Origin of the sequence: Aestuariivirga litoralis (genome assembly GCF_003234965.1) — a bacterium.
Taxonomy (GTDB): domain Bacteria; phylum Pseudomonadota; class Alphaproteobacteria; order Rhizobiales; family Aestuariivirgaceae; genus Aestuariivirga; species Aestuariivirga litoralis.
In genome coordinates this window covers 56,990-113,194 of the sequence record NZ_QKVK01000009.1, presented here as the reverse complement: position 1 = coordinate 113,194, position 56,205 = coordinate 56,990, and the positions used below count along the sequence as shown (strand labels likewise).

Sequence of the window (56,205 nt, the reverse complement as noted above, 5' to 3'; positions counted from 1 at the left end):
CGGCGATGACGAGGTTCAGCGTGTGTGAAAGCCTTGGAGAAGGCTACCTCAGCACAGTCCTTGCCACCCACCAGCGTGTTTCAAGCTCCGGCTTCACCTCATCGTCCGTGCACAAGGCCACGCAGGTGGCACCGGAGCCGGACATGAAGGCTCTCGTGACACCGGGCGCTGCGGCGAGGCGGGTGAGCACCTCGCCGATGACGGGGGCCAGTGCGATGGCCGGGGACGCGAGATCGTTGCGCCATCGGGCAGGATCGCGCAGGTCGGCGACAGGCGTGCCGCAGGATTGGCCCTTTTCCAGCGCGAGGCCCCTGAAGACGGCGGGTGTCGAGACCTCGACCAGTGGATTGACGAGGATCGCCCGCAACGGCGTGAAACCAACGAGCGGCGTGATGCGCTCGCCCACGCCCTGCATGCGGCAGGCAACACCCGAGAGGCAGACCGGCACGTCGGCGCCGATCGCAAGGCCGGCGGCGGCGATCTCCGCATCGATCTCCGTGATGCCGGCGAGGCGGAGGAAGCCCTTGAGCGCCGCAGCGGCATTGGCGGAGCCGCCGCCGATGCCGGAAGCGACGGGGAGGTTCTTTTCGAGATGCACCTGGACGGGCGGAAGCGCCCTGCCCCGCTTCTGCGCGATCGCCCGTGCCGCAGCCCATGACTTCGCGATGATGTTGTCGCCCGCCTGCGGAAGCGCTGCCGCGAAGGGGCCACCCAGCGTGATGGTGAAATCATCCGCGGGGGTGAAGGTGAGCCGGTCGCCGACATCGGCGAAGGCAACGACCGAGTCGAGGTCGTGATAGCCGTCGGCGCGGCGCCCCAGCACGTGGAGCGCCAGGTTGACCTTGGCGGGGGCGAAGAGCGTGAAGGGCTGCATGCGGCGCGCAGGCCCCGCTGCCTCAGCCGTTGGTCTTGGGCGCTGTATTCTGGACCGGGGTGACCGGCGGCTCTGCCGGCGGCAGGCCGTTCTTCAGCTTGTCCTCGATGCGCTTCAGGTCCTCGGGCTCGGGCTTGTTGTCCTTGGCGTGCTGCCACTGGAACTTGGCCTCCAGCGTGCGGCCGGTGCGCCAGTAGGCATCGCCAAGGTGCTCGGCGATGATCGGATCGGCGGGAAGCAGCTCCACCGCCTTCTCGCAGTGGATGACGGCCTGCTCATAGTCGCCGAGCTGGAAATAGGCCCAGCCGAGGCTGTCGGTGATGTAGCCGTCGTTCGGCTTCAGCTCGACCGCCTTCTTCACCATGTCGAGGGCTTCCTGCAGATTGATCTTCTTCTCGATCATCGAGTAGCCGAGGTAGTTGAGCACGCTCGCCTCGTTGGGCGCGAGTTCGAGCGCCTTGCGGAACAGCTTTTCCGCCTGGTCCCACTGCTTCAGCCGCTCATGCGAGATGCCATCGTAATAGAAGATGCGCCAGTTGCCGGGGCCGGGCTTTTCGAGGAGCGCGATGGCCTGGTCATAGGTGGTGGCGGCATTGGCGAAGTCGCTGTTGGCGCGATAGAGATTGCCGAGTGTGACGATCGCGTCATAGTTCTTCGGATCGGCCGCGACGATGGACTTCAGCTTGGCCAGCGCCTCGTCCTTGCGGCCGAGCTGCTGCAGGGCCACGGCCTCTTCCATGTCGGCATTGACGCGCAGCGGCGAGGAGGCAGGCACCTTCTGATAGGCGGCGAGCGCCTTGTCATAGCGCTTCATGTCCTCGAAGGTGTCGCCCAGCAGCGTGTACATGATGTCCTGGTCGGCGCCGAGCGAGATTCCGAGCTGGGTATAGAGCAGCGCCACGTCGATCGACTGGTCGTCGTTCATCGAGGTGGCGAGCGAGAACAGCGCTTCCGACGCGCCCTCGCCGGGCGAGGCGATGAAGGGCTGGGGCTTTTCGCCCTTGAGGCTGGCGGCGAGTGCCGCCTCGATCAGCGGGTTCTGGTCGGCCTCGAGATAGGCGCGGTAGAGCGACTGCGCCTCGGCCGCGCGGTTGTGGCGCTCGAGGAAATTGCCATAGGCCTGGACGATGCGCAGCGAGGTGCCTGCCGCCTCATAGGCCTTCTTGAACGAGGCCTCGGCGCGGATCGAGTTGCCGAGGTAGTCGGCGATCAGCGCCTCGTGGAAGGTCTTGAAGTTAGCGAAGCTCTCGTTCGAGTCGAGCCGGTCCAGCGCCTTGAGCGCCGGGTTCAGCTCGCCCTCGCCGGCATAGGACCAGGCGGTGAGCAGCCAGGAGGTGAGCTCGCCCACCGGCGTATAGGCCGACTGCGCGAAATTCCTGCGGGCTTCCTCGTAGTGACGGCCCTTGAAGTCCTTGAGGCCCAGCACGATGCGCGCCATGCGCTGCTGGCTGTTGAACTTGAGGACCTCCGCGGCAAATTCCTCCGCCTTGGGCATGTCGCCCTCGGAGAGTTCGAGCAGGAACACCTTCTCGGTGAGAATGGGGTTGCCGGTGTCGGTCTTCAGCGCATTGGTGAGATAGTCGGAAGCGAGATCATTGTCGCGCAGCTTGGCGGCGGAACGGCCGGCGAGATAGCTGCCGGACACCGAGCCTGCCGGATCATAGGCCAGCGCCGATGTGGCAGGGATGGAGGCGAGCAGGAAACCGGTGAGTGCGGTGCGCAGAAGGGCCGTCATCATGTTCCATTTCAGCAGGCGGGCGCGGGAATTCGCCCCATGTTTCAAGGTGATTTGGTTGTTGCCGCAAAATGCGGTGTTTTTGGGATGAGGGCAAGCACCCCCATGACCGTCACCCCGGCGAAAGCCGGGGCCCAGCTTCGGGCATCGGTCACGTGAAAGCTGGGTCCCGGCTTTCACCGGGATGACGAGCCTTTCAGGCTCACATGTTCGGGTAGTTCGGCCCCTCGCCGCCCTGCGGGACGGCCCAGTTGATGTTCTGCGCCGGATCCTTGATGTCGCAGGTCTTGCAGTGGACGCAGTTCTGGTGATTGATCTGGAAGCGCGGCGGCTTTCCTTCCTCGCGCACCACCTCGTAGACGCCGGCCGGGCAATAGCGCTGGGCGGGCTCGTCATAGATGGGCAGGTTCTCGCCGATCGGCACTTCCGGGTTCTTGAGCTGCAGGTGGACCTTCTGGTCCTCCTCGTGGTTGGTGCCGGAGAAGGCGACATTGGTGAGGCGGTCGAAGGAGATCTCGCCATCGGGCTTGGGATAGCTGATGGGCCTGGCCTGGTCCGCCGGCTTCAGCGTCGCATAGTCGGGCTTGCCGTGCTTCCAGGTGCCGAGGCCGAAGCCGAGGATCTGGTTCATCCACATGTCGAGGCCGCCCAGTGCCAGCCCGCCGACGAGGCCGAGCTTCGACCACATGGGCTTGACGTTCTTCACCCGCTTCAGGTCCTCGTAGACCCAGGAGTTCTGGTAGGCGGTCTCGTAGTCCACGAGTTCGTCGCCCGCGCGGCCCGCGGCGAGTGCCGCGGCAGCGGCTTCGGCCGCCATCATGCCGGTCTTCATGGCGTTGTGCGAACCCTTGATGCGCGGCACGTTGACGAAGCCCGCCGAGCAGCCGATCAGCGCACCGCCGGGGAAATAGAGCTTCGGCACCGACTGGAAGCCGCCCTCGGTGATGGCGCGCGCGCCATAGGCGATGCGGCGGCCGCCCCGCAGCACCGGCTCGATCAGCGGATGGTGCTTGAAGCGCTGGAACTCCATGTAGGGGAAGAGGTGCGGGTTCTGGTAGTTCAAGTGCACCACGAGGCCGATGGACACCAGATTGTCCTCGAGGTGATACATGAAGGTGCCGCCGCCGGTCCTGGTGCCGAGCGGCCAGCCCATGGTGTGGGTGACCTGGCCCTGGCGGTGGTTTTCCGGGAGAACCTCCCAGAGCTCCTTCATGCCGAGGCCGAACTTCTGCGGCTCGCGGCCTTCCGACAGCTTGTACTTGCCGATGATTTCCTTGGCGAGAGAGCCGCGCACGCCTTCGGCGATGAGCACATATTTGCCGAGGAGTTCCATGCCCGGCTGGTAATCCGGCTTTTTTTTGCCGTCCTTGCCGATGCCGACGACGCCGGCGACCACGCCCTTCACCGAGCCGTCCTCGCGGTAGAGCACTTCCGAGCAGGCGAAGCCCGGATAGATCTCGACACCGAGCGCTTCCGCCTGCTGGGCCAGCCAGCGGCAGATGTTGCCAAGCGAGACGGCATAGTTGCCGTGGTTGTTCATCAGGGGCGGCATCAGCGCATTGGGGATGCGGAGTGCGCCCGAGGGGCCCAGCATGTAGAAGCGGTCCTCGACCACGGGCGTGTTGAGGGGGGCGCCCTGTTCCTTCCAGTCCGGGATGAGCTCGTTCAGCGCCACCGGGTCGATCACGGCGCCCGACAGGATGTGGGCACCGACTTCCGAGCCCTTCTCGAGCAGGCAGACGGAGAGATCGGGGTTGATCTGCTTCAGGCGGATCGCGGCGGAGAGGCCGGCGGGGCCCGCACCCACGATCACCACGTCATATTCCATCGCCTCGCGCTGGACCTGTTCCAAGCTCTGCACTCCCGTCTATCTTCCCGTTGGCGGCGTCTTTATAGTGGGAGGCCCTGCCCACACAAGCCCGCCCATTCCGGACATGGACCAGACACCAAACGACATGACGCCGCATGATGCCGCCGAGGCGCTGCGCTGGCTCTCCGAGATGGGCGCCGACGAAATCATCGGCGAAAGCCCGGTGAACCGCCTCGCCGCGCCCGCCCCCCGGCCGGCGCCGGCAGCGCCACGCGCTGCCCCTGCCCCTGCGGCAGCGCCGGTGGCGGCGGCACAGGGGGCAGCGGCCGCGCAGTACCGGACACTCGAGGAAATCCGCCAGGCGCTGGAAGGCTTCGACGCCTGCCCGCTGAAGAAGACCGCGACGAAGCTGTGCTTTGCCGACGGCAACCCCTCAGCCCGGGTGATGCTGGTGGGCGAGGCGCCGGGACGCGAGGAGGACATCGAGGGGCGGCCCTTCGTCGGGCGCTCCGGCCAGCTCCTCGACCGCATGCTGGCGGCGATCGGCCTGTCGCGCATGGCGCAGGACCGGGAGAGCGCGGTGTTCATCACCAACGTGATCTTCTGGCGCCCGCCCGGCAACCGGACACCCACCGAGGCGGAAACCCAGATGTGCCTGCCCTTCCTCACGCGCACCATCGAACTGCAGAAGCCCGACGTGATCGTCTGCCTCGGCGCCACGCCGGCACACCGGCTGACCGGCCGCAGCGACGGCATCCTGAAGCTGCGCGGCAAGTGGGTGACGGCGAATGTCAGTGGGCGGAACATTCCGCTGCTGCCCACGCTCCACCCCGCCTACCTGCTGCGCCAGCCGGCGCAGAAACGGCTGGCCTGGCGCGACCTTCTCAGCCTGCGCCAGATGCTCGACGCGCACTGACAAACACCCTCAGGTTGCGCATTCCACTTTTGCTTGTCGGGGTGAATCGGATGGTGTTTCATGCATCGCTTCGAATGAGAGGACCCGGAATCACCGCATGAGCGAGGCGCGACAGTTCATCCCCGTTAGGATTGCAGTCCTTACGGTTTCCGACACCCGCACGCTCGAGACCGATGTGTCCGGCCAGACCCTGGCCGACAGGGTGGCCGAGGCCGGCCACCTGCTCTCCGCCCGCAAGATCGTGAAGGACGACGTGCGCGCCATCCGCCACGTCATCCGCGACTGGACCGCGCGGGCCGACGTCGACGCCATCATCACCACGGGGGGCACCGGCCTCACCGGCCATGACGTGACCATCGAGGCGGTGCGGCCGCTGTTCGAGAAGGAGATCGAGGGCTTCGGCACGCTGTTCCACATGGTGAGCTTCCCGAAGATCGGCACCTCCACCATCCAGTCGCGCGCCACCGCGGGGGTGATGAAGGGCAAGTACATCTTCTGCCTGCCGGGTTCGCCCGGGGCCTGCAAGGATGGCTGGGACCTGATCCTCAGGCCGCAGCTCGACTATACCCACAAGCCGTGCAACTTCGTCGAGATCATGCCGCGGCTCGACGAGCACCTGCGGCGCCGGAAGGGTTAGGCCGGCCTCCACTTCGGCAGGCCGAGCCCGGAGACGATGGCGAGGCCGAACAGGATCACCGCGCCGCCCACCAGCTGTGCCGCCGACACGCTCTCGCCCAGCACGATCGCGGCCGTGACGATGCCGACGACCGGCATGAGGAGCAGGAAGGGGCTGGCCTCGTCCAGCCGGCACTGCTTCAGCAGCGTGAACCACGAGACATAGGCGAAATAGAAGCCCACCACCGCGACGAAGCCGAGCATCGCCCATTCGAGCCAGGTGGCGGTGACCACCGCCTGCCACTGGCCCTGCTCGAACAGCAGGGTGGCCAGCGCCAGCTGCGGCACGGAGCCGATGGCATTGCCCTTCAGCACGCCCACGCCGTTGTCACGCCCGAGCTTGCGCACCAGCACCTGGCCCAGCGACCAGCAGGCGGCAGAGACGATGATCATCATGGTCGGCACCAGGCCCGGCGGGGTTTCGGGAAGCCCGATCACCAGCGCCACGCCGAGGATGGCGAGCGCGGTGCCCAGCATCTTGCGGCCGTCGGGACGCTCCTTCATCAGCAGCCAGTCGAGCAGCACGGCGAAGGGGATCTGGATCTGCAGGATGAGGTTCGCGGCGGTGGCCGGCATGTCCGGGCTGCGCAGGCCCCAGAACAGCAGCGCGCCCTGGATCGTCACGGCGAAGGCCGCGATCAGGATGATCGAGGGCCAGGGCGTCCGCAGCCGCTCGCGGTGGGTGAGCGACAGCAGCAGCGCGATCGAGGCGTAGCAGATGAGGATCAGGAACAGGGGCGGGAAATGGGTGACCGCCGGCTTGGCGATGGTGAAGCCGGTTCCGAAGAACAGCGGCGGCAGCAGGGCGAGGAGAATCTGGCGGCGGGTCATCATGGCGTAAATGCCGGGCTTTCCACCGCGTCACAACAATGTTCTTGTTTTGTTCTTTTGGATCGCCTATATTGGGCCCATGTCCACTCTGATCGATAGGCGCCGGGCCCTCGCCCCTGATCCTGCCGCTCTCGGCGAAGGGCGCATGACGGCCTTGTCCAGCCAGGCGCGCGGGCGTGGCGCCGGGGTCAACATGTCCGGCCGCTTCGAGGCCTACACCCGCTCGCTGTTCGATGATGGCTGGCAGGGGCTCGAGGACCTCCCGGCCTTCAAGACCACGGTCTTCGAGGAAAAGCCGAAATCCATCATCACCCGCAACGACTCGCCCGACGTGGGTTTCGACCAGTCGATCAACCCCTACCGCGGCTGCGAGCATGGCTGCTCCTACTGCTATGCCAGGCCGGCGCATGCCTATATGGGCCTCTCGCCCGGGCTCGACTTCGAATCCAAGCTCTTTGCCAAGCCGGAGGCGGCGAAGCTGCTGAGGGCCGAACTGCTGGCGAAGGGCTACGTGCCCAGGACCATCGCGCTTGGCGCCAATACCGACGCCTACCAGCCGGTCGAGCGCGAGCGGCGCATCACCCGCGCCCTCCTCGAGGTCATGGCGGAGTTCAACCATCCCGTCGGCATCGTCACCAAGTCGGCGCTGGTGACGCGCGACATCGACATCCTCGCACCCATGGCGAAGAAGGGCCTGGTCAAGGTGGCCGTCTCGGTGACGTCGCTCGACGCCAGGCTGGCGCGCGCCATGGAACCGCGCGCCGCGACGCCGGCGAAGCGGCTGGCCGCCATCGAGCAGCTCTCCGCCGCCGGCATTCCCACCGTCGTCATGGTGGCCCCGATCATCCCGGCCGTGAATGATGCCGAGATCGAGGCCATCCTCGCGGCCGCGAAGACGGCGGGCGCGCAGGAGGCGGGCTATGTCATGCTGCGCCTGCCGCACGAGGTGAAGGACGTGTTCAAGGACTGGCTGCAGAACACCATGCCGGAGCGCGCGGCGAAGGTGATGTCGCTGGTGAAATCCGCCAGCGGCGGCAAGGAATATGACAATGCCTTCGGCATCCGCCAGACTGGCACCGGCCCCTATGCCTGGACCATCGGCCGGCGCTTCGAACTCTCCTGCCAGCGCCTCGGCCTCAACTGCCGCAAGCTGAAGCTGGACACGGGCCAGTTCCGCCGCCCGCCACAGCCGGGCGACCAGCTGAGCCTGCTGTGAATGCTCCCTCCCCCCCCGGGGGAGGGGCCCGTTTCCGTTCAGCCGCCGTTCCTCACGCGTGTCAGCCTGCTGACAGGCGGTTGCGGGCATGAAGGCAGCATGGCCCGCTGCCGGCGCTTTTGCTTATCATGTTTTTTTGATAAGCAAGAGCCATGCTCCCAATTGCACGGAGCGCGAATTCCGGGTCTCACCATATAATAATCCCCAATTTTGCGACATTTCTTCCATCACATCCTGATGTGATGCTCCCGCATGTGTCTGCCGCGTCATTTTACTGATCATCGAAATTTTTATTTATGTGAGGGAATGCGCCGCCATGGAGGGCGTAACCCAGACAGCCGCGGACTTCACCGCGGAGCCACAGGAGAACGACATGAAGAAGATCCTCATCGCCACCATCATGACCGCCATCGCCGCGGCGGCCCTGCCCACCGGCGTGGCCTTCGCCAAGCGCGGTGCCGACGATCCGGCCGGCCACGTCCGCCATGGCGGCGATGACGGCGCAGGCCACCAGCGCCACGGCCGCGACGACGGCGCCCGTCACCGCTGAAGACCCGCCTCGCCCCTCCTCTCCCCCGCCGGGGGAGGGGAAGGCAGCGTCAGCCCGCCCACTGCGCCTTCGGGGCGCCTTCGGGGCGGGCCATACGCATTTTCACTTACGCATAAGTTGGAATGGCTGGGACGATTCTACCGAGTCGCGAGCTTGACGCGCGTCAATAAGTTTCCCCAAGGATAAAGGTAATTTGTCTTCAACAAGACGGCGGAAGCGCCGCTGCTGGGTCAAACACCCGGACACTTCGATGACGGACTGCGACCGCCGGTCAGGAGACCGGCACCAACGGGAAGGCTAATCGAATGACCGTGTTTTCCAACAGTCTCAAGGCCGCGCTGTTGATTTCGGCGGCCGCCATGACCGCCCCGGCACAACCCGCACTGGCGGAGGCCAAGCTGCAGTTCCCGCCGCAGGAGACCTTCCGCGTGGCCTTCCCCGCCATCGACCTCGGCGCGCGCCAGTCGCGCGGGCAGGACGCGGTGAACCGGCTGGGGCCCCATCTTCCCGACGTGGCGCAGTGGTATGGCCGTTCGGCCGAGGCCCTGCGCAAGGAACTGCTCTCCGACACCCGCATGCGGGTGGACCAGGGCGGGCGGCTGCTGTTCGTCGAGGACCTCGCCGAACCGGTGCGCGACATGAAGCTGACGGGCCTCGGCAACCAGTCGATCCGCGACGGCGCGCTGGCCAGCCTCGACCAGACCTTCTACCTGCACAGCAGGCCGGGCGCCAACCGCACCATCTACCTCGATTTCGACGGCGCCTCGATCGCCGGCACCGCGTGGAACAGCAACGGCAACACCATCACCGCCGCCCCCTTCGACCTCGACGGCAACCCGGCCGCCTTCTCGGCAGCGGAACTGGAGCGCGTGCAGTATATCTGGCAGCGCGTGGCCGAGGACTATGCCCCCTTCGACGTGGACGTGACCACCGCACAGCCCACCCAGGACCGGCTGACCCGTTCCGACGCCAATGACCAGGTGTTCGGCACCACGGTGGTGATCACCCGGCGGACGGGCGTCTATTCCTGCAGCTGCGGCGGCATTGCCTATGTGGGCGTGTTCAACGCCTCGGGCGGCAGCCGCCCGCCGGATTACTACAAGCCGGCCTTCGTGTTCTTCGACATGCTCGGCTCCGGCAACGAGAAGGCCGTGGCGGAAGCCGTCTCGCACGAGGCGGGCCACAACATGGGCCTGCACCATGACGGCACCACGGGCGATGCCTATTACGCCGGCCAGGGCAATGACCCCGTGACCGGCTGGGCCCCGATCATGGGCGTCGGCTACTACCGGCCGCTGGTGCAGTTCAGCAAGGGCGAATACGCCGGCGCCAACAACAAGGAAGACGACTTCGCCATCTCGCAGAGCTTCGGCCTGCCGCTGCGCCTCGATGACTATGGCAGCAGCACCGCCGCCGCCACGCCCTTCGTGCACAGCATCGCGGCGGGCCGGGTGAGCGGCAGCATGGACGGGGTGATCGAAACCGCGTCCGACGCCGACGTCTTCGCCATTGCCGCCGGCACCGGCACGCTGACGGCCAGCGTGCAGCCGGCCAACCGCTCGCCTGACCTCGACGTGGCGCTGAGCCTGCTCGACTCCACCGGCAAGGTCGTGGCCACCTCCAACCCGCAGGGCGCACTCAACGCGCCGCTAAGCTTCACCGTCACGCAGCAGGGCACCTATTACCTTGCAGTGAAGGGCACGGGCGAAGGCGCCGCCACGGCGACCGGCTATTCGAACTACGGCAGCGTGGGCAATTTCCGCCTGAGCGCCAACTACGCCGCCCCCACCGGCATGCCGCCGGTGGCGGTGATCAGCGCCACGCCCACCAGCGGCCCCTCGCCGCTGGCCGTGACGCTGGATGGCCGGCCTTCGACCGACGATGGCCGGGTGGCCTTCTGGTACTGGGATTTCGGCGACGGCAGCCGCGACGTGACCGGCGCGCTGTCATCCACCAGCCACGTCTACAGGGTGGCCGGAAGCTATGTGGCGCGCCTCACCGTGGTGGACGATACGGGGCTCAGCGCCAGCACCACGCGCGTCATCAACGCGACCATCCCCGGCCCGCAGGCCAATGTGCAGAGCATCCTGATCTCGACCAAGACCAACACCAAGAACTATGCCTGGGCGGTGGCTGCGGTGACCGTGGTCGACCAGACCGGCCACCCGCTGCGCAGCGCCAAGGTGGCGGCCAACTGGAACGGCATCACCAGCAAGACCCAGCTTGCCACCACCAACAGTTCGGGCCGGGTGACGCTCACCTCGCCCAAGACCCTGGCGAGCGGCTGCTTCAACATCTACATCGATGCGGTGACCATCCCTGCCTATCCCTTCAACGGCGCCTCGCTCAGGTCCGCACAGGTCTGCCGCTAGGCCCCGCATGACCCTGCGGAACCTGCAACCGGCGGCCTGAGGCGACCGCCGGTTGTCGTGACAAAACGCCCAGTTGCAGTTTCGCGGCTGGCACGGCATGGGACCGCGCCATGGCCCGCTGTCGACATCGCAGGCAAGGGGTGCTTGCCCTGCTGGGCGCCATGACCGGCGCCACCATGATCGCCGCCGGCGGAGCCGCCGCCAGCCCCGGGGAAAGCTGCCGCGATCCCTCGCTGCGCACCGGCGGCACCGCCTTCAACGGCTGCAACTATGAGCAGTTTCCCTTTGCCCTGCCCCTGCTGGCGCCTGTGCCCGGCCCCGCGCCTGACCCGATACCGCCTTACATCGGCTGATCGCGCCAAATTGCCGGAGCCCCGGGTTCATGCTCTAAACCGGGCATGGGGGAATCAGGTCCGGATTTCACGATCGAGCTGAAGGCGATGCGCGGTTTCGGCCGGCCGTCGGCAACCAGGCTGGTCTGCGGCATCGACGAGGCGGGACGCGGGCCATGGGCGGGGCCGGTGGTGGCCGCCGCCGTGGTGCTGGACCCCACAGCAATTCCGGACGGGCTCAACGATTCCAAGAAACTCACCGAGGCGCAGCGCGAGGCGCTGTTCGGCCCGATCATCGCCACGGCCAAGGTCGGCATCGGCATTGCGGATGTCGAGCGCATCGACCGCGACAACATCCTCCAGGCCACGCTGTGGGCCATGGCGCAGGCGCTGGACCAGATCGAGGGCGTGGCACTGGCGCTCGTCGACGGCAACCGCGCGCCGCCGCTTCCCTGCGCGGTGCAGACCATCGTCGAGGGCGATGCCAGGTCGCTCTCCATCGCCGCCGCCTCGATCATCGCCAAGGTGACGCGCGACCGCATCATGGTGGCGCATGACGCAAGCTTCCCCGACTACGGCTTTGCCCGCCACAAGGGCTATGGCACGGCCTTCCACCAGGAGGCGCTGCAGCGCCTGGGACCGACACCGCTGCACCGCAAAAGCTTCGCCCCCGTCGCGGCACTCCTCGCGGCCCGTTAACCACGAAACCCAAATCCGATTCACGCGCGACTCCGCACGATTCAGAATGCGGATTCTCGAGTCAGTTGCGTTTGCGTATGAGTGGGGTGTGGGATGGGCTATCAGACCCGGCCGGATATTCGGCCGTTGCAGGATCGGATCCTGGTGGGTGACTGCATCACCGAACTGAAGAAGATCCCGGCGGGGACGGTCGATCTCGTCTTCGCCGATCCGCCCTATAACCTGCAGCTCTCAGGCGGCCTCACGAGGCCAGACCAGAGCAAGGTCGATGCGGTGGACGACCACTGGGACCAGTTCGAGAGCTTCGAGGCCTATGACCGCTTCACCAAGGGCTGGCTCGCCGAATGCCGCCGCGTGCTCAAGCCCGATGGTGCGCTGTGGGTGATCGGCTCCTACCACAACATCTTCCGCGTCGGTTCGATCCTGCAGGACATGGGCTTCTGGATCTTGAACGACGTCGTCTGGCGCAAGACCAACCCGATGCCGAATTTCCGCGGCCGGCGCTTCACCAATGCGCATGAGACGCTGATCTGGGCCTCGCGCGATGCCGACGCCAGGTACACCTTCAACTACGAGGCCATGAAGGTGTTCAACGACGACCTGCAGATGCGCTCCGACTGGACGCTGTCGCTGTGCACGGGCGCCGAGCGGCTGAAGAACGCGGACGGCGACAAGCTGCACCCCACTCAGAAGCCCGAGGCGCTGCTGCACCGCGTGCTCCTCTCGACGACGAAGCCGGGCGACACGGTGCTCGACCCCTTCTTCGGCACCGGCACCACCGGCGCCGCGGCCAAGGCGCTGGGCCGCCACTTCATCGGCATCGAGCGCGAGGATGACTATGCCGAGGCGGCACTCGCCCGCATCGACGCAGTGAAACGGCTTCCGCCCGAGGCGCTGCAGGTGACCACCAGCAAGCGCGCGGAGCCGCGCATTCCCTTCGGCTCGCTGATCGAGCGGGGGCTGGTGAAGGCCGGCGACATGCTGTTCGACCCGTCGACGCGCATCGCCGCGCGGGTGCGCGCCGATGGCTCGATCGCCATCAAGGACGCCTCGGGCTCGATCCACAAGATCGGTGCGCATGTGCAAGGGGCGGAAGCCTGCAATGGCTGGACCTTCTGGCACGTGAAGAAGGGGGCGAATCTCGTTCCCATCGACATGCTGCGCCAGCAGCTGCGCGCGGAGATGGCGGCGGCGGCGTAGGCGCGGCGGGCCTCCTCTCGAATTCCATCATGGCCGGGCACGTCCCGGCCATCTTTTTTTGCGGCCACGAGGAGAATGCCCGGGACGAGCCCGGGCATGATGAGCGGGTGGTGCATGCATGGGTGGCGCATGAGTGGGTGGTGCATCACCCGCTCCCGCGCTAAGCCTCTTCTTCGCAACGAGGGAGTTCCATGATCAAGGCGCGGCAGCAGACGTCCTTCCTGTTCGATCTCGACGGCACGCTGGTCGACAGCGTCTATGACCATGTGCTGGCCTGGCACGATGCGCTGCAGGAAGAGGGGATCGAGGTCTCGGTCTGGCGGCTGCACCGCAAGATCGGCATGTCCGGTGGTCTCTTCACCAAGGCGCTGGCGCGCGAGACGGGCCAGGAGTTCGGGCCGGAGATGCTGGAGCGCCTGCGCCAGCTGCACCTCAAGTATTACAACGCCCGCTCGCACCGCACGCGGCCCTTGCCCGGCGCGAAGGAGCTGCTCGCCTACCTCTCCGACAATGACATTCCCTGGGCCATCGCCACCTCCGGCCGCATCGAAACGGCGGGACCGGTGCTGGCGATCCTCGGCGTCGATCCGGCGAAGCACGTGGTGATCACGCGCGATCTGGTGCGCTATGCCAAGCCCGACCCGGACCTGTTCCTTGCCGCGGCCGAAAGGCTCGGCTGCGAGATCGAGACGGCCTGCGTGGTGGGCGACGCGATCTGGGACATGCTGGCCGCCCGCCGCGCCAGGGCACTGGGCATCGGGCTGCTCACCGGCGGCTATGGCATGGAGGAGCTGGAGCGTGCCGGGGCCTATCGCGTGTATGAGGACCCGGCGGACCTGCTGGCGCATCTCGATGAGGTGGGCGGGCGGCGGTAGTTCATGTTGCCGATGCATTGTCATGACTCTCATCATGGCCGGGCTTGTCCCGGCCATCCTTTTGGTGGCAGGAAAAAAGATGCCCGGGACAAGCCCGGGCATGATGAAGGAAAGGGAATGGGGGTCGGCATCAATCCTTCAGCACATGCGCCACCACCTTGCGCATCACCGTGGGGAGCGCCTCGCCGTCGATGTCCTCGCGCTTCGTCCAGCGATAGTCGCCGTCGTCGCGCAGCTCACCGTCGGTGATCGTCTCCGCCATCCACACCGTGAGCTCGAAATGGAAATGCGTGAAGGTGTGTTCCACCAGGCCGGGGAGCTTCCGCCACTCGGCTGAAAGGGGAGCCTGCGCTTCCGGCTTCGTCACCGCTTCGCTCCACACCGTCGAGGGCACCTCCATCATGCCGCCCAAGAGCCCCTTCTCCGGGCGCCGCCGCAGCAGCACCGCGCCATCCGCGCGTTCGATCCAGAAGGCGACACCGCGGCGGGTGGGAACTTGCTTCTTCGGCTTCTTGCGCGGCAGCGATGGCGCCAGCCCGGTGATGCGGCCCCTGCAATGCTCCGCCCACGGACAGATCAGGCAATTGGGGTCGCGCGGCGTGCAGATGGTGGCGCCCAGGTCCATCATGGCCTGGGCGAAATCGCCCGCACGCGCCTCCGGCACCAGGGCCTGTGCCCGCTCGCGGATCTCGGGCTTCGAGTCGGGCAAGGGCGTCTCGATGGCATGAATGCGGCTGATGACGCGCTCGACATTGCCGTCGACCGCCGCATGCCGCCCGCCAAAGGCGATGGCCGCGATGGCGCCCGCCGTATAGGGGCCGATGCCCGGCAGGCCGCGCAGCGCCTCCTCGCCCTCCGGGAACTGGCCGCCGAAGCGCATCACCACCTGCTTCGCACAGGCATGGAGATTGCGGGCGCGGGCATAGTATCCGAGCCCCGCCCAGGCCTTCAGCACGTCGTCCAGCGGGGCCGCGGCCAGGTCCGAGACGGTGGGCCAGAGCGCCACGAATTTCTCGAAATAAGCCTTCACCGCCTGGACGGTGGTCTGCTGCAGCATGATCTCGGAGAGCCAGACGCGGTAGGGGTCGGCCGTTTCGCCCGGCCGGGCGCGCCAGGGCAGCACGCGGGCATTGGCGTCATACCATGCAAGAAGTTGTGCAGACCGGGTGGATTCCGGCCCTTTTCTGGCCATGCTGCTCTCGCAAACAAGCGTTTCCTGTTAGACCCTTAGCGATCAACCCTCCGGCCCGTCCATGGAAACCCTCTCCAAGCACTTCCGCGAGATCACCAAGGCCGCCTTCGCGCGCTATGGCTTTGCCCAGGCGGACGTGGTGGCGAACTGGGGTGCAATCGTTGGCGAGGACCTGGCGGCCGTCTCCGCCCCGGAGCGCATCAAGTGGCCTCGTGGCGCGGGGGAGGAAGCCCAGAGGCAGGGCGGCACGCTGGTCATCCGGGCCGCGCCGGGCCGGGCGCTGGAACTACAATACGAAGCGTCCCGCATCATTTCGCGCATCAACAGCTTTTTTGGCTACGGCGCGGTGGCCGGCCTCAAGGTGATGCAGGCGGCAGAGCTCGGAAAACCCCGGGCGAGGCCTCCTGTCCTTCCAGAAAAACCTGTTCACGAACAAGAGCTTAACTCGGTCGAAGACCCCACCCTCCGGGCCGCGCTGGAGCGCCTCGGGCGGGGGGTGGCCGGACGCACAAGTTCTCCACAAGGCAAATAATTCCCTTTTGTTTCAACCCCCAACATCTAGTAGGTAAACAGATCATGAAGACGCTTTCCCGCCGCTCGATTCTGCTCGCCGGTGCCGCAGTTGCCGGCCTCGCCGTGGCCCCCGCACTCGCCCAGGAGGCTGCAAAGCCGGTTGACGTTGCGGAACTCCTCAAGCCGCCGGCGCTGGGCGACATGGCGCTGGGCGCCGACGAAGGCGCCACCAAGGTCACGATCGTCGAATATGCCTCGGCCACCTGCCCGCATTGCGCCGCCTTCCACAAGGACGTCTGGCCGAAGCTCAAGGCCGACTACATCGACAACAAGAAGATCCGCTTCGTCTTCCGCGAATTCCCGCTGAACGACCCGGCACTGGCCGCCTTCATGATCGCCCGCGCGGCGCCGAAGGAATCCTATTTCCCGCTGCTCGACGTGTTTTTCGACACGCTCCAGACCTGGGCGCAGGACCCCGCCAATGGCCTCCTCAACATCGCCAAGCAGGCGGGCTTCACCCAGGAGAAGTTCGACGCCACGCTGCGTGACGAGAAGCTGGCCAAGGGCATCATGGAAATCCGCGACGGCGGCGTGAAGTTCGGCGTCAAGGGCACGCCGACCTTCTTCATCAACGGCGTGCCGTTCGAAGGCGAGATCACCTACGACAACATGAAGGCCGAGATCGACAAGCAGCTCTGATGAGCTGTCGACCGGCATAAAGGGGCAAGGGCTCAAGATGAAGTTCACACGGCTGCGGCTTTCGGGATTCAAATCCTTCGTGGAGCCAACCGACCTTTTGATCGAGCCCGGCCTCACCGGCGTCGTCGGCCCCAATGGCTGCGGCAAGTCGAACCTGCTCGAGGCGCTGCGCTGGGTGATGGGCGAAAGCTCCTACAAGTCGATGCGCGCCTCGGGCATGGACGACGTGATCTTTTCCGGCACCACGCAGCGGCCCGCCCGCAACATGGCGGAAGTCGTGGTCACCATGTCGAACGACGACGGCTCGGCCCCGCCGCAGTACCAGGACCAGGAGACGCTGGAAATCTCGCGTCGCATCGAGCGCGAGGAAGGCTCGGCCTACCGCATCAACGGCAAGGACGTGCGCGCGCGTGACGTGCAGCTGCTCTTCGCCGATGCCTCCACCGGCTCGCGCTCGCCCGCCCTCGTGCGGCAGGGGCAGATCGGCGAGATCATCAATGCCAAGCCGCAGGCGAGGCGCCTCATCCTCGAAGAAGCGGCGGGCATCACCGGGCTTCACACGCGGCGCCATGAGGCGGAGCTGAAGCTCAAGGCGGCGGAGACCAATCTCACCCGCCTCGACGACGTCACCTCGCAGCTCGAAACCCAGCTCAACAGCCTGAAGCGCCAGGCGCGGCAGGCGACCAAGTACAAGGGCCTGTCGGGCGAGATCCGCCGGCTCGAGGCCATGGGGCTCTATGTCAACTGGCGCGAGACGGCGGAAGCCTCGCAGCGCGATGCGGCAGCCCTCGATGAAGCCACGCGCGTGCTGGCCGAGCACACCCGTGGCGCCTCCGAGAAGCTGCGCCAGCGCGACGACCTGGGCGAGAAGCTGCCCAGCTTGCGCGAGCAGGAGGCGGTGCGCGCCGCGGTGCTGCAGCGCGTGAGCCATGAGCGCAACGTGCTGGACGAGGAAGAGCGCCGTGCCGGCGAACGCCGCAAGGAGCTTGACCAGCGCATCGCGCAGATCAATTCCGACCTGCAGCGCGAGCAGGAACTGCTCAACGACACCGACCGCGTGCTCACCCGCCTTGCCGAGGAAGGCGAGACGCTGAAGTCTTCGCAGGGCTCGGACGACGACATCCGCGCCGAGGCCGCCGTGGCGCTGCAATCCGCCGCCGATGCGCTGGCACGTGCGCAGGAAGCCGCGGACCAGGCCGCCTCGCGCCTCTCCGAACTCTCCGCCCGCCGCAACGCCATCCTGCGCGCCATCGAGGAACACAAGAACCGCGTCGCCCGCCTCGACCGTGAGCTGGCCGAGACGGTGGCCAGGCGCAACGACCTCCTCGCCCGCTACAATGTCGAAGGTGATGGCGACAAGCTCACCGCCGCCGTCGAACATGCCGTGGAGCAGGCCGCCGAATTCGAATATCACGTCACCGAGGCGGAAGGTGCGGTGCGCGCCGCGCGCGCCGCGGAAGGCGACGCCCGCGCCGCCCATGACGATGCCCGCCGCAAGGCCGACCGGCTGCAGACGGAAGTCCGCACGCTCACCAACCTGCTCAAGGCCGGCGGTGGCGACCTGTGGCCGTCGCTCCTCGACCAGATCAGCGTCGAGACCGGCTTCGAAACCGCGCTGGGTGCGGCATTGGGCGACGATCTCGATGCCTCGGGCGATGAAGGCGCACCCGTGCACTGGCGCGGCCTGCCGCCGCTGCCCGAAACCGCGGCCCTTCCCGAAGGGGCGGAGCCGCTCATCAATTTCGTGCTCGCACCCCCTGCCCTGCAGCGCCGCCTGTCGCATATCGGTGTTGTCTCCAAGGCGCTGGGCCAGGCGCTGCAGCCGCAGCTGAAGCCCGGCCAGCGGCTGGTGAGCCGCGAGGGCGACGTGTGGCGCTGGGATGGCTTCACCGCCGCCGCCGATGCGCCGAGTGCCGCCGCCAAGCGCCTGGCCGAGAAGAACCGCCTCGCCTCGCTGGAAGTCGAGATGGAACAGGCCATCGCCGCCGCTGAGGAAGCACAGGGCCATTTCGAGGCGGCGCGCGCCGCCATCGAGACCGCCACCCGCCTCGAGCGCGAGAAGCGCGAGGGCCACCGTGCCGCCGTTTCCGCCGTCGACTTCGCCCGCCGCGCGCTGACGCAGCATGAACGCCAGGTCTCCGAGCGCCTCGCCCAGACCAGCGCGCTGGACGAAGCGCAGCGCCGCATCGAGGAAGCCCTCGAAGAGGCCCGCGCACGTCTTGAAGAATCATCCGCCGAGGCCGCCGAGCTTCCCGTCCTCGACGACCTGCAGATCGAGCTGAACGAACTCCGCAACACGGTGAACAGCGAACGCGCCGCCTATGCCGAGGCGCGCGCGAAGCATGACGGCCTCGAACGCGAGGCGCGCGCCCGCACCGACCGCATCCGCGCCATCGAGGCCGAGATCGCGCAGTGGACCTCGCGCGCGGCCCGCGCCAATGAGCAGACCGAGCAGCTGACCGCGCGCGCCGAAGAGACGCGCGCCGCCATCATCGAGCTGTCCGAGCTGCCGCAGCTCCTGGCCGACCGCCGCCTGAAGCTGATGAACACGCTGGCCGAGGCCGAGCAGGAGAAGAAGGCTGCATCCGACGCGCTGCAGACCGCCGAGAACGACGTGCGCCAGGCCGACCAGGACCTGCGCGCCGTGCAGGAGCTGCTTTCCGCCGCGCGCGAGGAGCATGCCCGCCTTGGTGCGCGCCTTGAAGCCAGCACAGCGCGGCTCGCCGAATGCGAGCAGCGCATCACCGAGGCGCTGAACTGCGCGCCCGATGAGGTGATCTCCGCCACCGGCCTCGACCCCGAGCAGCTGATGGAGTGGCACGACATCGAGCGCAAGCTGCAGGGCCTGCGCGAGGACCGCGAGCGGCTTGGCGGCGTCAACCTGCGGGCCGACGAAGAGGCGGAAGAGGTTGCCAAGCAGCTCGAGGGCCTCGTCAAGGAACGCGATGACCTGATCCAGGCCATCAACAAGCTGCGTGGCGGCATTTCGAGCCTCAACCGCGAGGGCCGCCAGCGCCTGGTCGATGCCTTCGAGACGGTGAACCAGAAGTTCTCCGAGCTGTTCACCACGCTGTTCGGCGGCGGCAAGGCGGAGCTGCAGCTGATCGAGTCCGACGATCCGCTGGAAGCCGGCCTCGAACTCATCGCCAACCCGCCGGGCAAGAAGCCGACCACGCTGAGCCTGCTTTCGGGCGGCGAGCAGACGCTGACCGCCATGGCGCTGATCTTCGCGGTGTTCCTCACGAACCCCTCGCCCATCTGCGTGCTGGACGAAGTCGACGCGCCGCTCGACGACCACAACGTCGAACGCTTCTGCAACCTGCTCGACGCGATGCTGGAGCGCACCGAGACGCGCTTCCTGATCATCACCCACCACGCACTCACCATGGCCCGCATGCACCGCCTGTTCGGCGTCACCATGCTGGAGCGCGGCGTGTCGCAGCTGGTGTCGGTGAACCTCGCCGAAGCCGAAGGCATGGTGGACGCCCAGTCGGCGGCGTGACGCGCCGATGAACGTCGTCTTCGACATCGGCAACGTGCTGGTCCACTGGGAGCCGCGCGCCCTCTATCGCAAGATCTTCGCGACGGAGGACGAGGTCGAGTGGTTCATCACCCACGTCTGCAATTCCGACTGGAACATCGAGCAGGACCGCGGCCGCAGCTTCGGCGAGGCGGTGGCGCTGCTGAGCCGGCGCTTCCCCGAGCATGCCGAGGCCATCGCCGCCTATGACCTGCGCTGGCACGAGACGGTGCTGGGGCCGATCGAGGGCACGGTGGCGATCCTCGCCGAGTTGCAGCAGCGCGGCGTGCCGCTCTACGCCATCACCAACTTCAACCAGGACAAATTCCAGGAAACCGTGACGCGCTTCCCCTTCCTCTCAACCTTCCGCGACATCGTGGTCTCGGGAGACGAGCGCCTGCTGAAGCCCGACCCCGCCATCTACCGCGTGCTGCTGGACCGCAACGGTCTCGCCGCCCCCGACTGCGTGTTCATCGACGACAGCCTGAAGAACGTCCGCGGCGCCGAGGACGTCGGCATGAAGGCCATTCACTTCACCTCGCCCGGCGAACTGCGGCGGGATCTGGCGGCGCTGGGCGTGCTCTGAGCGCCGCCGGGGCCGGAAGGCCGGTGACCGCAACCACGGCACGTGCAAGGATCGGCTCGGCCCGGGAGATGACCATGCTTGAACTCCGCCCCAATTGCGAACTCTGCGACAAGGACCTGCCGCCCCAGTCGAGGGAGGCGCGAATCTGCAGCTACGAGTGCACCTATTGCGCCGCCTGCGCCGAAACGGTGCTGCACAATGTCTGCCCCACCTGCGGCGGCGGCTTCGCGCCACGGCCGATCCGGCCCAGGCAATCCTGGCGGCCGGAGGAGAAGCTGGGACTGACCAACCAGCCTGCCTCCACGCGGCGTGTGCACAGCCCCTTCACCCGGGAAGACATCGCCGCGCATGTGGACCGCATCAGGCATCTCGCACCCGAGGATCGCTGACCTCCGGCGCCCGGCGCGGGGCGGCTGCAATCGGACTCAGTCCGGCTTTTCCGACGTTTCCGGAGCGCGAATCGCCGCAGCCTGCCCGGAAGGCAATTACCCCTTTCGTATCATATACTTAAAAGACAAATCCATTTCTTGACACATTTTTGACCCGCAACTATGGTGCGCCCGCTTTGGAAGGGAAGAATTTCCGAGCGCGCCCGCCGTTTGTCTGGAGGTCTGTCAGCATGACGAAACCTAGCGACGAGAGGCCGAAACAGGGTTCTTCCGATCCCGAGCTGGGCGACCTCTCGGCACGTCTCAAGGATCTCTCCGGCCGCATCGCGGCGGAGCGCCAGGAGCAGGCCGAAAGTGCGAAGCCGCAGACCACCCTTCAGGACGCCTCGGCCTATGCGAGGGGTTACAAGCTGGTCAGCGAATTCGCCGCCGGAACGCTGGTCGGCGGCCTCATCGGCTATGGCATCGACTGGCTGTTCGGCACGTTGCCCTTCGGCCTGATCATTTTCCTGCTCCTGGGTTTCGGAGCCGGCTTCCTGAACCTGGCCCGCGCGGCCAACAGGGTGCCCCCGGCCCAGGATCGGCTTGGTTCATCACCGCCGCCCAAAGCGGCCCCTGACGACGACGAAGAAGAGGACTGACCTTGGCGCAAGGCATCGATCCGATCCACCAGTTCCAGCTGCATGACCTCGCAGGCCCCTGGAACATCGCAGGCCATGAGATCAGCTTCACCAACTCGTCGCTGTTCATGGGCATCATCGTGGCGGTGGTCACGCTGTTCCTGCTCGTCTCGGCGGCGCGCGGCGCGCTGGTTCCGGGGCGGCTCCAGTCGATCGGCGAACTGTGGTACGAGTTCGTGCACAACATGGTGAAAAACGTGCTCGGGCACGAGGGCAAGGCCTTCTTCCCGCTGGTCTTCACCATCTTCTCCTTCGTGCTCGTGGCCAACATGCTCGGCATGTTCCCCTATTTCTTCACCGTCACCAGCCATGTGGTGATCACCGCGACGCTTGCGGTGTTCGTCGTCGCCCTCGTGGTGGTGGTCGGCATCGCCAAGCACGGGCTCGGCTGGTTCAAGCTCTTCGTGCCGTCGGGCGTGCCGATGGTGATCCTGCCCTTCATCTCGGTGATCGAGATCATCTCGTTCCTGTCGCGCCCGGTGTCGCTCGGCCTTCGTCTCTTCGGCAACATGCTGGCCGGCCACATCGTGCTGAAGGTGTTCGCGGGCTTCGTGGTTCTGCTGGCCTCGATGGGGCTTGGCGGCATCATCGGCGCCATCGCACCGCTTGGCATGGCGGTGGCGCTCACCGCGCTCGAATTCCTGGTCGCGTTCCTGCAGGCCTTCGTGTTTGCAATCCTGACCTGCGTCTACCTCAACGACGCGCTGCATACCCATCACTGAGACTTCAACTTCAACATCCATACCAAACTCAAGGAGAGACTAATGGATCCGCTCGCAGCTAAGTACATCGGCGCCGGCATTGCTTGCATCGGCATGGGTGGCGCCGGTATCGGCGTGGGCCACATCTTCGGCAACTTCCTGTCGGGTGCGCTCCGCAACCCCGCCGCTGCCGCTGCCCAGTTCACCAACGCGCTGATCGGCGCGGCCCTGGCCGAAGGCCTCGGCATCTTCTCGCTGGTCGTCGCCCTCCTCCTCCTGTTCGCCGTCTAATACCCTTCACGGCAAACCGAACGGAAGCCTGGCGGGCCTGAACCTCCGCACAGGCTTCCCTACTTTGAGGCTCAAGACATGTCGCAATCGACAATGGTCGTCGCCCAGGCCACCACCACCGAAGCCCCTGCCCCGGCAGCGGCGGAGGAAGGTGCGGCCCCGGCCGGCGAAGCAGGCCACACCACCGAGAGCACGGGGGCGGAAGGCGGCCATGGCGGCTTCCCGCCGATGGACGCGCATTCCTTCCCCTCGCAGATCTTCTGGCTGGTGATCTTCTTTGCCCTGCTCTACCTGCTGATGAGCAAGGTGGCGCTGCCGCGCATGGCGGCGGTCCTCGAGAAGCGCCACAAGGCCATCGAGAGCGACCTCTCCAAGGCCTCGGCGCTGAAGCACGAGACCGAGGCGGCGATCCAGCACTACGAGAAGTCGCTGTCGGATGCCCGCGCCAATGCGCAGGGCATCGCGACCGAGACCCGCTCCCGGATCGCGGCCGAGATCGAGGCCGAGCGCTCGGCCCTCGAGAAGACGCTGTCGGCGAAGCTCGCCGAGGCGGACAGCCGCATCTCCGCCACCAAGGCGAAGGCCATGCAGGACGTGCACGAGGTGGCGGCAGAAACCGCCGCCGAGATCGTCTCGGAACTGACGGGGCACAAGGTGAGCAAGGAACATGCCGCCAAGGCCATCGCCGGGCTCAAGGGCTAAGGGAGAAGAACGATGCAGTTCGACGCAACATTCTTCGCCCTGGTGGCGCTGATCATCTTCCTCGCCATCGCCGCCTATGCGGGTGCCTTCAAGAAGATGGGTGCGGGCCTCGACAGCCGCGCCGACCGGATCCGCAAGGAACTCGATCACGCCACGCAGCTCCGCAAGGATGCCGAAGCGCTTCTCGCCGAATACAAGCAGAAGCGCCTCGACGCCGAGAAGGAGGCCGCCTCGATCATCTCCGCCGCCAAGGCCGATGCCGAGGAATATGCCGCCGAGACGCGCCGCAAGCTGACGGAGTCGCTGGAGCGCCGCTCCAAGCAGGCCGAGCAGAAGATCGCCCAGGCGGAAGCCGCCGCGATCAAGGACGTGCGCAACGTGGCGACCGACCTCGCCATCGCCGCCTCGCATCACCTCGCCGCCGAAGCCGCCAAGGGCTCGAAGGGCGCGGAGCTGATCTCGGACTCGATCGCCGCGGTGAAGAACCGCCTGAACTGAGCCCGTCCGGCACCAATCAGAAGCCCGGCCGCAAGGCCGGGCTTTTTTGTTGCCGCGCGCTGAACGCGCTGGCCTAGCCTGCCAGCAGCGGGAATTCCGGCGCGTCCATCACCGCGCCATGGGCCAGCGTCACGCCGCGGAAGGGCGGCGAGGTGTTGATGCCCTCGCGCCGCGCAAAGCGCACATCGTCACCCATCAGCCGCAGCGAAAAGGCGCGGCGCTGCTCCACCTTGCTCCGGTTGGCGGGCGCGCCGTGGAGGGTGAGGTAGTTGAAGGCCACCGCGTCACCCGGTTCCAGCGCCCAGCCCAGCACCTGGTACTTGTCGCGGTTGCCGTCGATGTCGGGCACGGGTTCGAGCCCGTCATTCTCGTTCAGCGCCGTCTTGTTGAAGCGCTCGGGGCGGAAATACTTCCCCCACTTGTGCGAGCCGGCGACGAATTCCAGCGTGCGCTCGCGCGGCACGCTGTCGAGCGGGATCCACAGCGACACCGTGTCGGTACCGTCCACGCAGTAGTAGGGCTGGTCCTGGTGCCAGGGCGTGGGCACGTCCGCCCCCGGCTCCTTCACCAGCACGTGCTCGTGGAACAGCCGCACCTGGCGTGAGCCCATCAGCGCGCGGCCGATTTGGGCGGCAGCGGAATTGAAGATGAAGTCGCGGTATTCAGGGATGCGGTCCCAGTTGCAATAGTCGCCGACGAAGCGGCCGGCGCCATCCTTGCCCTGGTAGATCTTCACATCGGCAGACGGCGCGGCCAGGTTGCGGTCCACGCCGTCACGCAATGTCTGCACCCAGTCGGTGAAGACCCCGCGCAGCACGCAGGCGCCGTCACGGCGGAAGGCTTCGATGGTGTCGGGGGCAACAAGGCTCGTCATTGGTGTCAAACTCCTCAAGCCAACCCATTCTGCCATCCGCGCACCGGCCCGTAAACCATTCCGGGTTTTGCCGATTTTGATCCCTGCCAATTTTCGTGCTTAAGTGCCCCCACGCCCCCCGGAGGGCGGGAAAACGGACTACAGGGAGTTTTTCATGAAATTCAACAAACTGCTGGGCGCAGCCCTGCTCGCCTCGAGCATGCTCGTCGCCGGCGCGGCCAACGCCAAGACACTGGTCTATTGTTCGGAAGGTTCGCCCGAGAACTTCACCCCGTCGATCAACACCACCGGCACCAGCTTCGATGCCGCCCGCCCGGTCTACAACCGCCTCGTCCAGTTCACGCCCGGCACCACGCAGGTGGAACCGGCCCTGGCCGAAAGCTGGACCGTCTCGCCCGACGGCCTCACCATCACCTTCAAGCTCCGCCCGGGTGTCAAGTTCCACTCCGGCGTCAACGGCTTCACCCCCACCCGCGACCTCAACGCCGAGGACGTGATCTGGTCCTTCGACCGCCAGTGGAAGCCGGACCATCCCTATGCCAAGGTTTCCGCCGGCTCCTACGACTACTTCAACGACATGGCCATGCCGGACCTGCTGGAGTCGATCACCAAGGGTGACGACGACATGACCGTGGTGTTCAAGCTGAAGAAGCCGAACGCCCCGATCATCGCCAACCTGGCCATGGACTTCGCGGCCATCCACTCCGCCGAATATGCCAAGTACCTGCTCGACAAGGGCACGCCGGAGCAGTTCGACCAGATCCCGGTCGGAACCGGCTCGTTCTCCTTCGTCGACTACCAGAAGGACGCGGTGATCCGCTTCAAGGCCTTCGATGGCTGGGCCGGCAAGCCCAAGATCGACGACCTCGTCTACGCGATCACGCCGGACGCGACGGCGCGCTATGCCAAGCTGAAGGCCAACGAATGCCAGGTCATGATCGCGCCGAACCCGGCCGACCTCGGCGACATGAAGTCCAACCCCGATGTGAACGTCCTCGAGCAGGCCGGCCTCAACATCGGCTACTACGCCATGAACAACCAGAAGCCGCCCTTCGACAAGCCCGAGGTGCGCAAGGCCTTCGCCATGGCGATCGACCGCGACGCGATCATCAAGGAGGTCTATCAGGGCGCCGGCCAGAAGGCCAAGAACCTGATCCCGCCGACCATGTGGTCCTATGACGACTCCGTCCAGGATGTCGCCTATGACCCCGAGAAGGCGAAGAAGATGCTGGAAGAGGCCGGCGTCAAGGACCTCAAGATCGACATCTGGTGGATGCCGGTGCAGCGCCCCTACAACCCGAACGCCAAGCGCATGGCGGAGATGATCCAGGCCGACCTCGCCAAGATCGGCGTGGAATCGACCCTCGTCTCCTATGAGTGGGGCGAGTACCGCAAGCGCATGCAAGCCGGCGAGCACATGACCGGCATGCTGGGCTGGACCGGTGACAACGGCGATCCGGATAACTTCTTCGCCGTGCTGCTGGGCTGCAACGCCGAAGGCAAGCCCAACGGCAACAACATTCCGAAGTGGTGCAATGCCAAGTTCCAGGAAGTCGTGAACAAGGCCGCCACCATCACCGACCAGGCTGAGCGCACCAAGCTCTACCAGGAAGCGCAGAAGATCCAGGCGGAGGAAATGCCGCAGGTGAACATCGCGCACTCGACCGTGTTCGAGCCGATCCGCAAGTCGGTGACGGGATACAAGGTGAGCCCGCTGGGCAGCCACGAATTCCAGAACGTGGACATCACCGAGTAAGCAGGCAAACCAGCCCTTCTCCCGGCCCATGCCGGGGGAAGGGTTTTTTCTGTCCGGCGGCAGGCCGCCGCCTTCACGGGTTCACATGATCCGGTTCCTTTTCAAGCGCCTGGCGCTGACCATCCCCACCTTCTTCGCGCTGATGTTCATCACCTTCGTGATGCTGCGTCTGGTGCCGGGAGACCCCATCGAGGTGCGCCGCGGCGAACGCGGCATCTCGCCCGAGCGGCTGGCGCAGCTGCGCCATGAGATGGGCCTCGACCAGCCGGTGTGGAAGCAGTTCCTCGACTACGTAAATGCGCTGCTGCATGGCGACTTCGGCACCTCCATCGTGTCCAAGTCGCCTGTCCTCCATGAATTCCTGACGCTGTTCCCCGCCACCCTCGAACTCACCCTCACGGCCATGATCTTCGCCGTGGTGCTTGGCGTTCCCGCCGGCGTCATTGCCGCCTCGCGGCGCGGCGGGGTCTATGACCAGACGCTGATGGGCCTGGCGCTGACCGGCTACTCCATGCCGATCTTCTGGTGGGGCCTCATCCTGGTGCTGGTCATGTCGAACACGCTCCACCTCACGCCGGTTTCGGGACGCGTCGACCTCATCAAGTACTATTATCCCTCGGTCACCGGCTTCATGCTGATCGACTCGATCCTCTCCGGCCAGAAGGGCGCCTTCTGGGACGCGGTGCGTCACCTGATCCTGCCGATGATCGTGCTCGGCACCGTGCCGCTCGCGGTGATCGCGCGCATGACGCGCTCCTCCATGCTGGAAGTGCTGGAAGAAGATTACGTGCGCACCGCGCGCGCCAAGGGCCTGTCCTGGACCCGCGTGGTGGGCGTTCACGCGTTGCGCAATGCGCTGATCCCGGTGGTCACCGTGATCGGCCTGCAGGTCGGCGGCCTCCTTGCGGGTGCCGTGCTGACCGAGACGATCTTTTCCTGGCCCGGTGTCGGCAAGTGGCTGATCGAATCGATCAACCGCCGCGACTATCCCGCACTTCAGGGGGGCATCATGCTGATCGCCACCATCGTCATCCTCGTCAACCTGTTCATCGACCTTCTCTATGGCCTCATCAACCCGAGGATCCGCCATGCCAAGTGACGCGAGCCTTCCGGCCGCCACGACGACCCCCGCGCCGCCGGGGCCGATCCGCGCCTTCTGGCGCGCCTTCCGCGAGAACCGCGGCGCGGTGCTGGGCCTCGCCGTGGTCAGCCTGATCTTCTTCATCGCGGTCTTCGCGCCGCTGCTGGCGCCCTATAACCCCACCGAGCAGTTCCGCGGCTTCTCCAAGCTGCCGCCCTTCTGGGTGGAGGGCAGCGACCCGCGCTTCATCCTCGGCACCGACGCGGTGGGCCGCGACATGCTCTCGCGCCTGATGTACGGCGCGCGCGTCTCGCTGTTCATCGGACTTTCCGTCATGGTCGTCTCCATGGTGGTGGGCGTGGCGCTGGGCCTCGTCTCCGCCTTCTTCGGCGGCTTCATCGACGTGCTGATCATCCGCATCATGGACCTGGTGATGGCGATCCCCTCGCTGGTGCTGGCGATCCTGATCATCGCCATCATCGGGCCGAACCTCACCAACACCATCGTGGCCGTCACCATCGTCGGCCTGCCGCGCTATGTGCGCCTCGTTCGCGCCTCGGCGCTGACCGAACTCACCAAGGACTACGTCACGGCGGCCAAGGTGTCGGGCGTGCGCAAGTTCCGGCTGATGACCGTCACCGTGCTGCCGAACTGCCTGGCACCGCTCATCGTGCAGGCCGCGCTCGGCCTCTCGGACGCCATCCTCGAGGCGGCGGGCCTCGGCTTCCTCGGCCTCGGCGCGCAGCCGCCGACGCCGGAATGGGGCGCCATGCTGGCCGACACGCGCGACCTGATGCTGTCGCACCCCTGGGTCATGGCCTTCCCGGGCCTTGCCATCCTCATCACGGTGCTGGCCATCAACCTGATGGGCGACGGCCTGCGCGATGCGCTCGACCCGCGGCTGAGGAGGAGCTGAGATGAGCCTGCTCGAGATCGAGAACCTCACCGTCGAGTTCAAGACGGGATCAGGCTATTTCCGCGCCGTCGATGGCGTCAGCATGAGCGTCGACAAGGGCGAGGTGCTGGCCATCGTGGGCGAGTCCGGTTCCGGCAAGTCGGTCTCCATGCTGGCGGTGATGGGCCTTCTGCCATGGACGGCGAAGGTCACCGCCGACCGCATGCGCTTCGAAGGCATCGACCTCCTGAAGCTCGGCGCCAATGAGCGGCGAAAGATCATCGGCAAGGACATCGCCATGATCTTCCAGGAACCGATGTCGAGCCTCAATCCCTGCTTCACGGTGGGCTTCCAGCTGATGGAGGCGCTGAAGGAGCACCTCGACATGGGAAAGGCCGAGCGCAAGGCGCGCGCCGTGGAGCTCCTGCGCCTCGTCGGCATTCCCTCGCCCGAGCAGCGGCTCTCGGCCTTCCCGCACCAGCTGTCGGGCGGCATGAGCCAGCGCGTGATGATCGCCATGGCGATTTCCTGCAACCCCAAGCTCCTCATCGCCGACGAGCCGACGACGGCACTCGACGTCACCATCCAGGCGCAGATCCTTGACCTGCTCGTGAAACTGCAGAAGGAAACGGGCATGGGCCTCGTGCTCATCACCCATTCGATGGGCGTGGTGGCGGAAACCGCCGAGCGCGTGTCGGTGCAATATGCCGGACAGAAGGTGGAGGAACAGGCGGTGAAGAACCTGTTCCGCGATCCGCACCACCCCTATACCGCCGCGCTGCTCTCCGCCCTGCCCGAGCGTGCCAAGGGCCGCAAGCTGCCCTCGATCCCCGGCGTGGTGCCGGGCCAGTTCGACAGACCCAAGGGCTGCCTGTTCTCGCCGCGCTGCCAGCTGGCGACCGAGCTTTGCCGCACCACGAAGCCGCCGCGCATCGATGGCGCCCTGTGCCATTATCCGCTGCATGACGGCGTGCCGAAGAACCACCCCGGAAAGGAGAAGGCGGCATGAGCATCGTCGTCACCGCCCGCGACCTCGCCCGCTATTACACCGTCTCGCGCGGCGCCTTCTCCGGCCATGCCACGCTGAAGGCGCTGGATGGCGCGAGCTTTTCGATCGAACGCGGCAAGACGCTGGCCGTCGTCGGCGAGTCGGGTTGCGGCAAGTCCACCCTCGCGCGGCTCATCACCATGATCGAGACGCCCACCGCCGGCTCGCTCAATATTGCCGGCCAGGAAATCGTCGGCGCATCGCCCGCCGCGCTCAGGGCGCTGCGCTCGCGCGTGCAGATCGTGTTCCAGAACCCTTACGGCTCGCTGAACCCGCGCCAGAAGATCGGGCATGCGCTGGAGGAGCCGCTCCTCGTCAACACCACGATGAGCGCCAAGGAGCGCAGCGAGAAGGCGCGCGCCATGATGGCGAGCGTCGGCCTGCGGCCAGAGCATTACGACCGCTATCCGCACATGTTTTCCGGCGGCCAGCGCCAGCGCATCGCCATTGCGCGCGCGCTGATGCTCGACCCCGAACTCCTCGTGCTGGACGAGCCCGTCTCCGCCCTCGACGTGTCGATCCAGGCCCAGGTGCTGAACCTGCTGGCCGACCTGCAGGAACGGCTGAACCTCGCCTACCTGTTCATCAGCCACGACCTTTCGGTGGTGCGCCACATCGCGGACGACGTGATGGTGATGTATCTCGGCCGCGCGGTGGAACAGGGTACGCGCGCGCAGATTTTCGACAACCCCCAGCACCCCTATACGAAGGCGCTTCTGTCGGCGACGCCGCAACCCGACCCGGAGCGCAAGCGTGAGCGCATCGTGCTGACGGGTGAGTTGCCGTCACCCCTGAAGCCGCCATCGGGTTGCACCTTCCACCCGCGCTGCCCCTGGGCCTTCGAACCGTGCCCCCGCATCAATCCTGCCTTGCTTGCGCATGACGGGAGCCTCGTGGCATGCCATGCGGTGAACCCGCCCGAGCCTTCAATGAAAGCAGCCTGACATGCCGCACCGCGCAGAACTCTCGACCGGCGAAGCCCTCGTCGGGCTTCTCGAAGACTATGGGGTGGACACCATCTTCGGCATTCCGGGCGTCCATAACGTCGAGATGTACCGCGCCCTGCCGCGCTCGCGGATCCGCCATGTTCTGGTGCGCCACGAACAGGGCGCGGGCTTCATGGCCGACGGCTATGCGCGCGCGACGGGAAAGCCCGGCGTGTGCTTCACCATCACCGGACCGGGCCTCACCAACATCCTCACGCCGCTCGGCCAGGCCTGGTCTGACTCGAGCAATGTGCTGGTGATTTCCTCCGCCCTCGACATCCGCGATTCCGCACAGGGGCGCGGCCGCCTGCACGAGATGATCGACCAGCATGGTGCAGCAAAGGCTGTGACCGCGCTCAATTTCCGCTGCTACACGCCCAAGGACGTGCGCGATGCGGTGGCGGCCGCCTTCGCGCATTTCGCCAGCGGGCGCCCGCGCCCCGTCTACATTGAGGTGCCGCTGGACCTGCTGAAGGAGCCCGCCGGTGACGGCTGGACGGCGCGCGCGCTGCCGAAGCGGCCCTCTCCCAATGCCGAACAGATCGCAGCGGCGATAACGAAGCTCAACGCTGCGAAGACGCCGCTGATCATCCTGGGCGGCGGCGCGCTGGAGGCCAGCACGGCGGCGCTCGCGATCGCCGAGAAGTTGAAGGCCCCGATCATCACCACGACGGCGGGCAAGGGCGCCGTGCCGGAAACACATCCGCTGTGCCTCGGCCAGGTGATGGCGCGCGAGGGCTTCTGGACGCTGGCGGCGCAGTCGGATGCGATCCTCTGTGCCGGCTCCGAGCTTTCGGAAACCGATCACTGGAACGACGCGATGGCGATCGAGAGGAACCTCATCCGCATCGACCTCGACCCCGCGGTGATGGCCCGGCCGCACACCGCCGAGATCGCCATCCTGGGTGATGCGCGCGAGTCGCTCGAGCTGATCTCGAGGGGCATCAAGGACAGAAAGGGACCCGACAAGGCCAGCTTCGACATGGGCGAGCCCGATGCGCTCCGCGCCATGCTCACCGAGGTGCTTGGCGTGATCCGCAAGGAACTGCCGGAGGACACGGTGATCTGCTCCGACATGACGCAGATCGCCTATGCCGCGAACGAGGTGTTCCCGGTCTCGGTGCCCCGCACCTGGCTGCACCCTGTTGGCTTTGGCACGCTGGGCTTCGGTTTGCCTGTCGGCATCGGCGCCAAGTTCGGCGTGGGCGACAGGCCCGTCGCGGTGCTGATCGGCGACTATGGCATCCAGTACACCGTCAACGAGCTGGGAACGGCGGCCGAGCACAAGCTGCCCATCGTGATCCTGATGTGGAACAACAACGCGCTGGGCGAGATCCGCGACGACATGGTGAGGAAGGGCATCCAGCCCAATGCCGTGACGCTGATGAACCCGGACTACCAGATGCTGGCCAGGGCCTATGGCCTCAACGCCGAGCAGCCGAAGGACCTGAAGGCGCTGGCCGTGGCGATCCGCGCTGCGCTGAAGGCGGAAGGCCCGACGCTGATCGAGATGACGCCGCGCATGGTGCATGGATAGGGCCGTCATCTTCGACGTCGACGGGGTCCTGCTCAACCTCACGGCGGCGGAGGAGGACGCCTTCTTCCTCGCCTTCGAAAGGCTCCACGGCATCACCGGCCTGTCGCGCGACTGGGACAGCTACCGGGTGCGCAACGACGAGCACATCATCGCGGAAATCCTGGCGCGGCACGCGCTGCCTGTGGAAGAGGCGGCTGCGGTGGTCGACGAATATCTCGCCATCCTCTCAGCCGGCCTCGCATCTGGGGCGCTGACGGCAGTGGAGATTGCCGGGGCACGCGCGCTGCTGGCGTCGCTCAAGGACACGCAGCTGGGGATCGCCACGGCGAACCTGCTCTCCGCAGCGGAGCTCCGGCTGCGGTCACGGGGGCTGTGGGAAAAGGTTTCGGCCCTTGCCTTCGGCGCCGAAGGCTCCGGCCACAAGCGCGAGACGGTGGCCCGGGCCATTGCGGCAACGGGACTGCCGAAAGAACGGATCGTCTATGTCGGTGACAATCTCAACGATGTGGATGCCGGGCTTTCGAACGGTGTGCATTTCATCGGCTTCTCGCAGGATGCCGCACGGCGCGAGCGGCTGGCGGCAGCCGGGGCGCGGCACCTGGCTGGTGACCATGACACGACGCTGCGGCTGGTCCGCCAGATGCTGGGCTGATATAGTTTAAGAAAAAACTCCTTGACAGCGCGCGCTCGATGTGCTAGAGAGGGGCATTCTCCACAATTGGGTTTGGCAGCCCAGAGCGACCAAGTTACATGCCGAATATCGAATGAATTCATCATGCCCGGGCTTGTCCCGGGCATCTTTTTTGGCAGCGGCGAAAGGGATCGCCGGGTCGAGCCCGGCGATGATGAGGCGGGGACGTGAAGCAGGCGAAGCTTGAAATCAAAAAAATCGCCGGGTCACGCCCGGCGATGCAAGTCTGGGAGTTGAGGTGTACGCACGACTTACAAACCGCCCGGCAAGGCGAGCAACCAGGCCGGGCCCCCGCTTTCGTGGGAAAGAGGGGGCAGACGTTCAGAATAGAGAAGGCGACGGGGCGGCGCCGCAGGGACGCCGCCCCTGCCGGCCTTACATCTTCGGCATGATCACCGCGTCGATCACGTGGATCACGCCATTGTCGGTGACGATATCGGCCTTGATGACCTTGGCCTGGTCGACGGTGACGCCGTCCTTGCCCTTGATGTCGATCTCGCCGCCCTGGACGCTCTTGACCATGAGCTCCTTGCCGGCGACATCGGCAGCCATCACCTTGCCGGGCACCACGTGATAGGTGAGGATGGCGACGAGCTTGTCCTTGTTCTCGGGCTTCAGCAGGGTGTCGACCGTGCCGGCGGGCAGCTTGGCGAAGGCCTCATCCGTGGGGGCGAAGACGGTGAAGGGGCCCTGGCCCTTGAGCGTGTCGACGAGGCCCGCGGCCTGCACCGCGGCGACCAGCGTCTTGAAGTTGCCGGCGGCGACGGCCGTGTCCACCACGTCCGCGGCGAAGGCCTGGGCCGACATGGCAAGGCCGGACACGGCGATGGCCGCGGCAGCGGCGAGGTTGCGAAGGCGCTTCATTGAGAAATCTCCCTGTGTCGGAATTGACATGAAGCGTTACGGGGCCTTCGCGGCGGCGGTTTGTGCACGGAAAATCACGAATTTGTTTTCGGCGTTTGATGATCCGCCGGAGGTCTGCAATAGTCCCGGCAACACGCGCAACCATTGGATTCAGACGGTAGCATGAGCGGCGAGACACCCGAGACGCAAAGCCAGTTCGCGATCCTGACGTCGCGCAGCTTCCTGCCACTCTTCGTCACCCAGGCCATCAGCGCCTTCAACGACAACGCGGTCCGGAACGGCATCGCCATCCTCATCACCTATGACCTGGCGGTGCGCTTCCACTTCGACGCGGCACTGTTCGTGCAGGCGGGGCTGGCGCTTTTCATGCTGCCCTATTTCCTGTTCTCGGCCATCGCCGGGCAGCTGGCGGACAAGTACGACAAGGCCCGGGTGGCGCGCTGGGTGAAGCTGTTCGACCTTGCGGCCATGGTGTTCGGGGGCCTCAGCCTCTATCTCGAGAACCCGGTCATGCACCTCGTGGTGCTGTTCCTCGCGGGCACCACGGCGGCTTTCTTCGGGCCGATCAAGTATGGCGTGCTGCCGCAATACCTGAAGCGCGAGCAGCTGATCGCCGGCAATGCGCTGATCGAACTCGGCACCTTCGTCACCATCCTGCTCGGCACGCTCTATGGCGGCTTCCTGGTGCTGCAGGGCGTGGGACGCGACGTCCTCGCCATTTCGATCATCGTGCTGGCGGTCATCGCCTATGGCTGTGCCTTCCTGATGCCGTCCGCCCCCGGCGACCGGTCGATCACGTTCGACTGGAACATTCCGCGCGCCACGCTCAAGCTGCTCTCCTATGCGCGCGAGCGCGAGGACGTGTTCTGGTCGGTGATCGGCGCCTCGTGGTTCTGGTTCCTGGGTGCTGCCATCATGGCGCAGCTTCCGGTCTTCACGCGCGACGTGCTGCTGGCCGACGACACGGTGGCCAATGCCTTCATCGGACTGTTCACCATCGGCATCGGCGCGGGCTCGCTGCTGACCAATGCGCTGCTGAAGGGCGACGTCTCGCCGCGCTACGTGCCGGTCGCCTCGATCATGATGACGGTGTTCCTGCTCGACCTCTATTTCGCGGCGGGGGCTGCCCATGCGGCGATGGCCGGGCAGACGGATGTCGGGATCCTGTCCTTCTTCAGCCACTGGCAAGGCTGGCGGGTGGGCATCGACCTGTTCTTCGTGGCTTTCTTCGGCGGGCTCTATGCGGTGCCGCTCAACGCCATCATGCAGCATCGCTCCAACCCGTCGCGCCGGTCGCGGGTCATCGCGGCCAACAACGTGATGAACGCCATCTTCATGATCGCCTCGGCGCTGGCGGGCGCGGTGCTGCTGAAGGTGATGTCGGCGCAGGCCTTCTTCCTGCTGCTGGGACTGGCCAATGCGGTGGCCTCGGTGTTCGTGGCGCGGCTGCTGACGCAGGAGCTGGCTGCCTCGGTGGCGCGCTTCCTGTTCCGGCTGTTTTACCGGGTTGAGGTGAAGGGACTCGAGAACTACAGGGCCGCCGGGCGCAAGGCGGTGATCGTGGCGAACCACACGTCGTTCCTCGATGGGCCGCTGCTGTCCGCCTTCCTGCCGGAGCGGGCGAGCTTCGCCATCAACACCCATGTGGCGCAGGCCTGGTGGGCAAAGCCGTCCTTCATCCTGTTCAAGATGATCGCCATCGACCCCACCAACCCGATGGCGCTGCGCGTGCTGGTGGACGAGCTGAAGAAGGGCCGCAAGGTGGTGATCTTCCCGGAAGGCCGCCTCACCGTGACGGGCGCGCTGATGAAGGTTTACGAAGGCCCCGGCGCCATTGCCCAGATGGCCAAGGCGCGGGTGCTGCCGGTGAGGATCGACGGGGCACTCTATACGCCCTTCTCGCGCATGCGCGGCAAGCTCAGGCTCCGCTGGTTCCCCAAGATCACCATCACCTTCCTGCCGCCGGTGAAATTCGACCCGCCGGACGGGCTGAAGGGTGCGGCGCTCCGCCAGCACCAGGCCGACCGCCTCTATGACGTGATGACCGACATGGTGTTCCGCACCTCGGCCATCGACCGCACGCTGTTCCAGTCGCTGCTCGACGCGCGCCACACCCATGGCGGCGGCCACAAGGTGGTGGAGGACATCGCCCGCAATCCCACCAGCCTCGGCCGCCTGGTGATGGGAAGCTTCATCCTGGGCCGCCGCATGGCGGAGATGACGCCGGGCCAGACCAATGTAGCGGTGCTGCTGCCCAACTCGATCGGCTGCCTGCTGACCATCTTCGGCCTGCACGCCTTCGGGCGCGTACCGGCGATGCTGAACTTCTCCACCGGCGCGGTGAACATGGCGGCGGCCTGTGCGGCGGCACAGGCGACGAGCATCGTCACCTCGAAGCGCTTCATCGAGGCAGGCGGCATGGAGGCGGACCTGAAGCTCCTGTCCGAGGGGCGCAAGGTGATCTTCCTCGAGGAGCTGCGCGAGGGGCTGGAGCTGAAGGACAAGCTCTACGGGCTGTTCGCGCGCGTCTTCTCGAAGACGGCGCTGCGCATGGGCGGCGCCTCGGCGGATGCCAATTCGCCCGCCATCATCCTGTTCACCTCGGGTTCGGAGGGCCTGCCGAAGGGGGTGGTGCTGTCGCACCGCAACCTGCAGGCCAACCGCTACCAGGCGGCGGCGCGCATCGCCTTCACGGCGTCCGACGTGGTGTTCAACGCGCTGCCGATGTTCCATGCCTTCGGGCTGACGGGCGGCGCGCTGCTCCCCGTGCTGGCTGGCGTGCGCACCTTCCTCTATCCCTCGCCGCTCCATTACAAGGTGGTGCCGGAGCTCTGCTACGAGACCAATGCCACGGTGCTGTTCGGCACCGACACCTTCCTGATGGGCTATGCCCGCAGTGCGCACCCCTACGACTTCTTCAACGTGCGACTGGTGGTGGCAGGTGCGGAGCGGGTGAAGCCCGAGACGCGCGAGGCATGGATGGAGAAATTCGGCCTGCGCATCCTCGAAGGCTATGGCGCCACGGAATGCGCGCCGGTGGTGGCCGTCAACACGCCGATGCATTTCCGCACCGGCACGGTGGGCCGCCTGCTCGACCAGATCCAGTACAAGCTGGAGGAGGTGCCGGGCATCTCGGAAGGGGGCCGGCTCTATGTGAAGGGGCCCAACATCATGCTGGGCTATCTCCGCGCCGAGAAGCCCGGCGTGATCGAGGCGCCGGAGGACGGCTGGTATGACACCGGCGACATCGTGAAGATCGATGACGATGGCTTCGTCACCATCCTCGGCCGCGCCAAGCGCTTTGCCAAGATCGCGGGCGAGATGGTGTCGCTGGGCCTCGTGGAACAGAAGCTGGCAGAGGCCTTCCCCGAGGCGCAGCATGCGGTGGTCGCCGTGCCCGACCTGAAGAAGGGCGAGCAGCTCGTCATGTTCACCACCGATGCCGCACTCGACGCCCGGGCGGTGCAGGAGAAGCTGAAGGCCGCCAATGCCACTGCACTGATGATGCCGCGCAACGTGATCGCGGTGAAGGAACTGCCGCTGCTGGGCTCCGGCAAGACGGATTACCAGGCGCTGAACCGCATGGCGGCCGAGCAGGTGAAGCCTTAGGGATGGTGGCCTTTCACGCACTTCTCTTAGAAGCCGTCATCCCGGCGAAGGCCGGGATCCAGCCTCCGTCGCCGCGCATGCCGATGCAAAGCGGGATCCCGGCCTTCGCCGGGATGACGGCCTGAGGGGATGAGTGTGGAGTTACCCGAGAGCGTCCGCGCCCAGCTTGCCGGCGAGCATGGCCCGGCCATGCAGCTGGCGGCGCGGCTCGTGGTGAAGGCGGCGGACATCATGAAGGCTGAGCGGCTGATCCCGATCACCTTCGCGCATCTCGATGCCTGTTTCTACACCGGCCAGGCGCATGTCGACTTCGTGCGCTTCCTCACCGAGAACGGTGCAGCGCTTGCGGTCGAGACCTGGACCAACAATGGCGTCGTCTCCCTCGCCGATGCTTCGCTGCGGCCACGCGAAGAAGACCCCGAGATGGTGGAAGGTGCGGCGGAACTGATGCATCTCTATGAGACGCTCGGCACGAGACCCACCTGGACCTGCGCGCCCTACCAGCTGCCGGGTGGGCCGAAGTTCGGCGACCATATCGCGGTGGGAGAGTCCAATGCGGTGTCCTACTACAATTCGGTCGTGGGGGCGCGGACCAACAAGTATGGCGATTACCTCGACGTGGCCTGCGCGCTGACGGGTTTGGCACCCGATGCGGGGCTGCACCGCGACGAAGGCCGCCGGGCGGAACTCCACATCGATGCGGCGGGTCTTCCAGAAGCGTGGCGGCGCGAGGACATCTTCGCGCATCTGATCGGGCATCATGCGGGTCGAATCGCAGGACGGCGCGTTCCGGTGATCTCGGGGCTCGCAGGCGATGCGCCGAAACATGCGCTGAAGGCAATCAGCTCGGCGGCGGCTTCCTCGGGCGGCGTGGAGCTGTGGCATGGCACGGGTGTGACACCGGAAGCGCCGGAACTTGGCGCGGTGTTCGGCAGCGGCGAGACACACGTGGTGACGCGTGAGGACCTTGCCCGCGCACATCACGAACTGTCCACCGCCCGCGACGGTCCGCTCGATGCGGTGGCGCTGGGCACGCCGCATTTTGGACTGGGGGAATTCGAGGCCCTGGTGGCGCTGTTCGACGGGCGCAAGGTGAAGGCGGGTCTGCCCATGCTCGTGTCGACCAGCCGCGGCGTGCGCGCCATGGCGCAGGCGAAGGGCTGGATCGCGGCACTGGAGGCCTGCGGCGTCGAGGTGCCGGTCGATGTCTGCACCTATCATTCGCCCCGCGTGCGCGGGCTTCGCGGCCGGGTGATGACCAATGCGGCGAAGTGGGCCTACTACGCGCCGGGCATGCTGGGTGTGGAGGTGGCCTTCGGCTCGCTGAAGGAGTGCGTGGAGAGCGCCATCAGGGGCGCGGTGTGGCGCGACCCTCACCTGTGGACCAACGCATGAGGGCGCGGCTTCTCACCTCCGGCGCGGCGGAAGGGCCGGTGCTGTCACTCGACGAGCCCCTGAGTTTCTGGGGCGCCTTCGAACCGCGCACGGGCGTGATCCTCGATGTGCATCACCCCCAGCGGGGCTCTTGCGTGAAGGATACCGTGCTGGTGATGAAGGAGACCCGCGGTTCGGGCTCGGCCCCCGGCGCGATCGCAGAGGCGATCCGCCTGGGCACGGCGCCGGTGGCCATCGTGCTGGCCGAACCGGACATCAACCTCGCGGTTGGCGCCGAGGTGGCGGCAACGCTTTATGGGCGGCGCTGCGTGGTGGCCTGCGTGTCGGCGGCGGAGTTGGAGCGGCTGCGCGGCGCGCGGCGGGTTGCGATTGCGGCAGACGGGGCGGTCATGGTGGACTGACACCCGCCGCGCCCTCCTCACCTCTCATCATCGCCGGGCGTGTGCCGGCTATCCTTTTCGACGGTAGGGCAAAGGATGCCCGGGACGAGCCCGGGCATGATGAGTGATTGGCGTGACCTACTGCGCGGCTTCCAGCAGCTGTTCGGGCTGGACCACGTCGGCCACTGCCTCCTCGGCCTTGCGCGGGGCCTCTTCGGGGATGCGGAAGACGTTCCAGTGCCACAGCCTGCGGCCGAATTCCGGTAGGCCCGTCGACCACGAGACCAGCGGCGAGAGCATGAGCGCACCGGCGATGGGGGCGAGCCACAGGAAGGTGGCCCAGGAAATGTGGAAGGCCAGCACGCCAAACGCGATGCCCGCCACCACATGCGCGGCATGGACCCGCGCGCAGGCCCTGAAGGGCATGGCCTGGTCATCCCGGTTCTGGGCGTTCCAGCCGGAATCGCGGCCGATCATCACGTCCGCCACGACGCGCGACTGGATCAGCATCATGATGGGCGAGAGCAGCATGGAGACGAAGGTTTCCGCCAGCACGCTCTTGAGGAGGCCGATGGTGCCGCCGCAGCCCTTGCGCAGCTCGCTGTCCTTCAGGGCCAGGATGAGGGCGAGGAGCTTGGGCAGGTAGAGCACGCCGAAGGTGATGGCGAAGAGCCTGAGCGCCAGCTCAGGGTCGAACACCGGCCAGACGGGGAAGAGCGAGAAGGAGTCGGGGAAGTAATTGGGCGTCGTATGGCGTGCCACGGTGGCAAGCAGCAGGCCTGCCAGCAGCAGCATGAGCCACAGCGGCGAGGCGAGGTAGGACATGATGCCCTGGATCAGGTGCACGCGGCTGACCCAGTGGAGGCCCTTCGCACCCACGATCTTCATGTGCTGGAGATTGCCCTGGGCCCAGCGCCGGTCGCGCGTGGCGAGGTCGATGAGGCAGGGGGGCGTTTCCTCATAGGAGCCGGTCAGGCCGGGGAGCATGTAGACGGCCCAGCCGGCGCGGCGGATGAGGGCGGCTTCCACGAAGTCATGGCTCAGCACATGGCCGCCGAAGGGCTTGCGGCCCTTGAGTTCGGGAAGTCCGCAGGCCTCGGCGAAGGCCCTGGTGCGGATGATGGCGTTGTGGCCCCAGTAATTGCCGTCCCGCCCGTGCCAGGCGGAGAGGCCTGCGGCGACGAGCGGGCCATAGACGCGGCCGGCAAACTGCGTCATGCGGGCGAAGGGGGTCCAGCGGTTCTGCAGCAGCGGCAGGGACTGGATGATGCCGGACTTGGGGTCCGCCGCCATGGCGCGGGCCAGCGTGATCATGGCGGAGGCCGACATGTCGCTGTCGGCATCGAGCACGATCATGTGGTCATAGGCGGCACCCCAGCGGGTGACGAAGTCGGCGATGTTGCCGGCCTTGCGGTGATGGTTGTTGTCGCGCCGGCGGTAATAGACCTTGATGGCGGGGCCGAGCTGGCGCTTCAGCCACTCATGGGCATCGACTTCCGCCGCGGCGATGTGGTCCTTGCGGGTGTCGGAGAGCACGAAGATGTCGAAGTGGCGGGCCACGCCCTCGCGGCGCAGCGCCTGGCCCATGCGCGAGAGCGCGGCGAAGACGCGCTCCGGATCCTCGTTGTAGACCGGCATGAGGAGTGCGGTGCGGCCCATGTCGCAGGTTTCCGCGAGCTTCGGCAGGCGAACCTTGCCGCGCAGCAGGACGAGGAAGCCCAGGATGGCGCTGGCGCAGGAAAAGGCGATCCAGGCGAAGGTGAGCGCGAAGAAGCTGGCGAAGAGCACCTGCAGCGCGGTGACGTTCACCGGGCTGATGACTTCATACATCTTCCAGGTGCCGAAGCCGGTGATGAGGATGGAGGCGCCGAAGACGAAGAGGCGGGAAAACAGCACGTCGCGACCATTGCCCACCGGAACGGCCTCACCCGCCCAGGACTTCAGGTCCTGCACGGGCATGGCGAGCGGCGCTTCCGCCGGGAGTGTGTCGGTCAGTTTCTGGTCCACCTGAAGAGCCATGTTTCGCTTGCCTTCTTGTCGCCGCGCTTCAGCACGGCGCGCAATTCCGCAACATCTGCCCCATTGACGTTATGCTCGAAGGAAAGCCGCGTGGTTTTGGCCACGTCGTTCTTGGCTGCATGCACGTTCGAGATGACCCCTGCGGAGGCCGTCACATCCGCCACGATGTCCCCTTCAAGATCACCGCCGGCGAATTCGAGGATGTAAAGCCGCAGATCTGGGTCATAAGATGGCGGATCGGCTGTATAATTCGGGTCCGTTCCGCTGCCGGAAAACACCGTGCGGGCCACCGGCAGGTCGGCCGGCCAGTCCAGGCACCAGTGCAATCGGTACACGTAGGAGTAGCTCTGCCCCTGCTTGAGGCCGTCCTTGGGCTGCCAGAACGCCACGATGTTGTCGTTGGTTTCAAGCTGGGTGGGAATTTCATAGAGCTCGACGTCGCCCTGCCCCCAGTCGCCGATCGGCTCCGCCCACAGGCTGGGGCGCTTTTCGTAACGCGATTCGAGGTCGATGAAGTCGCGGTAGTCGCGCTTCCTCTGCATCAGGCCGAAGCCGCGGGGGCTCTGGTCGATGAAGGCCGAGACCTGCAGCGTCTTGGGGTTGGACAACGGCCGCCAGAGCCACTCCCCGCTGCCGGTGTGCATCATCAAGCCATTGGAATCATGGACAGAAGGCCGGAAGTCATCGACCGGCTTGGTAAGCGGGTCGAGGAGGAACATGGACGTCATCGGGGCGATGCCCACATGCGCGATGTCACGCCGCGGATAGAGGGTGAGTTCGACGTCCATCTGGGTGTCGTCACCCGGCTTGATCGAGAACTTGTAGGCGCCGGTGACCGAGGGCGCATCGAGCAGCGCCTCGACCACGATGGTGGTGGCGGCGGGGTCCGGCTTCCTGATCCAGAAATCCCGGAACATGGGGAATTCCTCGCCCTTGGGCTGGCCGGTATCGACGGCGAGGCCGCGCGCCGAAAGGCCATAGATCATGCCCTTGCCGACGGCGCGGAAATAAGACGCACCCTGGAACACGACGAATTCGTCGTTGTAGTCCGGCGTGTTGATGGGGAAGCGCAGGCGCAGGCCGGAATAATGGAGGTCGGTCTTGCCGTCGGTCTGGGGTGCCTGGGGGCCGAAGGTGAAGAGATCCGGGCTGTAGTTGATGCGCGCCTGCTCGCCGTTCTCGACAACGAAAATGTCGACGGGTGCGGTGAACAGGAAGCCCGAATGGAACAGGTCGAAGGAGAACTGGTGCGGTTCGCCCTTCCAGAACGACTTGTCCGGGTTGAAGCGGATGTCACGGTATTGGTCGTAGGTGAGGTTCTCCCAGCCCGGCGGCATGGCGATGCGGCGGTCCTCCCAGGGCTTCTGGGCCAGGGATTCGGCCAGCTTGCGGACATAGTCCTCGGCGAAGGGCGCGCGCTCGATGAACAGGTCGGCCGGGGCATCGGCAAAAGCGGGGATGGCGCCCGCACGCAGCGACGCGATGGTCGCGCCAAGCAAGGCCGCCGACCCCAGGACCTGACGCCGTGAGAAATTCATGCTCGGAAAATCCGGGAAGAGAGTGCAGTGCACAAAGTAGCGTAACCTCCAGAAATGTAAAGACCCTCAGGCAACAACCGGGGGCCACTCGACCGCGCCGGTGGCATGCACTAAAAGCGCGGCGAAACAAGGGTTGCCAAGATGAAATTTGCGAAAGTGACAGAGCGGCTCGATGGCCTCGGCTCGGAGAAATGGGCCGTCCACATCGAGGGCAAGCGCCGCGCCAACCAGGGCGAGGACGTGATCTTCCTGTCGATCGGCGAACCCGATGCCCCGCCCCCCGCCGCCATCCTGGACGAGGCCAACCGCCAGATGCATGCCGGCCGCATCCGCTATGCCGAAGGCCGGGGCGAGGCGAACGTGCGCCGTTCGCTCTCCCGCCTCTATACCAGGCAGACCGGCCGGGCCATCCACGAGGACCAGTTCATCTACCTGCCCGGCACCCAGACCGCACTCTATGCCGCCATGATGACGGTCGTCGACCTGGGCGACGAGGTGCTGATGGCCGACCCCTATTACGCCACCTATGAGGGGGTGATCGCCGCCGCCGGGGGCATTCCCAAGCCGATCAAGGTCGACCCCGACCATGGCTTCCACCTCAAGGCCGCCGATCTCGAGAAGCACATCACGCCGCGTTCGCGCGTGCTCCTCATGAACACGCCGTCGAACCCGACGGGGGCGGTGTTCACCCGGGCCGAGATCGAGAAGATCGGCAAGGTCTGCGAAAAGCATGACCTGTGGATCATCTCCGACGAGGTCTATGCGACACTCACCTATGGCAACCACGTCTTCGCTTCGCCCTTCGACGTGCCGGAGCTGGAGAAGCGCACGATCGTCGTCTCCTCGATCTCGAAGAGCCATGCCATGCCGGGGTTCCGCTGCGGCTGGATCGCGGCCTCATCCGCATTCTGCGACCGCTGCATTCCGGTGACGGAGACCATGCTGTTCGGCTCGCAGCCCTTCCTCGAAGACGCGATGGCCTTCGCGCTCGACACCCACTTCCCCGAGCTCGATGCGATGAAGGCCAATTACGAGAAGCGCGCCCGCGCCCTGGTGAAGGCACTGGAAGGATCGAAGAAGGTCTCGGCCCGCATGCCGGAAGGCGGCATGTTCGTGATGGTCGACGTGCGCAAGACCGGGCTTTCGGGCGAGGACTTCGCCTGGCGCCTGCTGAAGGAGGAGAACGTCGTCACCATGCCGGGCGAAAGCTTCGGCGCCGGCGGCGCCGGCCACCTGCGCATCGCGCTGACAGTGGGGGTCGACGAGATCACCGAGGCCTCGAAGCGCATCGTGAAGCTGGCCGAACGGGTCTGATTCGTCCTCGTTGCCGTCAGCTCTCCTCGCTCCGTCACCCCGGCGAAGAGGGTGCGTGACGTGGCCTCTAGGTGTTTGTGCCAAGTTGTGGCTGAGGAGGCGTTGGAGTAGGCCCATGCCCCGAAACTACAACCATGGCGGTCCCTCATGCGCAAACTTCTCCTTGCAGCTTCCCTCGCAGTGCTTGCCAGTGTTTCTCCCGGTCATGCCGCGAAGATCGCGCTGGCGCCGTTCTACCAGAACCTCGCCGCCATCTCGCCTGACCAGCCGCTCGGCACCGTGGTCGCCAAGGAACCGGTGGCGACGGAGGTTCCCGGGGCCGAGGCCTGGCGCATCGCCTATGTGTCCTCCGACGTCCGCGGCAAGAAGACCCTGTCGACCGGCCTCGTGGTGGTACCGAAGGGCGCCCCGCCCGCCGGTGGCCGCCCCATCGTGGCCTGGGCGCATGGCACCACCGGCACGGCGCAGTATTGCGGCCCCTCGCAGGTGCTCGACCCGGTGCAGGAACTGAACGAATACTTCCTCGTCGGCGGAACCTCGTGGACCGACTTCGGCATCCCCGCCGTCACCCACTTCATCGAGAAGGGCTATGCCGTTGTCGCCACCGATTACCAGGGCCTCGGCGGTGGCGGCGATCACCAGTATGGCGTTGCCAATTCCAATGCCCATGACGCGATCAACTCGGTGCGTGCGCTCGGCAGCATGGGCCTCGCCGGCGACGGCAAGAAGGCGCTGATCTATGGCTGGTCACAGGGCGGCGGCACGACCATCGCCGCCGCGAGCCTGAAGGACTACATCAGCGAAACCGGCACCGCCTATGACGGCGTCTCCTTCGTGGGCTTCGTCGCGCTGGCGCCGGACGACCTCGCCTCGATGATCACGCCGGACGCGACGACGGATGAGGGTGCGCTGAAGTTCATGCAGGGCTTCGCCAGCACCTTCTCGGACAACGTCTTCAACTTCGCCCACTTCTCCATGTACACTTGGGGCATGGTGTCGGCCTATCCCGAGCTCAAGCTCACCGACCTGTTCACCGAGGACGGCGCGAAGGCGCTCGACGAGATCTATTCCAAGAAGTGCATGCACCCCGGATCGGACACGATCAACTTCACCTTCGGCGCCAGCTACAAGTCACTGGTGAAGCCGCAGCCGGAGAATACCTCCGCATGGACGAAGGCGCTGATCGACAGCAGCGTGCAGAAGGTGGCCCCGATCGCCCCGGTGCTGATCTATTTCGGCACGGCCGACACGGTCGTTCCGCCGGTGATGGGTGAAATCTACCAGAAGCAAATGTGCGGCATGGGTGGCAACGTCACCCGCGTGCAGCTCGAAGGTGCGCAGAACCACTTCACCACGCCGCCGACGGCGGAGCCGCTTTACATCCCCTGGGTGGACGACCGCTTAGCGGGCAAGCCGCTCGACAACGGCTGCCCAGCCAACTAGGCGCGAGGATGGCCGGGTCGAGCCCGGCCAAGTCGCTTCAACGAATGTGATCCTCAGATCACCTGGTAACCGAACTCCTCCGCCTGCTCCGTGATCCACTCCCAGAAGCTTTCCGAGAAGCCGCGGAAGACGGAGAGGTCGTAGGTGTCAGCCCCGGCGCGCGTCAGGTGCACGCCGACATGGGCCATCTGGGTGAGCGCAGACTTGCCGACGGGGAACACATCGGCATGGAGATCGACCGGCGTGCCCTTGGCCAGCACGGCGCGGGCCCTGGGGCCCACGAGGCGGATGATGACGCGGCCGTGGCTCTGGTCGCTCACCGAGGCAAGCCCTGAAAGCTTCGCCTTGAGCTCGCGGTAGAGCGCGCCCTCGCCACGGTTCTCGGCCAGCACGAAATACTGGTCGGGGCCGGCCCACAGGGCCTCGTAGCCCTTGAGCGTTGCGGCGGTTGCTTCCCCCTGCCCCGCGCGTGCGATCACCGTGATGATCGACATCGGGTGGCGCACCGAGAAGGTGACGCCGACGGCGCCCCTGTCGGCGCCGAAGCGGCCCTGCACGGCAACGTCCTGCAGGGGCGAGACGCGGTTGAATGTGCGTTCGGTCATGTGTGCTGCCTCAGGCATGGAGTCTCTTGTTCTCCTTGTCGAAATGCATGGGATCGCAGATCTCGCCCAGCACCAGGTGGCCACGCAGGCCGTCCCAGACCTGCACGACTTCGCCATGGCGCGCGCGGCCATTGGCGAAGAGTGCCAGGCCCACCCACATGTTGAGCATGGGCGACCAGGCAACGCCCGTCACATAGCCCTGGTCATTGGCCATGGCCGGCTTGTCGTCCTTCTTGAGGAGATGCGCGCCCGCGCGGATCCTGTGCGACGGGTCGACCGGGCGGATGCCGACGACCTGCTGGCGGTTCGGGTCCACGAGGCCCGGACGCTGCGCCATCATGCGGCCGATGAAGTCCTTCTTGGTGGACACCATCTTGCCCATGCCGAGATCCCCCGCCGTGGTGGTGCCGTTCAGTTCGCCACCGGCCACATGGCCCTTCTCGATGCGCATGATGGAAAGCGCCTCGACGCCATAGGGGCAGATGCCGAATTCCTCGCCCGCCTGCATCACCGCACGCGCGACCATGGAGCCATAATCGGCAGGCACCGCCAGCTCATAGGCATGTTCGCCCGAGAAGGAGAGGCGGAACAGGCGCGCCGGGATGCCATGCATGATGGTGACTTCGAGGGCCGCCATGTAAGGCACGGTCTCGTCGGTCATCACAAGCTCGTCCATCAGCTTCTGCAGCGTGGCGCGGGACTTCGGCCCCGCCACCGCCATCTGCGCCCATTGCTCGGTGACCGAGACATAGGTGACGTCGAGATCGGGGAACAGCGCCTGGTGGGCGAATTCCATCTGCGCCATCACCTTGGCCGCATTGGCCGTGGTGGTGGTCATCACATAGTGGTCCTCGGCGAGGCGCGAGGTGGTGCCGTCGTCATAGACGATGCCGTCCTCGCGCAGCATGAGGCCATAGCGCGCCTTGCCGACGGCGAGCGTCGAGAAGGTGTTGCAGTAGAGCTTGTCGAGGAAGGCGCCGGCATCCTTGCCCTGCACGTCGATCTTGCCCAGCGTCGAGACATCGCAGATGCCGACGGAGCCGCGCGTGTTCAGCACCTCGCGCGAAGCAGAGGCCAGCCAGTCCTCGCCTTCGCGCGGGAACCAGGAGGAGCGCATCCACAGGCCGGTTTCGACGAAGACGGCACCCTGCTCTTCCGCCCAGTCATGCAGCGGCGTCTTGCGGACGGGCTGGAAATGGTGGCCGGTGAAGGGACCCGCGAAGGCGCCGAAGGAGACCGGCGTGTAGAAGGGACGGAAGGTGGTGGTGCCCACCTCGTCCATGGTGCGGCCCGTCGCCTCCGCCAGGATGGCGATGGCGTTGATGTTGCCGAGCTTGCCCTGGTCGGTGGCCATGCCGGTCGTCGTGTAGCGCTTGGCCAGTTCCACGTCGGAGTAGCCCTCGCGCGCGGCGAGCGGCAGGTCCTTGGCGGTAGCATCGTTCTGGTAGTCGATGAAGGCCTTGCCGTGGCTGTCCTTCACCCACCAGAGCGGCGAAATCGAGAAGGCCTCGTCGCGGCACTTTGGAACGTCGATCGACTTGCCGCCAGCCGCACCCATGGCCGCGCCATCGGCGAGGCATTCGGAGAGCAGCATCCTGCCTGCGGCCGAGCCCGCAACGGTGAAGGCCTCGCCATTGTCGGGCGGCAGGAAGGCCAGCAGATTCGCATCCCACACCGGCTTCTTGCCGCGATGGCAGGCGAGGTTGACGATGGGGCTGAAGCCGCCGGACATGGCGACGGCCTCGCAGTTGATGTGCGTGCCGTCGGTGAGGTGCACGCCCTTCACCGCCTTGCCGCCCACGGCGTCCGCAACCAGTGCGCCGCGGATGACGGGGATGCCCGCGACATCGGCCTTCGCGTCCTTGCGGCTGTCGACGATGGCCTCGACATGGATGCCATGGGACTTGAGGTCCCGTGCCGTGCGGTAGATCGAATCATTGCCGCCGAAGACGACGACGGATCGGCCCGCCGCCACCGCGTAGCGGTTGGCGTAGGTGCGCATGGCGGAGGCCTGCATGACGCCCGGCATGTCGTTGCCGCCGAAGGCCACGGGGCGCTCTTCAGCACCTGCCGCCAGCACGGCGCGCTTGGCGTGGATCTTCCAGTAGCGCTGGCGCGGCTCGTAAGGGTCCGGCACGCGCAGGTGATCGCTGACACGCTCCACCGCGCCGAAGATGTTGCCGTCGAACCAGCCCATGATGGTGGTGCGCGGCATCAGCGTGACGTTGGGCATGGAGCTGAGTTCGGCGATGACGCCTTGAGACCACTCGAGGCCCGACATGCCGCCGATCTCTTCCTGCTCGTTCAGCAGCGAGCCGCCGAGGCGTGCGCCTTCATCGGCGAGGATCACGCGCTTGCCCTGACGCGCAGCGGCGAGTGCGGCCATGAGACCCGTGGGGCCCGAGCCGATCACCAGCACATCGCAATGCGCATAGGACTTCTCGTACTTGTCGGGATCCGGGAGCTTCGAGGCGGTGCCGAGGCCCGCCGCGCGGCGGATGATGGGCTCGTAGATCTTCTCCCAGAAGCTCTTCGGCCACATGAAGGTCTTGTAGTAGAAGCCCGCGACGAACATGGACGACGCCAGCGAATTGATGGCGCCGACGTCGAAGTTCAAGGACGGCCAGTTGTTCTGGCTCTTGGCGACGAGGCCGTCATAGAGCTCGATCATGGTGGCGCGCGTGTTGGCTTCCTTGCGGCCGCCCTCGCGCAGTTCGACGAGCGCATTGGGCTCCGCCGCACCCGCGGTGATGACACCGCGCGGACGGTGATACTTGAAGGAGCGGCCCATCAGCGTGACGCCATTGGCCATCAGCGCCGAGGCCAGCGTGTCGCCGGTGCGGCCGATGTGCAGCGCACCGTCGAAGGTGAAGCGGAGTGCGGACTCGCGGTCGATCAGGCCGCCCTTGTCGAGACGATAGGAGGTCATGCCTTCGCTTCCTTGCGGCTCGCGAAGTCGCGCGCCGTCACGGCGCCGTAGACTTCATGGGTTTCGGTGTTGCGCTGGACCACGAGCCAGCTGCGGCAGCCGCCGGAATGGTGCGCATATTCGTCGATCCGCCCACGCGGGTTGTTGCGCAGGTAGACGTATTCGTACCAGGCTTCCATCGAGGAAGGATCATTGGTGGTGGGGCGGGTGGGGGCGGCATCACCGAGGAAGGTGAATTCTTCCACGGGACGCGTTCCGCAATGGGGGCATGGGATGAGCATGTGGGTGATCCGTCAGTGCAGGTTCGGTGTGGCGCCCTGGCCCTTTTCGTCGATCATGTGGCCGGTCTTGAACCGGTCGAGACGATAGGCGGCGTTGAGCTTGTGGGGTTCGTCCTTGGCGATGGTGTAGGCGAAGCACCAGCCCGAGGCGGGAGTCGCCTTGAAGCCGCCATAGCACCAGCCGGAATTGAGGTAGAGGCCCTGGATATGGGTCTTGTCGATGATGGGCGAGCCATCCATCGACATGTCCATGATGCCGCCCCAGGAGCGCAACACACGCACGCGGGCGAGCGAGGGGATCATGGCGACACCGGCCTCGATCACATGCTCCACCATGGGCAGGTTGCCGCGGCGGGCATAGGAGTTGTAGCCATCGATGTCGCCACCAAAGACGAGGCCGCCCTTGTCCGACTGCGAGACGTAGAAGTGGCCCGCACCGAAGGTGACGACGCCGTCGATATAGGGCTTGAGGCCCTCCGACACGAAGGCCTGCAGCACGTGGCTTTCCATGGGAAGGCGCATGCCGACCATCTTGGCCGTTTCCGACGAGTTGCCCGCCGTGGCCAGCCCCAGCTTCTTGCACTTGATGAAGCCCTTGCTGGTGTCGACGCCGACGACCTTGCCGTTCTCGACCTTGATGCCCTTCACCTCGCAGTGCTGGATGATGTCCACGCCGCGCTGGTCGGCGCCGCGGGCGAAGCCCCAGGCCACCGCATCATGGCGCACCGTGCCGCCGCGCTTCTGGAGGAGGCCGCCCTTGATGGGGAAGCGGGCATTGTCATAGTCGAAGAAGGGATACATCTCGCGCACCGCTTCGCGGTCGAGAAGCTCGGCATCCACACCGTCGATGCGCATCGCATTGCCGCGGCGCGCGAAGGCATCGCGCTGCGCGTCGGTGTGGCAGAGGTTGAGCACACCGCGCTGCGAGACCATGGCGTTGAAGTTGAAGTCCTGCTCTAGGTTCTCCCACAGCTTCATCGACCATTCATAGAACGGGTTGTTGCCGGGCAGCATGTAGTTGGAACGGATGATGGTGGTGTTGCGGCCGATGTTGCCGGAGCCAAGCCAGCCCTTCTCGAGCACCGCGATGTTCTTCAGGCCATGTTCCTTGGCGAGGTAATAGGCGGTGGCCAGTCCGTGGCCGCCGCCGCCGACGATCACGATGTCATATTCCTTCTGCGGCTCGGGCTGGCGCCAGGCGGGCTCCCAGTTCTTGTGGCCGGAGAGGGTGTTCTTGATGAGCGAAAAGACGTTGTAGCGCATGCGCCGGTCCTGAATACTGAGGCCTTCCTTCTAGTCCCGAATGCCCCCGGACGTCTTGCAGACGAGAGCCATTTCCTGATAGCTTCGCGCCATGACCTCCTCCCCCCAGACGGTGGGCCTGCTCCTCGTGCCCGGCTTCGCGCTGATGTCCTATGCCTCGGTGGTGGAGCCCCTGCGCGCCGCCAACCTGCTGGCCGGGAAGGAGCTTTACCGCTGGATCCACATCACGCCGGGGCCCGCCATCGTGATGGCCTCCTGCGGGGCAACCGTGCCATGCCCCGTGAAGGCTGGCGACACGGTGAAGCTCGACCTGCTGCTCGTCTGCGCCGGTGGCAACCCCACCGCCTTCCGCGACCGCACCACGCTGCAATGGCTGAAGACACTCGCCGGACGGGGCCTGCGCATCGGCGGCGTCTCGGGCGGGCCGGTGATCCTGGCACGGGCCGGGATCATGGACGGCTATCACATGACGGTGCACTGGGAACATGCGCCGGCGGTGGCCGAGGGCTTCCCCAACATCATGCTCACCCGCTCGATCTACATCGTCGACCGCAATCGCCTCACCTGCGCGGGCGGGACCGCACCCCTCGACATGATGCATGCGCTGATCGCCGAGCAGCACGGGCCGGAGCTTGCCCGCAAGGTGTCCGACTGGTTCATGCACACCGACATCCGCCCGGCGCAGTCGGCGCAGCGGGCCTCGCTGACCGAGCGCTATGGCGTGCATGACGACCGCCTCACCGCGGCGCTGGAACTGATGGAAAGCCACCCGGGCGAGCCGCTGAAGCGCAGCGAAACGGCGCGGCGCATCGGGTTGTCGACACGGCAGCTGGACCGGCTGTTTTCCGAGAAGCTGGGCGCCAGCTATGCCGGGCATTACCGGCAGATCCGGCTGGAGCGGGCGCGCGACCTGCTGCGCCAGTCGGCGGTGCCGATCACCGAGATCGCGCTGGGCTGCGGGTTCTCGAGCGCCAGCCATTTCAGCCGGGCCTATCGCGAGGCGTTCGGGGTGACGCCGGCGTCAGAGCGGAGGTAGCCCTCAACGTTCATCATGCCCGGGCTCGTCCCGGGCATCCTTTGCACGGCCAAAAAAAGGATGGCCGGGACGAACCCGGCCATGATGAGACGTGTGAGACTGTGCGTGAAGGATCAGCAGTCGAGCGTGGTGTCGCGTTCCCACTGCGTCAGGTGACGGCAGTAGTTGTTCCACTCATTGTGCTTGAGCTTGAGGTAGCCCTTGGAGACCTCCTGGCCGAGCATTTCCTGCAGATAGCTGTCCTGCTCGAAGTTCCTGAGCGCGTCGAGGAGGTTCAGCGGCAGCTTCTTGGCGTCCTTGATGGTATGGCCTTCGGCATACATGTCGATGTCGAGGCGCTTGCCCGGGTCGATCTGCTTTTCCACGCCATGCATGCCCGCGACGAGGATCGAGGCCAGCAGCAGGTAGGGGTTTGCCGCGCAGTCCGGCAGGCGATATTCGGCGCGGCCCGAGTCCGGGATGCGGACCATGTGGGTGCGGTTGTTGCCGCCATAGGTGATGGACGACGGCGACCAGGTTGCACCCGAGATGGTGCGCGGGGCGTTGATGCGCTTGTAGCTGTTCACGGTCGGGTTGGTGATGGCGCACATGGCGGCGGCGTGGTGCATCAGGCCGCCGAGGAAGTGATAGCCGAGCTTGGACACGCCGAGCTCGCCCTTCGGATCCTCGAACAGGTTCTTCTTGCCGTCCTTCGTCCACACCGAAAGGTGCACGTGGCAGCCGTTGCCGGTGAGGTTGATGAAGGGCTTCGGCATGAAGGTGGCGCGCAGCCCGTGCTTCTCGGCGATCGACTTCACCATGAACTTGAAGAAGGCCACCTGGTCGGCGGTGGTCAGCGCATCCGAGAAGTTCCAGTTGATCTCGAACTGGCCGTTCGCGTCCTCATGGTCGTTCTGGTAGGGGCCCCAGCCAAGCTGCGTCATGGTCTGGCAGATCTCGGCGATGACGTCGAGGCGGCGCATGATGGCCGACTGGTCGTAGCAGGGCTTCTCGGCGGTGTCGCGATGGTCGGAGACGGCGGAGCCATCGGCGTTGATGAGGTGGAACTCCGGCTCCACGCCCGCCATCAGCTTCATGTTCTTCTTGGCGTAGTGTTCGGTGAGTTTGCGCAGCACGACGCGCGGCGCCTGGGCGAGCGGCTCGCCGTTCATCCAGGGCTCGCCGGCGACCCAGGCCACGTCGGGGCGCCAGGGCAGCGGGATGATGGAGTTGGTGTCGGGCATCACCAGGATATCGGGGTGCGCGGGAGTCTGGTCGAGCCAGGTGGCGAAGCCCGCAAAGCCCGCGCCGGCCTTCTGCATCTTGGCCGCGGCTTCCGCCGGAACGAGCTTGGCGCGCTGGACGCCGAAGAGGTCGGTGAAGTTGAAGAGGAAGAATTTGATGCCGTTTTTCTTGGCATAAGCGGCGAGATCGCCCATGGTCCGTGTCACTCCCGTGTCGTCTTGTTGGTTTTGTTTTTCAAAACCCCGGCTTCCTTAGCGAGGAAGCCGGGGAAAGTCATCAGGCACGATACTAGTATCCGCCGCGTCCCGGAATCCAGCTTGTTCCTGCAAGGGGGACCTGCGCCATTGCCGCAGCTTCCACCGTCAGTGCACAGAGATCCTCGGGTTCGAGATTGTGCAGATGGCTCTTGCCGCAGGCACGCGCCACCGTCTGGGCTTCGAGCGTCATGACCTTGAGGTAGTTGGAGAGACGGCGGCCCGCCTTCACGGGGTCGAGCCGGGCAGCGAGAACCGGGTCCTGGGTGGTGATGCCCGCAGGATCGCGGCCTTCGTGCCAGTCGTCATAAGCGCCGGCGGTGGTGCCGAGCTTGCGGTATTCCTCCTCGTGGATCGGGTCATTGTCGCCAAGTGCAACGAGTGCGGCCGTGCCGATGGCAACGGCATCGGCCCCCAGCGCCAGCGCCTTGGCCACATCGGCGCCGGAGCGGATGCCGCCGGAGATGATAAGTTGCACCTTGCGATGCATGCCGAGGTCCTGCAGCGCCTTCACCGCGGGGCGGAGGCAGGCGAGTGTCGGCAGGCCCACATGCTCGATGAACACATCCTGCGTTGCCGCCGTGCCGCCCTGCATGCCGTCGAGCACCACGACGTCGGCACCGGCCTTCACCGCAAGCGCCACGTCATAATAAGGGCGCGTGCCGCCAACCTTCACGTAGATCGGCTTCTCCCATGAGGTGATTTCGCGCAGTTCGTGAATTTTGATCTCGAGATCATCCGGCCCCGTCCAGTCCGGATGGCGGCAGGCGGAGCGCTGGTCGATGCCCTTGGGCAGGCAGCGCATCTGCGCCACGCGGTCGGAAATCTTCTGGCCGAGCAGCATGCCGCCACCGCCGGGCTTCGCACCCTGGCCGACGACGACCTCGATGGCATCGGCCTTGCGCAGGTCATCCGGGTTCATGCCGTAGCGTGAGGGCAGATACTGGTAGACGAGATGGCGCGACTGGCCGCGCTCTTCCGGCGTCATGCCGCCGTCGCCCGTCGTCGTCGAGGTACCCGCAGCGGATGCACCGCGGCCCAGCGCTTCCTTGGCCTGGGCCGAGAGCGAGCCGAAGCTCATGCCGGCGATGGTGATGGGGATCTTGAGTTCGAGCGGCTTCTTGGCGAAGCGCGAGCCCAGGACCACGTCGGTGCCGCACTTCTCGCGATAGCCTTCGAGCGGGTAGCGCGATATCGAGGCGCCGAGGAACAGCAGGTCGTCGAAATGCGGCACCTTGCGCTTGGTGCCGGCACCGCGGATGTCATAGATGCCGGTCGAGGCGGCGCGGCGGATTTCCGCGAGCGTATAGTCGTCGAAGGTTGCGGACTTGCGCGGCGGAGTGCGTGGAACGTTGGTGTCCATGGTCTGTCTCGTTCCTCAGTAAGCGTCGGCGTGATCGACGTTGAAGTTATAGAGCTTGCGGGCGGAGCCGTAGCGGCGGAAGTCCTGCGGACGATGCTTCATCTTTGCCCGGTCGAGGAGCTTCGCGAGATCTTCCAGGTGCTCCTCGCGCATTTCCTTCTCGATGCAGTCGGAGCCGAGGTTGTCGGCACGGCCCTTCACATAGAGGCGGGCCTCGTAGATCGAGTCGCCCAGCGCCTCGCCCGCGTCACCGCAGACCACGAGGTTGCCGCGCTGCGCCATGAAGGCCGACATGTGGCCGACCGAGCCGCCGACCACGATGTCGACACCCTTCATCGAAATGCCGCAGCGCGACGAGGCATCGCCCTCGATGACGAGCAGGCCGCCATTGGCCGTGGCGCCGGCGGATTCCGACGCATTGCCCTTCACCCAGACAATGCCCGACATCATGTTCTCGGCGACGCCGACGCCGGCGTGCCCGTGAATGGTGATCTCGGCTTCCTTGTTCATGCCGCCGCAGTAGAAGCCGACATGGCCCATGATGTCGATCAGGAGCGGGGCGTCGACGCCGCAGGCGATGGCGTGCTGGCCCATGGGATTCCTGATCACCCAGTGGCGCTCATTCGTGTCCTTGGGGATGTGATAGAGTTTCTGGTTGATGGCGGTGACGCCCAGCGCCTTCAAGTCAAGTTCATGCATGCTTGAGTTCCGTCCCTGTGTGAACCCGTCCCTCTTGTGATTGTGACCGGGAGCGGGCGAAGTGGAAGGACGCCGGAGCCTGAGGAAGATTGGAGAGAGGCCCCGGCGAAGTTCGTGTGTGCCGTCAGGCGTTGCCGCCCCAGGTGTAGATGGTGGAGGGCTCCGGCTCCCAGACGCGGGCCGTGTCGGCGCCGGGCAGATGCGCGATGGCGCGCCACTCGGTGGCCATGGCCACCCAGTCGTCCGTCTCGGCCATTACCGCATGCTTGCAGGCGATGGGATCACGCACCACGGCAAAGCCATCGGCCGTGCCGACGAGGAAGGTGTAGAAGCCGTCGAGATCCTTGAGGCCGTCTTCAAGGGCTTCCTTCAGCGACGACCCGTTGCGCAGCTTCCATGTCATGTAGGCGGCGGCGACCTCGGTGTCGTTCTCGGTCTGGAACTCCATGCCCTCGCGCTTCAGGTTCTCGCGCAGGCGGTTGTGGTTCGACAGCGAGCCATTGTGCACGAGGCAGAGGTCGGCACCCGTGGCGAAGGGATGCGAGCCGGCGGTCGTCACCGCACTCTCGGTGGCCATGCGGGTGTGGCCGATGATGTGGGTGCCAGACGCCGAGGCGAGGTCGAAGCGCTCATAGACCTTCTCCGGCAGGCCGGTCTCCTTGAAGATCTCGACGGTGTGGCCGGAGCCCACGACGCGCACGCCGGGCGCATTGGCCTTCAGCCACTTCACCACGTCCTCTTCCTTGCCATCGGTGACGAGGATGCAGTGGGTGCCGATCTGGTGGATCGTCGCCTCGCAGTTCAGCGCCTCCTCGAGGCCGCCTTCGACATGGCGCCAGTTGAAGGACTTGTCGTCATGGGCGAGCGACAGCTTCACCTCATTGTCCTTCACCGGATTGCGATAGACGGCGACACCGGCGGAGTCCGGTCCGCGGGCGGTCATCTCGATCAGCATCGGCTTGAACATCGCGCCCAGCTGCGGCTGCAGCTTGGGGTTCTTCAGGTAGAGTCCGACAATGCCGCACATGGCCCGTTCTCCTTCAGCAGTGATGTGCTCAGGAAACTATCAGGCATCGGGCAACATTTCAACCAAGAGGAAATTTTGTTTCATGCGAGGAACGCACCCCCGCATGTGCCTATTGCGGGCCAACCGGGTCCACAAAGCCGGAGGGGCAGCCGGGCTCGCCCGGAGCGGCCGCCAGCAGGAGCTCCGAAAGCTTTGATCCGGAAGGAATATCCCCCTTCAATGCCAAGGTGATTTCGGT

Annotated in this window: 50 protein-coding genes (1 of these 50 running past the window's edge); 32 read left to right on the top strand and 18 right to left on the bottom strand. The window is 66.0% G+C overall.

Going from position 1 to position 56,205, the window contains the following annotated elements; translation table 11 throughout:
- Positions 1–43: 43 nt before the first annotated feature.
- The 3 genes from DK847_RS17335 to DK847_RS17325 all read right to left on the bottom strand — a co-directional run bounded on the left by DK847_RS17335 (position 44) and on the right by DK847_RS17325 (position 4,437).
- Positions 44–874, bottom strand: a complete 831-nt coding sequence (locus tag DK847_RS17335) for a 4-(cytidine 5'-diphospho)-2-C-methyl-D-erythritol kinase (RefSeq protein WP_111199802.1) — start codon at positions 872–874, stop codon at positions 44–46.
- Between the two features lie 22 nt (positions 875–896).
- A complete protein-coding gene (locus DK847_RS17330; RefSeq protein ID WP_111199801.1) occupies positions 897–2,612 on the bottom strand; it encodes a tetratricopeptide repeat protein in 1,716 nt (571 codons plus the stop codon).
- Between the two features lie 199 nt (positions 2,613–2,811).
- Entirely contained in the window at positions 2,812–4,437 is a 1,626-nt protein-coding gene (locus DK847_RS17325) for an electron transfer flavoprotein-ubiquinone oxidoreductase (protein ID WP_204508381.1), read from the bottom strand.
- A 106-nt stretch (positions 4,438–4,543) separates the two neighbouring features.
- On the opposite strand from DK847_RS17325, the gene DK847_RS17320 reads away from it, so the two are divergent.
- Together DK847_RS17320 and moaB are read left to right on the top strand one after the other, a co-directional pair.
- Positions 4,544–5,335 (top strand): uracil-DNA glycosylase, encoded by a 792-nt coding sequence (locus DK847_RS17320; protein ID WP_111199799.1) that lies wholly within the window; start codon positions 4,544–4,546, stop codon positions 5,333–5,335.
- A gap of 97 nt (positions 5,336–5,432) precedes the next feature.
- Entirely contained in the window at positions 5,433–5,972 is a 540-nt protein-coding gene (gene moaB / locus DK847_RS17315) for a molybdenum cofactor biosynthesis protein B (RefSeq protein WP_111199798.1), read from the top strand.
- On the opposite strand, the gene DK847_RS17310 is transcribed toward moaB, so the two are convergent.
- Complete coding sequence (locus tag DK847_RS17310; protein WP_111199797.1) at positions 5,969–6,844, bottom strand: DMT family transporter; 876 nt, start codon at positions 6,842–6,844, stop codon at positions 5,969–5,971. The genes moaB and DK847_RS17310 overlap by 4 nt on opposite strands.
- A gap of 142 nt (positions 6,845–6,986) precedes the next feature.
- Between DK847_RS17310 and DK847_RS17305 the strand changes: the two genes are divergently transcribed.
- From DK847_RS17305 to DK847_RS17275, 7 genes are all read left to right on the top strand, one after another.
- Entirely contained in the window at positions 6,987–8,057 is a 1,071-nt protein-coding gene (locus tag DK847_RS17305) for a PA0069 family radical SAM protein (protein WP_245414660.1), read from the top strand.
- A gap of 373 nt (positions 8,058–8,430) precedes the next feature.
- Positions 8,431–8,607 (top strand): hypothetical protein, encoded by a 177-nt coding sequence (locus DK847_RS20690; protein ID WP_161957346.1) that lies wholly within the window; start codon positions 8,431–8,433, stop codon positions 8,605–8,607.
- A gap of 305 nt (positions 8,608–8,912) precedes the next feature.
- Complete coding sequence (locus DK847_RS17295) at positions 8,913–10,979, top strand: PKD domain-containing protein (RefSeq protein WP_111199794.1); 2,067 nt, start codon at positions 8,913–8,915, stop codon at positions 10,977–10,979.
- A gap of 110 nt (positions 10,980–11,089) precedes the next feature.
- A complete protein-coding gene (locus DK847_RS17290) occupies positions 11,090–11,332 on the top strand; it encodes a hypothetical protein (RefSeq protein ID WP_161957345.1) in 243 nt (80 codons plus the stop codon).
- A gap of 45 nt (positions 11,333–11,377) precedes the next feature.
- Positions 11,378–12,010 carry a ribonuclease HII gene (locus tag DK847_RS17285; protein ID WP_111199792.1) on the top strand — a complete coding sequence of 211 codons (633 nt, stop codon included), beginning with the start codon at positions 11,378–11,380 and terminating at the stop codon, positions 12,008–12,010.
- A 93-nt stretch (positions 12,011–12,103) separates the two neighbouring features.
- Positions 12,104–13,210 carry a site-specific DNA-methyltransferase gene (locus DK847_RS17280; RefSeq protein WP_111199791.1) on the top strand — a complete coding sequence of 369 codons (1,107 nt, stop codon included), beginning with the start codon at positions 12,104–12,106 and terminating at the stop codon, positions 13,208–13,210.
- A gap of 191 nt (positions 13,211–13,401) precedes the next feature.
- A complete protein-coding gene (locus DK847_RS17275; RefSeq protein WP_111199790.1) occupies positions 13,402–14,085 on the top strand; it encodes an HAD family hydrolase in 684 nt (227 codons plus the stop codon).
- Positions 14,086–14,215: 130 nt separating this feature from the next.
- On the opposite strand, the gene mutY is transcribed toward DK847_RS17275, so the two are convergent.
- A complete protein-coding gene (mutY, locus tag DK847_RS17270) occupies positions 14,216–15,277 on the bottom strand; it encodes an A/G-specific adenine glycosylase (RefSeq protein WP_111199789.1) in 1,062 nt (353 codons plus the stop codon).
- A gap of 61 nt (positions 15,278–15,338) precedes the next feature.
- Between mutY and DK847_RS17265 the strand changes: the two genes are divergently transcribed.
- The 10 genes from DK847_RS17265 (at position 15,339) to DK847_RS17220 (ending at position 23,856) form a co-directional block, all read left to right on the top strand.
- Complete coding sequence (locus DK847_RS17265; protein ID WP_111199788.1) at positions 15,339–15,809, top strand: DUF721 domain-containing protein; 471 nt, start codon at positions 15,339–15,341, stop codon at positions 15,807–15,809.
- Between the two features lie 44 nt (positions 15,810–15,853).
- Positions 15,854–16,489, top strand: coding sequence for a DsbA family protein (locus DK847_RS17260; protein WP_111199787.1), 636 nt, complete (start codon positions 15,854–15,856; stop codon positions 16,487–16,489).
- A gap of 37 nt (positions 16,490–16,526) precedes the next feature.
- Positions 16,527–19,991: a chromosome segregation SMC family protein gene (locus tag DK847_RS17255; protein ID WP_111199786.1), complete on the top strand. Its 3,465-nt coding sequence runs from the start codon at positions 16,527–16,529 to the stop codon at positions 19,989–19,991.
- Between the two features lie 7 nt (positions 19,992–19,998).
- Positions 19,999–20,595, top strand: coding sequence for an HAD family hydrolase (locus tag DK847_RS17250; RefSeq protein ID WP_111199785.1), 597 nt, complete (start codon positions 19,999–20,001; stop codon positions 20,593–20,595).
- A 74-nt stretch (positions 20,596–20,669) separates the two neighbouring features.
- A complete protein-coding gene (locus DK847_RS17245) occupies positions 20,670–20,984 on the top strand; it encodes a DUF1272 domain-containing protein (protein WP_111199908.1) in 315 nt (104 codons plus the stop codon).
- 230 nt (positions 20,985–21,214) lie between these two features.
- Positions 21,215–21,625: an AtpZ/AtpI family protein gene (locus tag DK847_RS17240; RefSeq protein ID WP_111199784.1), complete on the top strand. Its 411-nt coding sequence runs from the start codon at positions 21,215–21,217 to the stop codon at positions 21,623–21,625.
- Between the two features lie 2 nt (positions 21,626–21,627).
- On the top strand, positions 21,628–22,386 hold the full coding sequence (locus tag DK847_RS17235) for a F0F1 ATP synthase subunit A (protein WP_245414659.1): 759 nt from the start codon (positions 21,628–21,630) through the stop codon (positions 22,384–22,386).
- A gap of 42 nt (positions 22,387–22,428) precedes the next feature.
- Complete coding sequence (locus DK847_RS17230; RefSeq protein ID WP_111199782.1) at positions 22,429–22,656, top strand: F0F1 ATP synthase subunit C; 228 nt, start codon at positions 22,429–22,431, stop codon at positions 22,654–22,656.
- Between the two features lie 78 nt (positions 22,657–22,734).
- Positions 22,735–23,358, top strand: a complete 624-nt coding sequence (locus DK847_RS17225) for a F0F1 ATP synthase subunit B (protein ID WP_111199781.1) — start codon at positions 22,735–22,737, stop codon at positions 23,356–23,358.
- A 12-nt stretch (positions 23,359–23,370) separates the two neighbouring features.
- A complete protein-coding gene (locus DK847_RS17220) occupies positions 23,371–23,856 on the top strand; it encodes a F0F1 ATP synthase subunit B family protein (RefSeq protein WP_111199780.1) in 486 nt (161 codons plus the stop codon).
- A 73-nt stretch (positions 23,857–23,929) separates the two neighbouring features.
- Here DK847_RS17220 and DK847_RS17215 read toward each other — a convergent pair whose 3' ends face one another.
- Positions 23,930–24,730: a phytanoyl-CoA dioxygenase family protein gene (locus tag DK847_RS17215; RefSeq protein WP_111199779.1), complete on the bottom strand. Its 801-nt coding sequence runs from the start codon at positions 24,728–24,730 to the stop codon at positions 23,930–23,932.
- 154 nt (positions 24,731–24,884) lie between these two features.
- Between DK847_RS17215 and DK847_RS17210 the strand changes: the two genes are divergently transcribed.
- From DK847_RS17210 to DK847_RS17180, 7 genes are all read left to right on the top strand, one after another.
- Positions 24,885–26,486 (top strand): ABC transporter substrate-binding protein, encoded by a 1,602-nt coding sequence (locus tag DK847_RS17210; protein ID WP_111199778.1) that lies wholly within the window; start codon positions 24,885–24,887, stop codon positions 26,484–26,486.
- Positions 26,487–26,571: 85 nt separating this feature from the next.
- Entirely contained in the window at positions 26,572–27,585 is a 1,014-nt protein-coding gene (locus DK847_RS17205; RefSeq protein ID WP_111199777.1) for an ABC transporter permease subunit, read from the top strand.
- Positions 27,575–28,483 carry an ABC transporter permease subunit gene (locus DK847_RS17200; protein WP_111199776.1) on the top strand — a complete coding sequence of 303 codons (909 nt, stop codon included), beginning with the start codon at positions 27,575–27,577 and terminating at the stop codon, positions 28,481–28,483. The genes DK847_RS17205 and DK847_RS17200 overlap by 11 nt, the downstream gene beginning before the upstream one ends.
- A gap of 1 nt (position 28,484) precedes the next feature.
- A complete protein-coding gene (locus DK847_RS17195) occupies positions 28,485–29,471 on the top strand; it encodes an ABC transporter ATP-binding protein (protein ID WP_111199775.1) in 987 nt (328 codons plus the stop codon).
- A complete protein-coding gene (locus DK847_RS17190; RefSeq protein WP_111199774.1) occupies positions 29,468–30,454 on the top strand; it encodes a peptide ABC transporter ATP-binding protein in 987 nt (328 codons plus the stop codon). The genes DK847_RS17195 and DK847_RS17190 overlap by 4 nt, the downstream gene beginning before the upstream one ends.
- A 1-nt stretch (position 30,455) precedes the next feature.
- Positions 30,456–32,033 (top strand): 5-guanidino-2-oxopentanoate decarboxylase, encoded by a 1,578-nt coding sequence (locus DK847_RS17185; protein ID WP_111199773.1) that lies wholly within the window; start codon positions 30,456–30,458, stop codon positions 32,031–32,033.
- Complete coding sequence (locus tag DK847_RS17180; protein WP_111199772.1) at positions 32,026–32,685, top strand: HAD family hydrolase; 660 nt, start codon at positions 32,026–32,028, stop codon at positions 32,683–32,685. The genes DK847_RS17185 and DK847_RS17180 overlap by 8 nt, the downstream gene beginning before the upstream one ends.
- A 414-nt stretch (positions 32,686–33,099) precedes the next feature.
- Here DK847_RS17180 and DK847_RS17175 read toward each other — a convergent pair whose 3' ends face one another.
- Complete coding sequence (locus tag DK847_RS17175) at positions 33,100–33,588, bottom strand: fasciclin domain-containing protein (RefSeq protein WP_111199771.1); 489 nt, start codon at positions 33,586–33,588, stop codon at positions 33,100–33,102.
- Positions 33,589–33,750: 162 nt separating this feature from the next.
- Here DK847_RS17175 and DK847_RS17170 point away from each other — a divergent pair, with 162 nt between their 5' ends.
- The 3 genes from DK847_RS17170 to DK847_RS17160 all read left to right on the top strand — a co-directional run bounded on the left by DK847_RS17170 (position 33,751) and on the right by DK847_RS17160 (position 38,993).
- Positions 33,751–37,197, top strand: a complete 3,447-nt coding sequence (locus tag DK847_RS17170) for an acyl-[ACP]--phospholipid O-acyltransferase (protein WP_111199770.1) — start codon at positions 33,751–33,753, stop codon at positions 37,195–37,197.
- Between the two features lie 129 nt (positions 37,198–37,326).
- The gene (locus DK847_RS17165) at positions 37,327–38,592 is read left to right on the top strand and encodes an aconitase X catalytic domain-containing protein (RefSeq protein ID WP_111199769.1); all 1,266 of its coding nucleotides are present in this window, start codon (positions 37,327–37,329) and stop codon (positions 38,590–38,592) included.
- The gene (locus DK847_RS17160; RefSeq protein ID WP_146256171.1) at positions 38,589–38,993 is read left to right on the top strand and encodes an aconitase X swivel domain-containing protein; all 405 of its coding nucleotides are present in this window, start codon (positions 38,589–38,591) and stop codon (positions 38,991–38,993) included. Before DK847_RS17165 ends, DK847_RS17160 begins: the two co-directional genes overlap by 4 nt.
- Before the next feature lie 117 nt (positions 38,994–39,110).
- On the opposite strand, the gene mdoH is transcribed toward DK847_RS17160, so the two are convergent.
- Entirely contained in the window at positions 39,111–40,991 is a 1,881-nt protein-coding gene (gene mdoH, locus DK847_RS17155) for a glucans biosynthesis glucosyltransferase MdoH (RefSeq protein WP_111199767.1), read from the bottom strand.
- Complete coding sequence (locus DK847_RS17150; RefSeq protein WP_111199766.1) at positions 40,964–42,529, bottom strand: OpgD/OpgG family glucan biosynthesis protein; 1,566 nt, start codon at positions 42,527–42,529, stop codon at positions 40,964–40,966. Before DK847_RS17150 ends, mdoH begins: the two co-directional genes overlap by 28 nt.
- Before the next feature lie 141 nt (positions 42,530–42,670).
- Between DK847_RS17150 and DK847_RS17145 the strand changes: the two genes are divergently transcribed.
- Positions 42,671–43,843: a pyridoxal phosphate-dependent aminotransferase gene (locus tag DK847_RS17145; protein WP_111199765.1), complete on the top strand. Its 1,173-nt coding sequence runs from the start codon at positions 42,671–42,673 to the stop codon at positions 43,841–43,843.
- A gap of 147 nt (positions 43,844–43,990) precedes the next feature.
- Positions 43,991–45,286, top strand: a complete 1,296-nt coding sequence (locus tag DK847_RS17140; protein WP_111199764.1) for an alpha/beta fold hydrolase — start codon at positions 43,991–43,993, stop codon at positions 45,284–45,286.
- 53 nt (positions 45,287–45,339) lie between these two features.
- Here the strand turns inward: DK847_RS17140 and DK847_RS17135 are convergent, their stop codons facing one another.
- Genes DK847_RS17135 through DK847_RS17120 form a run of 4 tightly spaced genes read right to left on the bottom strand, consistent with a single transcriptional unit; the run spans position 45,340 to position 50,364 of the window.
- On the bottom strand, positions 45,340–45,891 hold the full coding sequence (locus DK847_RS17135; protein ID WP_161957344.1) for a sarcosine oxidase subunit gamma: 552 nt from the start codon (positions 45,889–45,891) through the stop codon (positions 45,340–45,342).
- A gap of 10 nt (positions 45,892–45,901) precedes the next feature.
- Complete coding sequence (locus tag DK847_RS17130; RefSeq protein ID WP_111199762.1) at positions 45,902–48,820, bottom strand: sarcosine oxidase subunit alpha family protein; 2,919 nt, start codon at positions 48,818–48,820, stop codon at positions 45,902–45,904.
- Positions 48,817–49,101 (bottom strand): sarcosine oxidase subunit delta, encoded by a 285-nt coding sequence (locus DK847_RS17125; protein ID WP_111199761.1) that lies wholly within the window; start codon positions 49,099–49,101, stop codon positions 48,817–48,819. Before DK847_RS17125 ends, DK847_RS17130 begins: the two co-directional genes overlap by 4 nt.
- 12 nt (positions 49,102–49,113) lie before the next feature.
- The gene (locus DK847_RS17120) at positions 49,114–50,364 is read right to left on the bottom strand and encodes a sarcosine oxidase subunit beta family protein (protein ID WP_111199760.1); all 1,251 of its coding nucleotides are present in this window, start codon (positions 50,362–50,364) and stop codon (positions 49,114–49,116) included.
- Positions 50,365–50,455: 91 nt separating this feature from the next.
- Between DK847_RS17120 and DK847_RS17115 the strand changes: the two genes are divergently transcribed.
- Positions 50,456–51,400: a GlxA family transcriptional regulator gene (locus tag DK847_RS17115; RefSeq protein WP_111199759.1), complete on the top strand. Its 945-nt coding sequence runs from the start codon at positions 50,456–50,458 to the stop codon at positions 51,398–51,400.
- A gap of 113 nt (positions 51,401–51,513) precedes the next feature.
- Here the strand turns inward: DK847_RS17115 and glnT are convergent, their stop codons facing one another.
- The 5 genes from glnT to DK847_RS17090 all read right to left on the bottom strand — a co-directional run.
- The gene (gene glnT, locus DK847_RS17110; RefSeq protein WP_111199907.1) at positions 51,514–52,818 is read right to left on the bottom strand and encodes a type III glutamate--ammonia ligase; all 1,305 of its coding nucleotides are present in this window, start codon (positions 52,816–52,818) and stop codon (positions 51,514–51,516) included.
- A 94-nt stretch (positions 52,819–52,912) separates the two neighbouring features.
- Entirely contained in the window at positions 52,913–54,241 is a 1,329-nt protein-coding gene (locus DK847_RS17105; RefSeq protein ID WP_111199758.1) for an FMN-binding glutamate synthase family protein, read from the bottom strand.
- 15 nt (positions 54,242–54,256) lie between these two features.
- A complete protein-coding gene (locus DK847_RS17100) occupies positions 54,257–54,940 on the bottom strand; it encodes a GltB/FmdC/FwdC-like GXGXG domain-containing protein (protein ID WP_111199757.1) in 684 nt (227 codons plus the stop codon).
- Between the two features lie 124 nt (positions 54,941–55,064).
- Positions 55,065–55,967: a class II glutamine amidotransferase gene (locus tag DK847_RS17095; protein WP_111199756.1), complete on the bottom strand. Its 903-nt coding sequence runs from the start codon at positions 55,965–55,967 to the stop codon at positions 55,065–55,067.
- A gap of 109 nt (positions 55,968–56,076) precedes the next feature.
- Positions 56,077–56,205, bottom strand: partial view of a ribonuclease T2 family protein gene (locus DK847_RS17090; protein ID WP_245414658.1) — the final stretch only. The gene runs 858 nt beyond the window's last position; the window shows 129 of its 987 coding nt (coding positions 859–987); its start codon lies beyond the right edge, outside the window — the gene reads right to left on this strand; it ends in the stop codon at positions 56,077–56,079.

What these genes read in the sequence shown, in the direction of transcription:
- DK847_RS17190 (WP_111199774.1), top strand. Translation starts at nt 29,468, where the DNA reads ATGAGCATCGTCGTCACCGCCCGCGACCTCGCCCGCTATTACACCGTC.
- DK847_RS17180 (WP_111199772.1), top strand. Translation starts at nt 32,026, where the DNA reads ATGGATAGGGCCGTCATCTTCGACGTCGACGGGGTCCTGCTCAACCTC.
- DK847_RS17170 (WP_111199770.1), top strand. Translation starts at nt 33,751, where the DNA reads ATGAGCGGCGAGACACCCGAGACGCAAAGCCAGTTCGCGATCCTGACG.
- DK847_RS17220 (WP_111199780.1), top strand. Translation starts at nt 23,371, where the DNA reads ATGCAGTTCGACGCAACATTCTTCGCCCTGGTGGCGCTGATCATCTTC.
- DK847_RS17095 (WP_111199756.1), bottom strand. Translation starts at nt 55,967, where the DNA reads ATGTGCGGCATTGTCGGACTCTACCTGAAGAACCCCAAGCTGCAGCCG.
- DK847_RS17175 (WP_111199771.1), bottom strand. Translation starts at nt 33,588, where the DNA reads ATGAAGCGCCTTCGCAACCTCGCCGCTGCCGCGGCCATCGCCGTGTCC.
- DK847_RS17160 (WP_146256171.1), top strand. Translation starts at nt 38,589, where the DNA reads ATGAGGGCGCGGCTTCTCACCTCCGGCGCGGCGGAAGGGCCGGTGCTG.
- DK847_RS17255 (WP_111199786.1), top strand. Translation starts at nt 16,527, where the DNA reads ATGAAGTTCACACGGCTGCGGCTTTCGGGATTCAAATCCTTCGTGGAG.
- DK847_RS17330 (WP_111199801.1), bottom strand. Translation starts at nt 2,612, where the DNA reads ATGATGACGGCCCTTCTGCGCACCGCACTCACCGGTTTCCTGCTCGCC.
- DK847_RS17305 (WP_245414660.1), top strand. Translation starts at nt 6,987, where the DNA reads ATGACGGCCTTGTCCAGCCAGGCGCGCGGGCGTGGCGCCGGGGTCAAC.
- DK847_RS17185 (WP_111199773.1), top strand. Translation starts at nt 30,456, where the DNA reads ATGCCGCACCGCGCAGAACTCTCGACCGGCGAAGCCCTCGTCGGGCTT.
- DK847_RS17275 (WP_111199790.1), top strand. Translation starts at nt 13,402, where the DNA reads ATGATCAAGGCGCGGCAGCAGACGTCCTTCCTGTTCGATCTCGACGGC.
- DK847_RS17105 (WP_111199758.1), bottom strand. Translation starts at nt 54,241, where the DNA reads ATGGACACCAACGTTCCACGCACTCCGCCGCGCAAGTCCGCAACCTTC.
- DK847_RS17245 (WP_111199908.1), top strand. Translation starts at nt 20,670, where the DNA reads ATGCTTGAACTCCGCCCCAATTGCGAACTCTGCGACAAGGACCTGCCG.
- DK847_RS17265 (WP_111199788.1), top strand. Translation starts at nt 15,339, where the DNA reads ATGGAAACCCTCTCCAAGCACTTCCGCGAGATCACCAAGGCCGCCTTC.
- DK847_RS17200 (WP_111199776.1), top strand. Translation starts at nt 27,575, where the DNA reads ATGCCAAGTGACGCGAGCCTTCCGGCCGCCACGACGACCCCCGCGCCG.
- DK847_RS17320 (WP_111199799.1), top strand. Translation starts at nt 4,544, where the DNA reads ATGGACCAGACACCAAACGACATGACGCCGCATGATGCCGCCGAGGCG.
- DK847_RS17195 (WP_111199775.1), top strand. Translation starts at nt 28,485, where the DNA reads ATGAGCCTGCTCGAGATCGAGAACCTCACCGTCGAGTTCAAGACGGGA.
- DK847_RS17285 (WP_111199792.1), top strand. Translation starts at nt 11,378, where the DNA reads ATGGGGGAATCAGGTCCGGATTTCACGATCGAGCTGAAGGCGATGCGC.
- moaB (WP_111199798.1), top strand. Translation starts at nt 5,433, where the DNA reads ATGAGCGAGGCGCGACAGTTCATCCCCGTTAGGATTGCAGTCCTTACG.
- DK847_RS17150 (WP_111199766.1), bottom strand. Translation starts at nt 42,529, where the DNA reads ATGAATTTCTCACGGCGTCAGGTCCTGGGGTCGGCGGCCTTGCTTGGC.
- mutY (WP_111199789.1), bottom strand. Translation starts at nt 15,277, where the DNA reads ATGGCCAGAAAAGGGCCGGAATCCACCCGGTCTGCACAACTTCTTGCA.
- DK847_RS17215 (WP_111199779.1), bottom strand. Translation starts at nt 24,730, where the DNA reads ATGACGAGCCTTGTTGCCCCCGACACCATCGAAGCCTTCCGCCGTGAC.
- DK847_RS17280 (WP_111199791.1), top strand. Translation starts at nt 12,104, where the DNA reads ATGGGCTATCAGACCCGGCCGGATATTCGGCCGTTGCAGGATCGGATC.
- DK847_RS17240 (WP_111199784.1), top strand. Translation starts at nt 21,215, where the DNA reads ATGACGAAACCTAGCGACGAGAGGCCGAAACAGGGTTCTTCCGATCCC.
- DK847_RS17260 (WP_111199787.1), top strand. Translation starts at nt 15,854, where the DNA reads ATGAAGACGCTTTCCCGCCGCTCGATTCTGCTCGCCGGTGCCGCAGTT.
- DK847_RS17325 (WP_204508381.1), bottom strand. Translation starts at nt 4,437, where the DNA reads ATGGAATATGACGTGGTGATCGTGGGTGCGGGCCCCGCCGGCCTCTCC.
- DK847_RS17125 (WP_111199761.1), bottom strand. Translation starts at nt 49,101, where the DNA reads ATGCTCATCCCATGCCCCCATTGCGGAACGCGTCCCGTGGAAGAATTC.
- mdoH (WP_111199767.1), bottom strand. Translation starts at nt 40,991, where the DNA reads ATGGCTCTTCAGGTGGACCAGAAACTGACCGACACACTCCCGGCGGAA.
- DK847_RS17140 (WP_111199764.1), top strand. Translation starts at nt 43,991, where the DNA reads ATGCGCAAACTTCTCCTTGCAGCTTCCCTCGCAGTGCTTGCCAGTGTT.
- glnT (WP_111199907.1), bottom strand. Translation starts at nt 52,818, where the DNA reads ATGGGCGATCTCGCCGCTTATGCCAAGAAAAACGGCATCAAATTCTTC.
- DK847_RS17165 (WP_111199769.1), top strand. Translation starts at nt 37,327, where the DNA reads ATGAGTGTGGAGTTACCCGAGAGCGTCCGCGCCCAGCTTGCCGGCGAG.
- DK847_RS17205 (WP_111199777.1), top strand. Translation starts at nt 26,572, where the DNA reads ATGATCCGGTTCCTTTTCAAGCGCCTGGCGCTGACCATCCCCACCTTC.
- DK847_RS17225 (WP_111199781.1), top strand. Translation starts at nt 22,735, where the DNA reads ATGTCGCAATCGACAATGGTCGTCGCCCAGGCCACCACCACCGAAGCC.
- DK847_RS17290 (WP_161957345.1), top strand. Translation starts at nt 11,090, where the DNA reads ATGGCCCGCTGTCGACATCGCAGGCAAGGGGTGCTTGCCCTGCTGGGC.
- DK847_RS17310 (WP_111199797.1), bottom strand. Translation starts at nt 6,844, where the DNA reads ATGATGACCCGCCGCCAGATTCTCCTCGCCCTGCTGCCGCCGCTGTTC.
- DK847_RS17210 (WP_111199778.1), top strand. Translation starts at nt 24,885, where the DNA reads ATGAAATTCAACAAACTGCTGGGCGCAGCCCTGCTCGCCTCGAGCATG.
- DK847_RS17335 (WP_111199802.1), bottom strand. Translation starts at nt 874, where the DNA reads ATGCAGCCCTTCACGCTCTTCGCCCCCGCCAAGGTCAACCTGGCGCTC.
- DK847_RS17145 (WP_111199765.1), top strand. Translation starts at nt 42,671, where the DNA reads ATGAAATTTGCGAAAGTGACAGAGCGGCTCGATGGCCTCGGCTCGGAG.
- DK847_RS17115 (WP_111199759.1), top strand. Translation starts at nt 50,456, where the DNA reads ATGACCTCCTCCCCCCAGACGGTGGGCCTGCTCCTCGTGCCCGGCTTC.
- DK847_RS17230 (WP_111199782.1), top strand. Translation starts at nt 22,429, where the DNA reads ATGGATCCGCTCGCAGCTAAGTACATCGGCGCCGGCATTGCTTGCATC.
- DK847_RS17250 (WP_111199785.1), top strand. Translation starts at nt 19,999, where the DNA reads ATGAACGTCGTCTTCGACATCGGCAACGTGCTGGTCCACTGGGAGCCG.
- DK847_RS17295 (WP_111199794.1), top strand. Translation starts at nt 8,913, where the DNA reads ATGACCGTGTTTTCCAACAGTCTCAAGGCCGCGCTGTTGATTTCGGCG.
- DK847_RS17120 (WP_111199760.1), bottom strand. Translation starts at nt 50,364, where the DNA reads ATGCGCTACAACGTCTTTTCGCTCATCAAGAACACCCTCTCCGGCCAC.
- DK847_RS17135 (WP_161957344.1), bottom strand. Translation starts at nt 45,891, where the DNA reads ATGACCGAACGCACATTCAACCGCGTCTCGCCCCTGCAGGACGTTGCC.
- DK847_RS20690 (WP_161957346.1), top strand. Translation starts at nt 8,431, where the DNA reads ATGAAGAAGATCCTCATCGCCACCATCATGACCGCCATCGCCGCGGCG.
- DK847_RS17100 (WP_111199757.1), bottom strand. Translation starts at nt 54,940, where the DNA reads ATGCATGAACTTGACTTGAAGGCGCTGGGCGTCACCGCCATCAACCAG.
- DK847_RS17130 (WP_111199762.1), bottom strand. Translation starts at nt 48,820, where the DNA reads ATGACCTCCTATCGTCTCGACAAGGGCGGCCTGATCGACCGCGAGTCC.